Origin of the sequence: Gilliamella sp. B2887 (assembly GCF_026537015.1) — a bacterium.
GTDB lineage: Bacteria > Pseudomonadota > Gammaproteobacteria > Enterobacterales > Orbaceae > Gilliamella.
Window position 1 is genome coordinate 1 of record NZ_JAFNMX010000014.1, and the last position, 57,671, is coordinate 57,671.

Annotated in this window: 54 protein-coding genes and 2 pseudogenes (1 of these 56 running past the window's edge); 18 read left to right on the forward strand and 38 right to left on the reverse strand. The window is 34.6% G+C overall.

The annotated features are described in order from the left end of the window. Positions 1-601: 601 nt before the first annotated feature. The 3 genes from lpdA to aceE are packed head-to-tail and all read right to left on the reverse strand — an operon-like array spanning position 602 to position 6,333. Complete coding sequence (lpdA, locus tag J3U13_RS10185; protein WP_267341893.1) at positions 602-2,026, reverse strand: dihydrolipoyl dehydrogenase; 1,425 nt, start codon at positions 2,024-2,026, stop codon at positions 602-604. A 17-nt stretch (positions 2,027-2,043) separates the two neighbouring features. Next, positions 2,044-3,654 (reverse strand): dihydrolipoyllysine-residue acetyltransferase, encoded by a 1,611-nt coding sequence (aceF, locus tag J3U13_RS10190; protein ID WP_416380274.1) that lies wholly within the window; start codon positions 3,652-3,654, stop codon positions 2,044-2,046. Between the two features lie 12 nt (positions 3,655-3,666). Continuing rightward, positions 3,667-6,333: a pyruvate dehydrogenase (acetyl-transferring), homodimeric type gene (gene aceE, locus J3U13_RS10195; protein ID WP_267341895.1), complete on the reverse strand. Its 2,667-nt coding sequence runs from the start codon at positions 6,331-6,333 to the stop codon at positions 3,667-3,669. A gap of 377 nt (positions 6,334-6,710) precedes the next feature. Here aceE and lipB point away from each other — a divergent pair, with 377 nt between their 5' ends. After that, positions 6,711-7,328, forward strand: coding sequence for a lipoyl(octanoyl) transferase LipB (gene lipB / locus J3U13_RS10200; RefSeq protein WP_267341896.1), 618 nt, complete (start codon positions 6,711-6,713; stop codon positions 7,326-7,328). Between the two features lie 18 nt (positions 7,329-7,346). After that, complete coding sequence (gene lipA / locus J3U13_RS10205; RefSeq protein ID WP_267341897.1) at positions 7,347-8,306, forward strand: lipoyl synthase; 960 nt, start codon at positions 7,347-7,349, stop codon at positions 8,304-8,306. A gap of 203 nt (positions 8,307-8,509) precedes the next feature. Here the strand turns inward: lipA and J3U13_RS10210 are convergent, their stop codons facing one another. Continuing rightward, a complete protein-coding gene (locus tag J3U13_RS10210) occupies positions 8,510-10,285 on the reverse strand; it encodes a DUF3413 domain-containing protein (RefSeq protein ID WP_267341898.1) in 1,776 nt (591 codons plus the stop codon). Positions 10,286-10,663: 378 nt separating this feature from the next. Between J3U13_RS10210 and J3U13_RS10215 the strand changes: the two genes are divergently transcribed. The 3 genes from J3U13_RS10215 (at position 10,664) to J3U13_RS10225 (ending at position 13,671) form a co-directional block, all read left to right on the forward strand. After that, a complete protein-coding gene (locus J3U13_RS10215) occupies positions 10,664-12,244 on the forward strand; it encodes an AAA family ATPase (RefSeq protein ID WP_416380275.1) in 1,581 nt (526 codons plus the stop codon). A gap of 146 nt (positions 12,245-12,390) precedes the next feature. Then, on the forward strand, positions 12,391-12,912 hold the full coding sequence (fabA, locus tag J3U13_RS10220; protein ID WP_267341901.1) for a bifunctional 3-hydroxydecanoyl-ACP dehydratase/trans-2-decenoyl-ACP isomerase: 522 nt from the start codon (positions 12,391-12,393) through the stop codon (positions 12,910-12,912). 273 nt (positions 12,913-13,185) lie between these two features. Continuing rightward, positions 13,186-13,671, forward strand: a complete 486-nt coding sequence (locus J3U13_RS10225; RefSeq protein ID WP_267341902.1) for a thermonuclease family protein — start codon at positions 13,186-13,188, stop codon at positions 13,669-13,671. A gap of 17 nt (positions 13,672-13,688) precedes the next feature. Here the strand turns inward: J3U13_RS10225 and J3U13_RS10230 are convergent, their stop codons facing one another. The 4 genes from J3U13_RS10230 to J3U13_RS10245 all read right to left on the reverse strand — a co-directional run bounded on the left by J3U13_RS10230 (position 13,689) and on the right by J3U13_RS10245 (position 16,511). Continuing rightward, a complete protein-coding gene (locus tag J3U13_RS10230; RefSeq protein ID WP_267341903.1) occupies positions 13,689-13,958 on the reverse strand; it encodes a DUF5339 domain-containing protein in 270 nt (89 codons plus the stop codon). 153 nt (positions 13,959-14,111) lie between these two features. Beyond that, a complete protein-coding gene (locus J3U13_RS10235) occupies positions 14,112-14,321 on the reverse strand; it encodes a cold shock domain-containing protein (protein ID WP_267341905.1) in 210 nt (69 codons plus the stop codon). A gap of 306 nt (positions 14,322-14,627) precedes the next feature. After that, a complete protein-coding gene (gene proC / locus J3U13_RS10240) occupies positions 14,628-15,437 on the reverse strand; it encodes a pyrroline-5-carboxylate reductase (RefSeq protein ID WP_267341906.1) in 810 nt (269 codons plus the stop codon). 129 nt (positions 15,438-15,566) lie between these two features. Beyond that, positions 15,567-16,511, reverse strand: coding sequence for a type IV pilus twitching motility protein PilT (locus tag J3U13_RS10245; protein ID WP_267341907.1), 945 nt, complete (start codon positions 16,509-16,511; stop codon positions 15,567-15,569). Positions 16,512-16,547: 36 nt separating this feature from the next. On the opposite strand from J3U13_RS10245, the gene J3U13_RS10250 reads away from it, so the two are divergent. Then, entirely contained in the window at positions 16,548-17,249 is a 702-nt protein-coding gene (locus tag J3U13_RS10250; protein ID WP_267341908.1) for a YggS family pyridoxal phosphate-dependent enzyme, read from the forward strand. Positions 17,250-17,286: 37 nt separating this feature from the next. Next, positions 17,287-17,844 carry a YggT family protein gene (locus tag J3U13_RS10255; protein ID WP_267341909.1) on the forward strand — a complete coding sequence of 186 codons (558 nt, stop codon included), beginning with the start codon at positions 17,287-17,289 and terminating at the stop codon, positions 17,842-17,844. Between the two features lie 39 nt (positions 17,845-17,883). On the opposite strand, the gene J3U13_RS10260 is transcribed toward J3U13_RS10255, so the two are convergent. The 4 genes from J3U13_RS10260 to corA all read right to left on the reverse strand — a co-directional run bounded on the left by J3U13_RS10260 (position 17,884) and on the right by corA (position 20,666). Next, positions 17,884-18,306, reverse strand: a complete 423-nt coding sequence (locus tag J3U13_RS10260) for a YcgN family cysteine cluster protein (protein ID WP_267341910.1) — start codon at positions 18,304-18,306, stop codon at positions 17,884-17,886. Beyond that, positions 18,303-18,551 (reverse strand): YcgL domain-containing protein, encoded by a 249-nt coding sequence (locus tag J3U13_RS10265; RefSeq protein WP_267341911.1) that lies wholly within the window; start codon positions 18,549-18,551, stop codon positions 18,303-18,305. The genes J3U13_RS10260 and J3U13_RS10265 overlap by 4 nt, the downstream gene beginning before the upstream one ends. A 19-nt stretch (positions 18,552-18,570) precedes the next feature. After that, entirely contained in the window at positions 18,571-19,530 is a 960-nt protein-coding gene (locus J3U13_RS10270; protein ID WP_267341912.1) for a glucokinase, read from the reverse strand. A 194-nt stretch (positions 19,531-19,724) separates the two neighbouring features. Then, complete coding sequence (gene corA, locus J3U13_RS10275; RefSeq protein WP_267341913.1) at positions 19,725-20,666, reverse strand: magnesium/cobalt transporter CorA; 942 nt, start codon at positions 20,664-20,666, stop codon at positions 19,725-19,727. A 227-nt stretch (positions 20,667-20,893) separates the two neighbouring features. On the opposite strand from corA, the gene J3U13_RS10280 reads away from it, so the two are divergent. Continuing rightward, positions 20,894-21,415 carry a single-stranded DNA-binding protein gene (locus tag J3U13_RS10280; RefSeq protein WP_267341914.1) on the forward strand — a complete coding sequence of 174 codons (522 nt, stop codon included), beginning with the start codon at positions 20,894-20,896 and terminating at the stop codon, positions 21,413-21,415. A gap of 108 nt (positions 21,416-21,523) precedes the next feature. After that, positions 21,524-22,186, forward strand: a complete 663-nt coding sequence (locus J3U13_RS10285; protein WP_267341915.1) for a MarC family NAAT transporter — start codon at positions 21,524-21,526, stop codon at positions 22,184-22,186. A 15-nt stretch (positions 22,187-22,201) separates the two neighbouring features. Here J3U13_RS10285 and J3U13_RS10290 read toward each other — a convergent pair whose 3' ends face one another. From J3U13_RS10290 to ptrA, 12 genes are all read right to left on the reverse strand, one after another. After that, positions 22,202-22,894: a DUF2461 domain-containing protein gene (locus tag J3U13_RS10290; RefSeq protein WP_267341916.1), complete on the reverse strand. Its 693-nt coding sequence runs from the start codon at positions 22,892-22,894 to the stop codon at positions 22,202-22,204. 3 nt (positions 22,895-22,897) lie between these two features. Further along, positions 22,898-23,662: a 3-deoxy-manno-octulosonate cytidylyltransferase gene (gene kdsB / locus J3U13_RS10295; protein WP_267341918.1), complete on the reverse strand. Its 765-nt coding sequence runs from the start codon at positions 23,660-23,662 to the stop codon at positions 22,898-22,900. Positions 23,663-23,682: 20 nt separating this feature from the next. Next, the gene (locus J3U13_RS10300; RefSeq protein WP_267341919.1) at positions 23,683-23,868 is read right to left on the reverse strand and encodes a Trm112 family protein; all 186 of its coding nucleotides are present in this window, start codon (positions 23,866-23,868) and stop codon (positions 23,683-23,685) included. Beyond that, positions 23,865-24,878 carry a tetraacyldisaccharide 4'-kinase gene (gene lpxK / locus J3U13_RS10305; protein WP_267341957.1) on the reverse strand — a complete coding sequence of 338 codons (1,014 nt, stop codon included), beginning with the start codon at positions 24,876-24,878 and terminating at the stop codon, positions 23,865-23,867. The genes J3U13_RS10300 and lpxK overlap by 4 nt, the downstream gene beginning before the upstream one ends. A 96-nt stretch (positions 24,879-24,974) precedes the next feature. Beyond that, entirely contained in the window at positions 24,975-26,525 is a 1,551-nt protein-coding gene (locus J3U13_RS10310; RefSeq protein ID WP_267341920.1) for a DNA internalization-related competence protein ComEC/Rec2, read from the reverse strand. Then, complete coding sequence (locus tag J3U13_RS10315) at positions 26,456-27,283, reverse strand: ComEC/Rec2 family competence protein (protein ID WP_267341921.1); 828 nt, start codon at positions 27,281-27,283, stop codon at positions 26,456-26,458. The genes J3U13_RS10310 and J3U13_RS10315 overlap by 70 nt, the downstream gene beginning before the upstream one ends. Positions 27,284-27,610: 327 nt before the next feature. Beyond that, the gene (locus J3U13_RS10320; protein ID WP_267341923.1) at positions 27,611-27,901 is read right to left on the reverse strand and encodes an integration host factor subunit beta; all 291 of its coding nucleotides are present in this window, start codon (positions 27,899-27,901) and stop codon (positions 27,611-27,613) included. Positions 27,902-28,001: 100 nt separating this feature from the next. Beyond that, a complete protein-coding gene (gene rpsA / locus J3U13_RS10325) occupies positions 28,002-29,684 on the reverse strand; it encodes a 30S ribosomal protein S1 (protein WP_267341924.1) in 1,683 nt (560 codons plus the stop codon). 113 nt (positions 29,685-29,797) lie between these two features. Next, the gene (cmk, locus tag J3U13_RS10330; protein ID WP_267341925.1) at positions 29,798-30,478 is read right to left on the reverse strand and encodes a (d)CMP kinase; all 681 of its coding nucleotides are present in this window, start codon (positions 30,476-30,478) and stop codon (positions 29,798-29,800) included. A 1-nt stretch (position 30,479) separates the two neighbouring features. Then, entirely contained in the window at positions 30,480-31,760 is a 1,281-nt protein-coding gene (gene aroA, locus J3U13_RS10335; RefSeq protein WP_267341926.1) for a 3-phosphoshikimate 1-carboxyvinyltransferase, read from the reverse strand. Between the two features lie 31 nt (positions 31,761-31,791). Then, the gene (locus tag J3U13_RS10340; protein ID WP_267341927.1) at positions 31,792-32,664 is read right to left on the reverse strand and encodes a helix-turn-helix domain-containing protein; all 873 of its coding nucleotides are present in this window, start codon (positions 32,662-32,664) and stop codon (positions 31,792-31,794) included. Positions 32,665-32,778: 114 nt separating this feature from the next. After that, positions 32,779-35,652, reverse strand: a complete 2,874-nt coding sequence (ptrA, locus tag J3U13_RS10345) for a pitrilysin (RefSeq protein WP_267341928.1) — start codon at positions 35,650-35,652, stop codon at positions 32,779-32,781. A gap of 485 nt (positions 35,653-36,137) precedes the next feature. On the opposite strand from ptrA, the gene J3U13_RS10350 reads away from it, so the two are divergent. Genes J3U13_RS10350 through J3U13_RS10365 form a run of 4 tightly spaced genes read left to right on the forward strand, consistent with a single transcriptional unit; the run spans position 36,138 to position 40,969 of the window. Then, positions 36,138-37,328 (forward strand): YaiO family outer membrane beta-barrel protein, encoded by a 1,191-nt coding sequence (locus J3U13_RS10350; protein ID WP_267341929.1) that lies wholly within the window; start codon positions 36,138-36,140, stop codon positions 37,326-37,328. After that, positions 37,316-38,257, forward strand: a complete 942-nt coding sequence (locus tag J3U13_RS10355) for a hypothetical protein (protein WP_267341930.1) — start codon at positions 37,316-37,318, stop codon at positions 38,255-38,257. The genes J3U13_RS10350 and J3U13_RS10355 overlap by 13 nt, the downstream gene beginning before the upstream one ends. Then, entirely contained in the window at positions 38,254-39,681 is a 1,428-nt protein-coding gene (locus tag J3U13_RS10360; RefSeq protein ID WP_267341931.1) for a glycosyltransferase family 2 protein, read from the forward strand. The genes J3U13_RS10355 and J3U13_RS10360 overlap by 4 nt, the downstream gene beginning before the upstream one ends. Continuing rightward, positions 39,671-40,969, forward strand: a complete 1,299-nt coding sequence (locus tag J3U13_RS10365) for a hypothetical protein (RefSeq protein WP_267341932.1) — start codon at positions 39,671-39,673, stop codon at positions 40,967-40,969. Before J3U13_RS10360 ends, J3U13_RS10365 begins: the two co-directional genes overlap by 11 nt. Before the next feature lie 89 nt (positions 40,970-41,058). Here the strand turns inward: J3U13_RS10365 and prfC are convergent, their stop codons facing one another. After that, on the reverse strand, positions 41,059-42,651 hold the full coding sequence (gene prfC, locus J3U13_RS10370) for a peptide chain release factor 3 (protein ID WP_267341933.1): 1,593 nt from the start codon (positions 42,649-42,651) through the stop codon (positions 41,059-41,061). Positions 42,652-42,857: 206 nt separating this feature from the next. Here prfC and ilvY point away from each other — a divergent pair, with 206 nt between their 5' ends. Both ilvY and J3U13_RS10380 read left to right on the forward strand, forming a co-directional pair. Beyond that, positions 42,858-43,754 carry an HTH-type transcriptional activator IlvY gene (ilvY, locus tag J3U13_RS10375; RefSeq protein WP_267341934.1) on the forward strand — a complete coding sequence of 299 codons (897 nt, stop codon included), beginning with the start codon at positions 42,858-42,860 and terminating at the stop codon, positions 43,752-43,754. Positions 43,755-43,883: 129 nt separating this feature from the next. Beyond that, entirely contained in the window at positions 43,884-45,971 is a 2,088-nt protein-coding gene (locus J3U13_RS10380; protein ID WP_267341935.1) for a 3-hydroxybutyrate oligomer hydrolase family protein, read from the forward strand. Between the two features lie 68 nt (positions 45,972-46,039). On the opposite strand, the gene J3U13_RS10385 is transcribed toward J3U13_RS10380, so the two are convergent. From J3U13_RS10385 to J3U13_RS10405, 5 genes and pseudogenes are all read right to left on the reverse strand, one after another. After that, positions 46,040-46,627, reverse strand: coding sequence for an ACP phosphodiesterase (locus J3U13_RS10385; protein WP_267341936.1), 588 nt, complete (start codon positions 46,625-46,627; stop codon positions 46,040-46,042). A gap of 18 nt (positions 46,628-46,645) precedes the next feature. After that, positions 46,646-47,443 (reverse strand): siderophore-interacting protein, encoded by a 798-nt coding sequence (locus J3U13_RS10390; RefSeq protein ID WP_267341937.1) that lies wholly within the window; start codon positions 47,441-47,443, stop codon positions 46,646-46,648. A 191-nt stretch (positions 47,444-47,634) separates the two neighbouring features. Further along, positions 47,635-48,297, reverse strand: a complete 663-nt coding sequence (fsa, locus tag J3U13_RS10395) for a fructose-6-phosphate aldolase (RefSeq protein WP_267341938.1) — start codon at positions 48,295-48,297, stop codon at positions 47,635-47,637. Positions 48,298-48,590: 293 nt separating this feature from the next. Then, the gene (locus J3U13_RS10400; protein ID WP_267341940.1) at positions 48,591-48,770 is read right to left on the reverse strand and encodes a hypothetical protein; all 180 of its coding nucleotides are present in this window, start codon (positions 48,768-48,770) and stop codon (positions 48,591-48,593) included. Positions 48,771-48,829: 59 nt separating this feature from the next. After that, positions 48,830-49,081, reverse strand: a pseudogene (locus J3U13_RS10405) (NAD(P)-binding domain-containing protein); the annotation flags it as partial. Between the two features lie 168 nt (positions 49,082-49,249). Here J3U13_RS10405 and J3U13_RS10410 point away from each other — a divergent pair. Next, positions 49,250-50,107, forward strand: a pseudogene (locus J3U13_RS10410) (LysR substrate-binding domain-containing protein). A 27-nt stretch (positions 50,108-50,134) separates the two neighbouring features. Continuing rightward, the gene (locus J3U13_RS10420; RefSeq protein WP_267341944.1) at positions 50,135-51,004 is read left to right on the forward strand and encodes a helix-turn-helix transcriptional regulator; all 870 of its coding nucleotides are present in this window, start codon (positions 50,135-50,137) and stop codon (positions 51,002-51,004) included. Between the two features lie 14 nt (positions 51,005-51,018). Here J3U13_RS10420 and J3U13_RS10425 read toward each other — a convergent pair whose 3' ends face one another. Next, positions 51,019-51,756, reverse strand: coding sequence for a LysR family transcriptional regulator (locus J3U13_RS10425; RefSeq protein ID WP_267341945.1), 738 nt, complete (start codon positions 51,754-51,756; stop codon positions 51,019-51,021). 126 nt (positions 51,757-51,882) lie between these two features. Between J3U13_RS10425 and J3U13_RS10430 the strand changes: the two genes are divergently transcribed. Further along, entirely contained in the window at positions 51,883-52,410 is a 528-nt protein-coding gene (locus tag J3U13_RS10430) for a DUF4865 family protein (RefSeq protein ID WP_267341946.1), read from the forward strand. Positions 52,411-52,705: 295 nt separating this feature from the next. On the opposite strand, the gene J3U13_RS10435 is transcribed toward J3U13_RS10430, so the two are convergent. From J3U13_RS10435 to J3U13_RS10465, 7 genes are all read right to left on the reverse strand, one after another. Beyond that, positions 52,706-54,235 (reverse strand): tannase/feruloyl esterase family alpha/beta hydrolase, encoded by a 1,530-nt coding sequence (locus J3U13_RS10435; RefSeq protein WP_267341948.1) that lies wholly within the window; start codon positions 54,233-54,235, stop codon positions 52,706-52,708. Positions 54,236-54,567: 332 nt separating this feature from the next. Further along, positions 54,568-54,981: a hypothetical protein gene (locus J3U13_RS10440; protein ID WP_267341949.1), complete on the reverse strand. Its 414-nt coding sequence runs from the start codon at positions 54,979-54,981 to the stop codon at positions 54,568-54,570. A gap of 104 nt (positions 54,982-55,085) precedes the next feature. Further along, a complete protein-coding gene (locus J3U13_RS10445) occupies positions 55,086-55,523 on the reverse strand; it encodes a hypothetical protein (protein WP_267341950.1) in 438 nt (145 codons plus the stop codon). Then, positions 55,498-56,007, reverse strand: coding sequence for a M15 family metallopeptidase (locus J3U13_RS10450; RefSeq protein ID WP_267341951.1), 510 nt, complete (start codon positions 56,005-56,007; stop codon positions 55,498-55,500). The genes J3U13_RS10445 and J3U13_RS10450 overlap by 26 nt, the downstream gene beginning before the upstream one ends. 23 nt (positions 56,008-56,030) lie before the next feature. Beyond that, on the reverse strand, positions 56,031-56,171 hold the full coding sequence (locus J3U13_RS10455; protein ID WP_267341952.1) for a hypothetical protein: 141 nt from the start codon (positions 56,169-56,171) through the stop codon (positions 56,031-56,033). 329 nt (positions 56,172-56,500) lie between these two features. Then, on the reverse strand, positions 56,501-57,478 hold the full coding sequence (locus tag J3U13_RS10460; protein WP_267341953.1) for a hypothetical protein: 978 nt from the start codon (positions 57,476-57,478) through the stop codon (positions 56,501-56,503). A gap of 1 nt (position 57,479) precedes the next feature. Continuing rightward, positions 57,480-57,671 carry the final stretch of a glycoside hydrolase family 19 protein gene (locus J3U13_RS10465; RefSeq protein ID WP_267341954.1) on the reverse strand. Its footprint extends 828 nt past the window's final position, so only the last 192 of its 1,020 coding nucleotides appear in the window; its start codon lies beyond the right edge, outside the window — the gene reads right to left on this strand; its stop codon occupies positions 57,480-57,482.

A 57,671-nucleotide genomic window follows, 5' to 3' on the forward strand; every position in this document is an offset into this window, starting at 1 on the left:
AAAAGAATATAAAATACCCTGTTTCGTGTATTTTGCAACCTTTTTTTGAAAAATACTTTAATTTTAATTTAAGAAGATAACTTACCCAGATCATTAATAAATCAATAAAATATCTTTGAGATTTGTTGCTTAAGCATTATTAAAGAAAACGAGAAATCGCATTGTACTTTCGCCGATTGTTTTGGAATAGTTTGTACGGAATGTTAATCAAGTTTTAATTGCCAAAATTATGGTTACTGAAGCATACCCTTTTCCTCAAACTTTTTGACAAAATCACGAACGGCAAAATAAAAAATGGGTTTTAACCTATCAATAAGATAAACCAAATAAATGGAATTTTCGTGTGGTTAAAAGATGAAGTTTATGATGCGTTAGAAATCGGATTTTATGAACACATGAAAAAGTAATTTGTAAAAAATATTCAGGAGTGTATGCCGTTTCGTTTTCTTTTTTCACTAAATAGGTGTTATCAAATGAACGCGCCTTTAATATGCAATGCACTGAATCATTGGCTGTTTTGTCTAAAATAAAATTTAATCCAATAAGTTAAGAATAAAAAAGCCGTCAGCGTTAACTGACGGCAATTCCTCAAAAGGAAAGTTTATTTTCTTATAGCTTTTGCATTAGGTAGATCGGTAATGGAACCTTCAAAAATTTCAGAAGCTAAACCGATTGATTCATGCAATGTTGGGTGAGCATGTATGGTTAAGGCAATATCTTCTGCATCACAGCCCATTTCAACGGCTAAAGTGATTTCGCCAAGTAATTCACCACCATTTGCTCCCACTACGGCACCACCAAGTAAGCGATTATCGGCTTTATTAAAAATCAACTTAGTCATACCTTCTGAACAATCAGATGCGATAGCTCGTCCAGATGCTGACCATGGGAAAATCGAAACTTCGTAATCGATGCCTTTTTCTTTTGCCTCTTTTTCAGTTAAACCAACCCAAGCCACTTCAGGTTCAGTATAGGCGATGGAAGGAATCGTTTTAGGATCAAAGAAGTGTTTTTTACCCGCAACCACTTCTGCTGCAACATGCCCTTCATGTACACCTTTGTGAGCCAACATTGGTTGACCAACAATATCACCAATTGCATAAATATGAGGAACATTGGTACGCATTTGCTTATCAACTTCGATGAAACCTCGATCGGTAACATTTACGCCAGCTTTTTCAGCACTAATGAGTTTACCATTAGGAGTGCGACCAATTGCCACTAATACCGCATCATAAGTATGAGTTTCAACGGTTCCGTCTTTCTTTTCCATAGTGACATAAATTGCATCGTGTTTTGCTTCAACTGTTGTCACTTTCGTTTCAAGCCTTAACGTGAATTTATTTTGAATCTGCTTAGTAAAGACTTTAACCACATCTTTATCGGCAGCCGGGATCACTTGATCCAACATTTCAACCACATCCACTTCTGAACCTAAAGCATGATATACCGTACCCATTTCAAGACCGATAATTCCCCCTCCCATTAATAATAATTTTTTAGGGATGGTTGTTAATGCCAATGCATCAGTTGAATCCCAAATACGAGGATCGTCATGAGGAATAAAAGGTAATTGAATAGGGCGGGAACCTGCGGCGATAATGGCATTATCAAAAGTAATTTTAGTAATACCCTTGGCTGAGGTGACATCCATAGTATGACTACCAGTAAACTGAGCATCACCTTGAATCACGTTTACTTTACGCATTTTTGCCATGCCAGCAAGACCGTTAGTCAGTTGATTAACGACTTTTTCTTTCCAAGCTCGCACTTTATCTAATTCGAGTTTTGGTGTACCAAAATGAATACCGTGAGCGGTCAATGATTTGGCTTCATCCATAACTTTTGCGACATGCAATAATGCTTTAGAAGGAATACACCCTACATTCAGACATACACCGCCTAAGGTTGAATAACGTTCAACTAAGGTGACTTCCAGCCCAAGATCGGCCGCTCGAAAGGCAGCGGAGTAACCCGCTGGACCTGCACCTAATACGACAAGCTGTGTTTTAACTTCTTGACTCATAATCTATGTTCCTCCCACTACATCACTAAACGACGTAAGTCGGATAAGACGTTAACAATATGACTTAGGAAGCGTGCACCATCTGCACCATCGATCACGCGGTGATCAAAAGATAATGATAATGGCAACATTAAGCGAGGCGTAAACTCTTTGCCGTTCCAAATTGGTTTCATGCTAGAACGAGAAACACCTAAAATGCCTACTTCAGGCGCGTTCACAATTGGCGTAAATGAAGTAGTACCAATTCCTCCTAAGCTAGAAATGGTAAAGCAACCGCCTTGCATATCACTACCGGTTAATTTGCCATCGCGTGCTTTTTTGGAAATTTCTGCAAGTTCACGAGAAAGCTCAACAATACCTTTTTTATCCACATCTTTAAATACTGGCACAACAAGACCATTTGGTGTATCAACCGCTACGCCAATATTAATGTATTTTTTGATAATTAGTGTTTGTGCGTCTTCAGATAGCGAGCTGTTAAAACGTGGGTACGCTGTTAATGCGCTGGCTACCGCTTTCATGATAAAGACCAGTGGTGTGATTTTAAGATCGAGTTTTTTCTTCTCTGCTTCGGCATTTTGTTGTTTACGGAATACTTCAAGATCGGTAATGTCTGACTCATCAAACTCGGTTACATGAGGGATCATTACCCAGTTACGATGTAAATTAGCTCCCGATACTTTTTGAATTTTGGTCAATGGTAAGCTTTCTATTTCACCAAATTTGCTAAAATCAACTTTTGGCCAAGGTAATAAGCCAGGTAAAGCACCACCCGCAACGCCACTTTCCACTTGTTTAACCGCATTTTTAACATACGTTTGAATGTCTTGACGTAAAATACGATTTTTTGGTCCTGTCGGTGTGACTTTAGCTAAATTAACACCAAATTCACGCGCTAAGCGACGTACTGACGGTGTGGCATGCGCATAGGCATCGTTTTCAACAAAATCATTGCCAGAGGTAGAGGGTACTGATGCTGGTGCAGTGGTTGGCGCAGTCGGCGATACCGAAACCGCAGTTGTTGATGCAGATGGACTTGAAGTAGGTATTGTCGCAGGTGCTGTACTAATAGCCGCAGGTGAAGTTGCTGTGGTTGTTTCAAATTCCATAATTTTGGAACCTGTTTTAACTTTATCACCCACTTTAATGATAATATTTTTAACTACCCCTGCAACAGGTGCAGGAATTTCCATTGAGGCTTTATCACCCTCAACGGTGATAATATTGTCATCAATTGCAACAGTATCACCTACTTTGACTGAAATTTCGGTAACTTCGACCTCATCACCCCCAATGTCAGGAACATTGACATCAACAATTTGACTAACAGATGAAGTCGTCGGCGTGGCTTCAACTTTTGGTGCTGCGGTTTGCGGAGCTGGTGCAGCGGCGCCGCCCTCTTCATCAAAGACCATGATGTCCACACCAGTTTTAACTTTATCACCCACTTTTACAATGATCGATTTAACAATCCCAGCTTGTGGAGCGGGAATTTCCATTGAGGCTTTATCACCTTCAACAGTCATGATGTTATCATCAATAGAGACCTTATCACCCACTTTTACTAAAATTTCGGTAACTTCAACTTCATCATTACCGATATCAGGCAATTTAATTTCAATACTCATTCTTGTTACCTCTTATGCAATACGTGGGTTGAGTTTATCGGCATTGATCTCGAACTTTTTGATCGCGTCTTCAACAACACTGGCTTCAATATCACCACGTTTAGCAAGTTCACCCAATGCAGCAATGACAACATAAGAAGCATCAACTTCAAAATGATGACGTAAATTTTCACGGCTATCACTGCGTCCAAAACCATCCGTTCCTAATACACGATAATTTTCAGCTGGTACAAAACCACGAACCTGTTCTGCAAACAGTTTCATATAATCGGTTGAAACAACGGCTGGATTATTATTCATCACTTGTGCCACATAAGGTACTTTTGGCGTTTCACTTGGATGCAACATGTTGTAGCGTTCACAATCTTGACCATCACGAGCAAGTTCAGTGAATGACGTTACACTGTAGATATCCGAACCAATGCCATACTCTTTTGCTAATATCTCCGCCGCATCACGAACATGACGTAAAATAGAGCCTGAACCCAATAATTGAACGGTTGATTTCCCTTTTTGACCTTGAACGGTATCCAATTTATAGATACCACGACGGATACCCTCTTCCGCACCTTCAGGCATTGCAGGTTGTGCATAGTTTTCATTTAGTGTCGTAATATAGTAATAAACGTTTTCTTGTTCACCGTACATACGACGTAAACCATCTTGCATAATAACAGCAACTTCATAAGCATAAGCCGGATCGTAAGATATGCAGTTTGGAATTGTTAAAGCTTGAATATGGCTATGACCATCCTGATGTTGTAACCCTTCACCATTTAAGGTTGTACGGCCAGAAGTACCACCAATCATAAAGCCACGCGCTTGCTGATCACCTGCTGCCCACATCAAATCACCAATACGTTGGAAACCAAACATTGAGTAGTAGATGTAAAATGGAATCATTGGATAATCATTAGTACTGTAAGATGTTGCTGCCGCAATCCATGATGCAGTAGCACCACATTCATTAATCCCTTCTTGTAGGATTTGTCCTTTTTCATCTTCACGATAATAAGCCACTTGTTCTCTATCTTGTGGCGTATATTGTTGACCATGCGGATTATAAATACCGATTTGGCGGAATAGACCTTCCATACCAAACGTACGAGCTTCATCAGCTAAAATTGGTACCAGACGTGGCGCCAATTCTTTATCTTTTAACATGATATTAAGCGCTCGTACAAAAGCAATGGTGGTTGAAATTTCTTTAGTTTGTGCCTCAAGTAATGGAGCAAACTCCGTTAATGAAGGAATTGAGACAGTACCTGAAAAATGAGTTAATCTTGACGGAACATAACCATGTAAAGCGTTACGGCGTTCATGAATATATTTGTATTCAGGTGTATGTTCTTCAAATTTAATATAAGGTAATTTTTCTAATGCATCATCGGTAACTGGAATATTGAAGAAATCACGTACATGACGCACACCATCCATATTCATTTTTTTCACTTGATGAGCAATATTTTTCGCTTCTGCAGCTTCACCCATACCATAACCTTTAATAGTATGCGCTAAAATAACTGTCGGTCGATCTTTGGTTTCTTTTGCACGCATGAAAGCAGCAAACATTTTGGATGGGTCTTGACCACCACGATTAAGTCTGAAAATTTCTTCATCAGACATATCTTTTACTAATTCTGCTGTTTCAGGGTATTTACCAAAGAAATGCTCACGTACATAAGCACCATCTTTTGATTTCAGGGTTTGGTAATCACCATCCAGCGTTTCGTTCATTAATCTTACTAACTTACCAGATTTATCTTTTTGGAGAAGTTTATCCCAACGATCGCCCCAAATAACTTTGATAACATTCCAACCTGCACCAGCAAAAACACCTTCTAATTCATTGATGATTTTACCATTACCTGTCACTGGGCCATCTAAACGTTGTAAGTTACAGTTGATAACAAAAACTAAGTTATCGAGTTTTTCACGAGTGGCAACGGTAATCGCACCTTTAGATTCAGGTTCATCCATTTCACCATCACCTAAGAAAGCATAAACAGTTTGTTCTGTTGTATCTTTTAAACCGCGGTGATTTAAATATTTTAAGAATCGTGCTTGATAAATAGCACTAACTGGTCCTAATCCCATTGAAACTGTCGGGAATTGCCAAAATTCAGGGAGTAATTTAGGATGCGGATAAGATGGAAGACCTTTGCCATGTACTTCTTGGCGGAAATTATCAAGTTGTTCTTCAGTCAAACGACCTTCGATAAATGCTCTTGAATAGATACCTGGGGAAATATGACCTTGGAAATAAACTAAATCACCACCGTCCTTATCATTTCGAGCTCTAAAAAAGTGGTTAAAACAGACTTCATAAAAAGTTGCTGCGGATTGGAATGATGCCATATGACCACCAAGCTCTAAATCCTTTTTAGATGCTCTTAACACCATCATAATTGCATTCCAACGTACGATGGAACGGATACGTCTTTCTATTTCCCAATCGCCCGGATACGCTGGCTGTTCTTCTACTGGAATGGTATTAATATAATTACTTGTTGAAGAACCAAAAAGTAAAGGAACCCCTCCTTCTTTTGCCTTATTGACGATTTGTTCAATAATGTACTGAGCGCGTTCGATTCCTTCTTCACGGATGATTGAATCAAGACTCTTGAGCCAATCTTGCGTTTCAACAGGATCGATATCATTCATTTGCATGTCCGACATATAAAAACCTCTTTTTTTGTTATAAAAATGCAGGATTTGCCATCCTTAGCTACAGTCAAAACTATAACTAACTTTACAAGCTTCAACTCTGCATTACGGAGCTTCATGAACATAAGTCTGCCATTTTCCAAAAAAAAGTAAAGCAGACAATTGGTTAGAAAGGAATGTTAATTCCTATCAAATTAATCAACTATTTCAATTAATATGTAAAAAAAAAGTTAATTATATGATATAAATCAAATTTAAGAAACATAGAATTGCAAGAAATACTATGCTTGGTTATACCGTGTTTGCCTATGTGTTGTCAAGCTATAGTAAAATCTGATATATAGAAGTTAATTTACTAAAATTAAAATTTGCTTAGAGCGAAAAATATTATGATGATTAACAATATTATAATTAGAGAGTTAGATACTCAACCCTACATGCAAACCTACCAAGCCATGCATGACTTTACGCTCAATCGCAATGAACAAACGCCTGATGAAATATGGCTAGTTGAACACTATCCCATTTTTACTCAAGGCAAAGTTGGCAAACCAGAACATTTATTGCATCAATCTGACATTCCGGTTGTAGCAACCGATCGTGGTGGACAAATTACCTATCATGCACCAGGTCAGCAAATTATGTATATCTTATTTGATTTAAAACGTCGTAAAATAGGTATTCGTGATATTGTTCACTGTTTAGAAAAATCCGTCATTCAAACTTTGGCACATTATGCTATTATGTCTTATGCCAAAGCGGAGGCTCCGGGGGTGTATATTAATCATAAAAAGATCTGCTCTTTAGGATTACATATCAAACGAGGATGCACTTTGCATGGGCTTGCATTAAATATCGATATGGATTTGGCACCATTTAAAAACATCAATCCTTGTGGTTACGCTGGATTGCAGATGACGCAATTAAAAGAATTTGTCCCACAAATTAATCGTTCTGAATTAAAACACCTGTTAACCAATAATTTTATCAATCTGTTAACAAACTAATCTAATAAGATATCTATTATGCAAAATAATGAAACTATAGTCAGAAGTTCAAAATATCGAGATGCGGATAAAACACGACTTATTCCGACCGTTACCTTAGAAGATGCGGCACCATTAAAAAAACCTGAATGGATGAAAATTAAAATACCTGTTCATTCCACTAATATCACTCATATTAAAAGTACCATGCGCAAACATGGCTTACATTCTGTGTGTGAAGAAGCGTCTTGCCCTAATCTCGCGGAATGTTTCAATCATGGTACAGCCACTTTTATGATTTTAGGGGATATCTGTACGCGTCGATGTCCATTTTGTGATGTTGCCCACGGGCGCCCATTACCACCCGATCGAGAAGAACCGAGTAAACTCGCTCAAACCATTAAAGAGATGAAATTGCGTTATGTAGTGATCACCTCAGTAGATCGTGACGATTTAAAAGATGGCGGAGCAAGCCATTTTGCCGATTGTACACGGGAAATTCGTGCATTTAGCCCCACTATTAAAGTTGAAACGCTTACACCCGATTTTCGCGGTTGTATCGACGAGGCAATTGAAGTATTAAGCGATAATCCACCTGATGTTTTTAATCACAATTTAGAGAACATTCCACGGTTATATAAAGAAATTCGACCTGGTGCCAATTATTTAGGCTCCCTTAAATTACTATCGGCATTCAAAGAAAAGCATCCCGATATTCCGACCAAGTCAGGTTTAATGGTTGGTCTTGGAGAAACGAATGAAGAGTTAATTCAGGTTCTTAAAGATTTACGAAGTCATGGGGTAACCATGTTAACGCTTGGTCAATATTTACAACCAAGTAAGTACCACTTACCAGTTAAGCGTTATGTGTCACCGGAAGAATTTGACGAACTCAAACAGATTGCTTTAAGTATGGGATTTACTCATGCTGCCTGTGGACCATTTGTTCGTTCCTCTTATCATGCCGATTTACAAGCGATGGGAAAAGAAGTGAAATAGGCAAAATTTGGCAATTGATTTTAAAAAAATCATGCTTATATTAGGCTGTCATTTTTCGATGATGATGACCGTTATATCATCTAATTTTATATATCGGTCATCCTAGCAGATTAATACAAAATGTTCTTATTTGAGTTTTTTGAGCAAAATGTGTACTAATTCATTTTTATGATGATAAAATATAATAAATAAATCAAGTAACGTTAGTTATCGACCACCATAAATCGGCGGTTTTCGGTGACAATTTGTAAAAATATTGGCAAACTAATTTTTTCATCTTTTAATAATTTATCCGTCAGATCATAAACTTTGGAACGACCGTATTCATCAATCACTATGGTTTTATCATCATAAAGTGCCGCAATCTTACTTTCACTTCCCGCAACGATCCACGGTTTAGAGGTTTGATTAAATAAATTTTTACCTTGGCTGTATTGCTGTGGTGGCGTTGTGACATTGAATGCATCTTGCATCAATGTCCGCAATATATCGGTTTGTGAAGTAACATGGTGATATTCGATATTTTCTTTATCCGGCCAGGAAATAATTAATGGTACTTTTAGATATTCTCGATTAAAGTTGTTACCATCATTACGTGAAACTGTTTTTTTAACTTTATCAATTTTTAGGTCGTTAGTGCCCGTAATGACAATAATGGTGTCAGCAAATAGATTAGACAATTTTAAATGATCAATTATTGATTTCAAACACTGATCGAGTTTGGTCGCATTGGATTCTAATTCCGATAAGGACATTTTTTTATTTTTGTTACCAACCGAGTATTGAATAATCGAAAACAGTGGCGCATGATTGTCTAACTTACTTTGTTTATCGTACCATGTGATCCAATTATCCGTTGTCTGTTTGTTATTCTTATTTTTTGGATCGGGTAAGGTAAAGTTAGATAATAAAGCATAATGATAAAGCGGCTCAGCAAATCCACTTGTTGAAAATAATCCTAAATTATAGTGCTGTTTATTCACTACATCAAAAAGCGTAGATGTTTTATGACTGGTTAATATGCTGTTGTAATAATTGGGATCCAAACCATAAAATAGTGAAAAATCGTTTAAATAGGCTTGATTACTTGTACCATAATTATTATTGAAGTAAATATTATTTTTAGCAAAGTCACTTAACCACGGCATATTTTCTGTCAGTAAACTATAATTCCAACCATCAATAACTATCATAAGTACATTTTTTTTCGATAATTGTGTATCGTCAAATGTAATACGATCTAAAGGATATTCAATGGTAAGCGCAAACGGATTCCCTTCTTGAGTAATACGATTACGGTAGTCACTTTCATCAATAAAGCCATAACGCTCAAGAAAATGCCGAGCAGTCAGCGGATAAGAAAGAGGCAAACTAGACCGTTGCATGGTTATTGGTCGGTAAAAGTTGGCATCTGCCCAAATATGAATTAGGTGGGAAGAGACAAAACTCAGCATAAACACAATGACAATAGGTTTCGCAAAGCGTTTTCGTTTACTTAAACTGCGTAATTTTTTCCAGCTCCATACTGCAAACAATATTTCTAAAAGCAAAATAAATGGAACAATAATTAGGTTAGTACTTAAAAATGAACCATTTTTCGTTGTTAACAGTTGCCAAATTGATAAATTAAGATGCATTCTAAATTGCGAAAATACTTCAATATCAATTAGAAGTAATGCAATACCTAAGGTAGCAATGATTATGGCTATCATTCGTTGCCAACAAGCCGAACGAATAAAAAAGCTTAAGGGAAAGAGTAAGATTAGATAAGCAATAAACGTTAAAAAACTGAAGTGACCAATTGCACTAATAATGGCATAAAATCGCCCCATAAAAGTACGCGGCCAATCAGCAATAAATAAATATTGACTACCTAAAGCAATTACGACAAAGATATTAAACAAGGTAAACCAATGCCCCCAACTGACAATTTGAGTGGTCTGTTCATCTTTGAAGTGGTTACTTTTAAGTTTGAGCATATTTAATCGTTGGTAATGATGAGATGGTAAGTACCTATTAATTTGTGATATAGTTTACCTGATTTTAAAAAATCTTTCTGTAATTTTTTTATTCGTTAGCATAAAGATTTAGGTAATTTGTTGGCGTTATAATCGATACTTGTTATAATTCTCGGATCGATTTAGCTAACAATAAAGATTATAATTTTGGCAATTACACAACTCAAATCACAACAGATCCAACCCGATTTAGCAAAAATTTATGCACTGAGTACACAAGGAGATACAACCCGATCCGTATCTGATAGAACAGGTCATTTACTTAAATGGCAACCTCGCATTGCTTCGGCTTTATCATTATTATGCCCGCATAAAAGAGCAAATTACAGTCCACGATTTATGCTATTAAAAGCACCAGAAAGTGAGCTTTTATTTTCTTTATTAGCGAAAGCAGTTAAATCTGATTTATCAACATCAGAATTAGGTTATAGCTATTTTTTCAATGAAAATAAAATTACGCTGAGCAAAGCGAAAAGCAGACAAGATAATTTTGCCGTTCAAGACAGTTGTTTAGCTGTTTCGGCTGTTGATTTTGAAAAGCTATTTGGTTGTGTCAGACAACCTGAAAATGGTCAAATCAAACTACAAGCTGGTTTAGTTCATCAAGTGAATGGTGGCATTTTAATTTTGGGGCTGCGTTCATTACTTAACCAACCAGAGCTTTGGACAAAATTAAAACAAATGGTCATTAAGCAGGAGTTTGAATGGTTTTCGTCTGATGAATCACATCCTCTACCGTTGTCTATACCTTCAATGCCCCTTGATTTACGGGTTATTTTGGTTGGTGATAGATTAAGCTTAGCTGAGTTACAAGATTTTGAACCAGAATTTTATGCAACCTCAATATATACTGAATATGAGAATGAATTACCAATAAAATCATCACAAGACATTAATCAATGGATCGATTATTTGAGATTTATTGCTGACAGCCATCAGCTGCTTAATATCGATAATTCAGCGCTTGGCAAACTTTACAAAGAAGCAACACGCTATACAGGTGATCAATATTATTTACCTCTTTCAGTGGATTGGGTTCATTCTGTTTTGGTAAATGCAACCCATTATGCTCAAGATGATACTATAAACGAATTCGCTATTACTCAAGCAATCGAACAAAAATTCTGGCATGAAGCTTATTTGCAAGAAAGATTACATGATGAAATCTTTACTAATCAAATCATGATTAACACAAAAGATCATGTTGTGGGTCAAATTAACGGTTTATCTGTGATTGAATATCCTGGGTATCCAAAAGCAATTGGAGAGCCAGCACGTTTAAGTTGTCTTATTCATTTGGGTGATGGAGAGTTAATTGATATTGAACGTAAAACGGATTTAGCGGGTAATATCCATTGCAAAGGAATGATGATTATGCAAGCTTTTATCATGTCTGAATTTGCTATTAATCACCAAATTCCTTTTTCTACTTCATTGGTTTTTGAACAATCTTACAATGAAATAGATGGCGATAGTGCATCACTTGCTGGACTTTGTGCAATCATTAGCGCCTTATCGGGTCAGGCAATAGATCAGCAACTGGCAGTAACTGGATCAGTGGATCAGTTTGGTCATGTACAATCCATTGGTGGTGTGAATGAAAAAATTGAAGGTTTTTTTGCTGTTTGTAGACATCAAGGCTTAACTGGACGACAAGGTGTGATTATCCCTGCAACGAATCAACGTCATTTAAGTTTAAATGATGAGGTTATTGAAGCAATTGAACAAAAGCAGTTCTCAATTTGGACAGTTGAGCATATCGCTGATGCACTTTATCTGCTTACAGGAATACCTTATAAAGATAACAGTAGCATCAACTTATATAAACTGATACATGCGCGTATGCAATCAGTATTAATACAAGAAAAAAAACACGATAGTTGGCTGAAAAAATTGCAAAAATATTGCAAAAAACAGTAATACGCAATAAACTTTATCTCAGCATTTCATTGATTAATTGGTTTAAATGAAGTGTATTACTCGCTTTTGGGGTTTTTAAGCATGGCGCTAAATAATTTTATTATATTTGCCACGCATGTAATTACATTTGATAAAAGGTTTTTTTTATGACATTTGAACGTAAATCTTCGTATGATAAAGCAGATCTGATTAAGTCAGGCAACAGTCAACTATTTGGTCATGATGGTCCACCATTACCATCTGATTTAATGTTAATGATGGATCGTGTAATTGAAATGAATGAAGATGGTGGTAATTTTGGTAAAGGTTATGTCGAAGCAGAACTTGATATTAACCCTGATTTATGGTTTTTTAAATGTCATTTCAAAAATGATCCGGTAATGCCTGGTTGTCTTGGTCTTGATGCTATGTGGCAATTAGTCGGGTTTTATTTAGGTTGGATTGGCGGTAAAGGTAAAGGTCGTGCTTTAGGAGTAGGCGAAGTTAAATTTAAAGGACAAATACTTCCAATTAATAAAAAAGTGACTTATAAAATTCATTTTAAACGCGTGATTAATCGTAAATTAATTATGGGGATTGGCGATGGTGAAGTTTTTGTTGATGGTAAGTTAATTTACGAAGCATCAGATTTAAAAGTGGGGCTTTTTAAAGATACAAGTGAATTTTAAGTTAATTTGAATATCTATTCTTATATTTACTTATAATGTAAGAATAGAATACCAAATCTATTTAGTTAGCTTTATAAGTTATTGTCATCATGGTTATGCTTTATTGATGCAATATAATAAAATTTTTTATTATATTGTTGATGTCTTATAACAGATTGAAAGACATTTTCACCATAACGCAAAACGCATTGTCACTTTCAATAAGTCATAACGCTAACTCATCACTCTGCTTATCTGATTTTAATATCTAACCCTGTTAATCCTGTACAATTTATGATTTTCTTAAAACGTTTTATTATTTTTATTCTTTTATCTTTATTTTTAAATAGTTTTGTTTACGCTGATATTAATGGTAAAGTAATCAAAGTTATTGATGGCGATACAGTTGATATATTAACCAATAAGAAACAAAAAATTCGAGTCCGTTTACTTGATATTGATGCACCCGAAAGCAATCAGGCATATGGCAATAAGTCGAAACAATATTTAGCCTCACTTATCGCCGGTAAAAAAGTGTTTGTTAAGTCAAGCAAAAAAGATATGTATAAAAGAACATTAGGCACTATTTTCTTAAATAAAGTAAATATTAATACTAAAATGGTTGAAAGTGGCTATGCTTGGGCTTATCGGTATAAAGGTATGGCCAACAATATACTCATGGTGAACATCGAAGAAAAGGCTAGACAAAGCAAAAAAGGACTATGGAAAGATGAAAAACCAATAGCCCCTTGGGATTTTCGGCGTAATAACAACCGTTAAATTCTTCTAGCAAAATTCTATTTTTCGATCTGTTTAAGTATCGCTAAACCTTGAGCACAAGCTTCAATTTGTTTATCTTCTGGCATAGCAATAATTTCTTGTTTTGCTTTCTCGAGGTTTTGTTTTATTATTTCAATGATTTCTTTATTGAAGGAATTTTCAGGCACATTTTTATAAATGCTTTCTACTTTATCGAAATATACTTTACATGATTCTGTTGTATCTGCTGTTGCAGCAGAACAGCAACTCAACATGACCACAGTTAATGTTAATATTAACTTTTTCATTGTTTTCCTTTATGATCTAATAATTATTAAAATTTTTACTAAAATGATAATTTGTGATTTTTTGCGGAAAAAAAGAGAAGATTTAGACTATAACGCAGATGACTAGTATCTATCTTACCAGTAATGGTTTACTGATAAGATAAGAGATGAAGATTAGATCACAGAAACGTCTGCTGCAGCAGGACCACGTGGGCTATCTTGAATAGAAAATTCTACTTGTTGACCTTCACCTAATGTTTTGAATCCATCACCAGTAATTGCAGAGAAATGTACAAACACATCTTTACTACCATCAGCAGGAGAAATAAAACCAAAACCTTTACTTTCGTTGAACCATTTTACTTGACCAGTAATCTTAGACATAATAATCTTCCTATAAATAAATTAATCTTAACCTATTAAGGCTATACTCATAAAACATAAAACTTAGACTACTTATTAACACTGATAAGAAGAGACTGAAGAAAACCAATACCTGACTTAAAGTAAACTACAACTACATATATCTAAATGTTACAAAATAAATCCGCATGTCATATGCTGGAACCTATTTACTCATAAATAGATAACTAATGCAAGCGATCTTTTAAAATAATTATTCACAATAGCAAAACAAAATAATTTATAAGGTTAAATTAATATTGTAATAGTATAATTTATTTAAGTATATTAGTTTTCAGCCATTGATTGAGATTTTTTTATTGTTGCTTCAACTGCGTCAATAACCGCCGCTCTAAACCCTTTTTGTTCTAATGCATGGACACCTTCAATAGTCGTACCGGCCGGAGAACAGACCATATCTTTAAGCTCACCAGGGTGCTTACCTGTTTCAAGCAACAATTTTGCAGATCCCATAACAGCTTGAGCAGCAAATTTATAGGCTTGTTTTCTGGATAATCCTCCTTTAACTGCGCCATCCGCTAAAGCTTCAATGAACATAAAAACAAACGCTGGAGAAGAACCGCTTGCTCCAATAACTGCATCAATTAAATATTCTGACACAACTTCAGTTTCACCGATACAATTCAATAATTCTTGTACTGTTGTTAACTCTTCATTTGTAACTTCAGTATTAGGAGTAATAGAGCACATAGCAGCATTTACTAGAGCTGGTGTATTTGGCATCACACGAATAATTTTTTGCTCATAACCAATGCTTTTCGCAATCGTTTTAATTGTCACACCAGCCGCTATTGAGACAACAATGGTATTCTTTTTTAATTCTTTTTGAATATCATTGAGAACATCAATAATTACATTAGGTTTTACGGCTACAAAAACAATATCGGATTCTCGAGCTACCTCTCTTGCTGAAGCTAAATTATTTATTCCGTGAGATTTATTTAATTCTTCTCCTTTTTCCGGATGAGTATCATAGATATAAATCTGCGTTCCCGATACAATATTGCTTCCTAAAATACCTTGTAATATAGCATTTCCCATATTACCTAAGCCAATTAAACCAATACGTTGTTCCATTTTTTTATACTCCTATCAATGTCAATAAAATTGATTATAGATTATTTTTTAGCTAAAACTCAAAATTTATCTTTTGCAATCATTCTGGATTGAAGTAGTAATATTACATCATTCAACTTTTAAACTTTATTAAAAACTGTCTGGCATCACTTGCATACCATATTGTTGACCTGTTTGCATAAGGGATAAAATTTGTTTGCTCTTACCTTCATTAATTAAATTACTGATTGCAGGAGTATTAATCAATATTTCAAAAAGGGCTTTACGTTCATTATTATGACATATTAACTTTTGGCTTATGATGGCTTTTAGGCAGTTAGCAAGTTGACTGCGAACAAAATCGCGACAATGATCTTCAAAAACATCAACAATTCGATTAATACTTTGTATCGCTGAGTTAGTATGCAAAGTAGCAAAAACCAAATGACCTGTTTCTGCGGCAGTCAATGCGGCTTGAATTGATGATTTATTGCGTAATTCGCCTAACAAAATGATATCCGGATCTTGTCTTAATAAACTATCAATGGTTTGACCAAAGTCAGCTATTTCACGTTGCTGAATTAATGATTTATCATTTTGATAGATATATTCTATAGGGTCTTCAAGCGTAATAATGTGTTTCGCTATTGTTATATTAATGTATTGAATTAAAGCAGCTAAAGTAGTGGATTTACCACTGCCCGTTGATCCTGTTACAAGAATGATACCTGAATCATTTTTTACAAGCTCACTAAAAATAGCAGGAGCACCAATATCAGATAACGTAGGAATACGATGATTGATCACGCGAAACACGGCTGAAATACCACGGTGCTGATAAAAAATATTCACTCTAAATCGCCCTACTTTAGGCAAGTGATAAGCAAAATCTATTTGCTGATATTGCTTCAGAATTTTTTTTTGTGTTTCATTCATTAAATGAAATAATGCCATTTCAAGAGTATTTGGTATAAGCTTATCAACAACTAAAAACTGTAATTGTCCGTTAATACGAACGTAAGGCGCTTCACCACTTGAAAGGTGCAAATCCGACGCATTTTGCGTTACACTAAGTGCCAACATTGAGTTTAACATTAAATTTTACCTATTAATTATCCTTTGGGAATTAACATGAATACAGTACAAGACAATTTACTTAACATTAAAAATGATATTGAAAGAATTGCTAAAAAGTGCGAAAGAGATCCCAATACAATACAACTTATTGCCGTGAGTAAAACCAAACCTGTTGAGGAAATTATGGAGGCTATTGATGCAGGTCAATTAGTTTTTGGCGAAAATTATGTCCAAGAGGGTATTGAAAAGATTCAGTATTTCAATAAAAACCTGCCAAACAATGAGTTGATATGGCATTTTATAGGTCCATTACAATCGAATAAAAGTAAATTGGTTGCTGAACACTTCGATTGGATGCATACCATCGATCGATTTAAAATAGCACAAAGATTAAATGATCAACGACCCACAAATTTGGCTAAATTGAATGTGTTGATTCAAGTTAATATTAGTCAAGAAGCCAGTAAATCTGGGGTAAAACCTGAAGAGGTTGCTGATTTAGTTAATCAGATTGTCACCTTGCCTAATCTAAATTTACGTGGACTAATGGCAATCCCTGAAATTGAAAATGACTTTAATAAACAAGTTAATGTGTTTTCTAAGATGCAAAAACTTTTACAATCATTACAGAAAGATTATCCATTTTTAGACACATTATCTATGGGTATGAGTGGTGATATGCAGGCAGCCATTATTGCGGGCAGCACCATGGTTCGTATTGGTACGGCTATCTTTGGTGCACGGCAGTATTTATGATATATTGACCGAATATCTTTATTTTGAGGAATTTTAAATGACATCGATTTTCTTTTTGGGGAAAACCGTTTTAACCATTAGTTTATATGTTTTGATTTTAAGATTATGGATGCAACGTGTACGCGTAAATTTCTATAATCCTTTCACCCAATTTATTGTTAAAATAACCCAACCTATTATTGCTCCATTACGTAAGGTGATTCCGTCAATTGGACATGTTGATACAGCTACATGGGTTCTGTTATATCTGCTTGCAGTGCTCAAAATTATTTTTGTTTTATACTTTAACTTAACGAATGCTCCACTATTTACTATTGAATATCTTTTATATGCTGTCGCTGCAATAGTTCATGCTGTAGGGCATCTTTTATTTTGGTTATTACTATTTCGAGCAATTCTCAGTTGGGTAAGCAGAGGACATTCTGGAGCCGATGAGTTACTGACTCAATTAACCGAACCCTTTATAGCTCCGATCCGTCGTATTGTCCCTCCCCTTGGGATGATTGATATTTCCTTTATGATTTTTGTATTTATTTTGATGTTTTTGAATATGCTCGCTTTCGATCTTGTGGGCTACATATGGATTTTACTCTAAATCATCTCAAACGAAAAAAAGGGAGCACCAGCTCCCTTTTTAAAGAATATGATCTTCCCAACAAATCACATCTTTTTCATACACAATTCGGTTTTTAACTGAAATTTTTAATTTATGCATAAGCTTTTTATTTCCCATTATCAGAGGATGCCATTGAGGCAGTTGTCCTGTTTTTGAAAAATAACGATAAGTACAGGTCAACGGCAACCATTCTATAGTGAGAAGATTTTCTCGTGTCAACTTAATGCAATCCGGTTCATAGGCAAAACGATTATGATAATGCCTGCATTGGCAAGTATTAGAATCAAGCAGATTGCAAGCAACATTGGTATATAATATTTGACCTGTATCTTCATCTTGTAATTTGTTTAAGCAACACTGACCACAGCCGTCACAAAGCTGTTCCCACTCATCATCGGTCATTTGTTCTAAAGTTTTGTTTTCCCAAAATGGCTCAATCATACTTTAAAATCATCTTCTTTTAACATTTGTAAGAAAAATCCTTCCGTTTTAATTCTTTCTTCTATTTCCTGTGCAGTACCAACCACAAATTGGCGTTTACCATCGAGTAGTACCTTCATTACAAACACTGGAGAACCAAAAATAGACATTATTTTTTCAGGAATTGCTGAAAAATCCTTTTCATTTTCCATATATAAATAACAATTTTCTTTTTTAGTACTTCGATAAATATAACACCACATCATAGAATGGAACCTTATTCAATTATTTAAGACTATTTTGTAAATAAACACCGGCGCCAAATAGACCAGGATCTTCATGTGTTATCACATAAACTGGGATTTTTTTGACTAAATATGACATACGACCTTTATGTTCAAAAGCTGATCTAAATGGGGATGCTTTAAAAAATTCAATAAAACGCGGTACAATCCCCCCAGCAATATAAACACCACCTTGCGTATTAAGCGTTAAAGCTAAATTACCACCAAAACGCCCCATAAACGTACAAAAATAGGTAAGCGTCTGTAAACAAATTGGGCAACTTTTGTCTAATGCTTTTTTAACAATAACATCGGGGGTGATGTCTTCTTCTGGTTGATGATTAATTTGTAATAAAGCTTGATAAATATTCACAATGCCATTACCTGATAAAAAGCGTTCTGAAGAAACACGACCAAATTTTTTCCGTAGCTGTGCTAAAATTCGATCTTCATCTTCGTTCGTCATGGGCAATTCAGTATGTCCCCCCTCTCCTGACAGACTGATCCAATGTTCATTGACCTTGATTAAATGCGATACGCCAAGTCCCGTACCCGCTCCATAAATTGCGATCGGATAATCTAAATTAGACTCATCACCACCAATTTTGACCAGATCTTGTTTAGATAATTTAGGAATGGATGTCGATACAGCTGTAAAATCATTAATGACTTCAAGTTTAACCAAACCTAATTCTTTAATCAGTTCTGACCGTGAAAATGATAAATTATTGTTTGTCATATTGATAATATCTTCATCCCCTATCGGACAAGCAATGGCGATGCAGGCTGAATCAATTTTGACTGTTTGTGCTTGTAAGTACTCTTTGATTAAATTTAATAAAACATCGTGTTTTGAAATTGGAATTTTAGTAATCGCTGACAGTTCGTTAGTTGCTAAATTATAAAGTGCAAATCTGGCATTGGTTCCACCAATATCAGTAACTAGTGCATGTTGGTTCATGTTATTCCCTTCTGTAAAAATTAATTCATTTCTTTAAAAAAACAAGCATTACATTCATTTATTAAAGAAAGCAAAACTGGCAATATGATTAACTAGTTACATTAAGTTTATTCCTTTAACTGATGATTACCACAATAAACACTTCTGCTAACTAGTCAGCAGATAATTATTTTACTATTATATGTAAATAAGATTTATAGCCACTTTTTAAGTTTAAAATAAATATAAGGTGCAACCCCTGCAAGTAACATCAAGATTAACGAAAATGGATAACCATATTCCCATTTCAATTCTGGCATATTTTCAAAGTTCATACCATAAGCCGATGCCACCACAGTTGGAGGTAGAAATACAACAGACACAACTGAAAATATTTTAATAATTCGACTTTGCTCAATATTGATGAAGCTGGTTGCAGCTTGCATTAAAAAATTTACTTTTTGAAATAATGATTCATTATGTGGAACAAGTGATTCAATATCGCGAATAACTTCACGAGCTTGTTCCAATTGGTCTACTGGCATCTTCGCACGACGCACAAGATAATTGACTGCTCGTTGACTGTCCATTAAACAAAGTCTAACTTTCCATGCAGTATCTTCAAGTTCGGCCAATGATGTAATTGCTTCATCGTAATGTTCTTGAGATGAACGATCCATAATTATCAAACTTAATTCTTCCAGCTCACTATATATGTTTTCAATTTGGTCAGCTAACTGTTCAACTTTAACTTCAAAAAGGTCAAGTAATACTTCGTATGGGTTCCCATCGATCATCCCCTGATAACGTGATCGCATTCGATACAAACGAAAAGCCGGTAAATCACGTTCACGTAAAGTAAAAAGTCGACCATTGTGTACTGTAAATGCAACCGTTGCGTTACCGGCTCGATCTTCTGCATCTTCATAAAAGAAAAATGAGTGAACATGTAAGCCTTCATTGTCTTCAAAAAAACGAGCTGACGCTTCGATGTCGTCTAATTCAATACTCGTTGCTAAGTTTTGTCCTAAATGTGTTAAAACAAAATCGCGATCGGCTTCTTCTGGTTCGATTAAATCAACCCAAGTCGCATTATTTATATCGCTTTCATTAATTTTTACTAATTGTTTGTTTTTTAATCCAAACGCATTAATCATAAGGACTCCTGTAGTAAGGGGAACGTTTTAGAACAATACTTTAACAAATGGTAGGCATTATACTCGTTATGGCTAAAAATTCCTATGTCTAACCCAATCTTTCTACATATTTACAAATTTATAAAATGGGATAAAAATTCCATTAATAAATTAAATTCGCTGATATTACTATTGTCTCATGTTACAATATGCCACTTAAATACTTATGCAATTTTTAGGAGTTTATAATGGCAAACCGAGGAATAAATAAAGTCATTTTAGTTGGTAATTTAGGACAAGATCCCGAAGTCCGTTACATGCCAAATGGAAATGCTGTAGCTAATTTTAGTGTAGCAACCTCAGAATCATGGAGAGATAAACAAACCGGAGAAACCCGTGATCGCACTGAATGGCATCGAGTTGTCGTTTTTGGTAAATTAGCCGAAATTGCAGGTGAATACATTAAAAAAGGCACTCAAGTTTATCTTGAAGGACAATTACAAACTCGAAAATGGCAAGACCAATCAGGACAAGATCGTTACACAACGGAAGTAGTAATTAATCCTATCGGTGGAACTTTACAAATTCTAGGTTCACGTGGAAATAGTAATGATAATTTTGATGATGGTTCTCATAATTGGGGGCAAAGTGCTAATAATATGTCATCGGCACCCGCAGCGTCATCTCGTCAACCCAATCAAAATGTACCAGCACCACAACCTAAAGCACCTGAACCACCAATGGATTTTGATGACGATATTCCATTCTAAAATGACTACCACTGTTAAATTTGGGCGTGAATCTACGCGCCCATATATCATTTTTTAATTATTTCATTTATACTTAGCTGTAATTTCTAATGGATAGAAGATATAGCTATGTTGGAACTGTTACAAACTGTTGGCTTTGGTTTAATTCTCTTTGTCCCATTAACTAATCCATTAACCACCGTTGTACTTTTATTGGGTTTATCTGGCGATATGACCAATGAAGAACGTAATTACCAATCAAAGTTAACTTGTATTTATGTGTTTTTGATTATGGTTGTTTCCTTTTATTGTGGACAACTGGTGATGAATACATTTGGAATATCTATTCCCGGTTTACGTATAGCAGGAGGAATGATTGTTGGTATTATAGGTTTTAGAATGTTGTTTCCTCAACAGCCATCTCATAAGACCCTTGAGGCAGATGCTAAAAAGAGAGAAGTTTCCAATAATATTGCCTTTGTGCCACTAGCTATGCCAAGTACCGCAGGTCCAGGAACTATCGCAATGATCATTAGTATGTCTTCAACAGTTAAAAGCGGAGGCTACGATATTTCAACTTGGGTTGTTTACGCTGCATCGATTCTGGTTCCTTTATCATTATGTATTATACTATGGTTTTGTATGCGTAGTGCTGGTAATATTATGCGATTTATGGGAAAAAGTGGCATTGAAGCCACCTCAAGAATTATGGGATTTTTGTTAGTTTGTGTAGGTACACAATTTATTATTAATGGCATTAAAGAATTAGTAATGAATTTCCCAAATATATAGTTTTTATTATAAAATTCAAAGTTTTGGGATATTTTTAATCATTTCCACTCTCATTAAATAATCATAAAGTGGAACTAACTGTTTAAATCCTTTTGCCAATTTTTTAGGTAATTCTTCATTTAGCACATCTTCAACATGATTGTTTGTTACCATCACAGCTAAATTTTTACGGTTGTACCAGGTCGCGATCTTTTCATCTTGTTCTTTAATTAATGGGCGTTTATAACTTTCACCAACCAATTCAAATGGTTTTTTAACGCAGCGAGTCATATCTAGAAAATTATTCGTATCATTAAGAATTTCTTGTCGAAAAATATCCATTGTCTGTTTTGAAGAACAATAATAACCAAGTCCATATTGATAACTACTTGGGGTTATTTCAAAAAAGTAAGCAGGCGCTTCTTTCCAATCACGATTAGGTCGTTTAAATGTTAGCCATAAACGACTGCGATAAAGGGATTTATCATTAGAAAACCGCGTATCACGATGAATACGCGATATCGTTTTACCAATCGCTGGGCGCGTTTCAAACCATTCATCAATACTAAGCATTTCTGGTGTGAGTTGTTCGACCAGTAAGCGAAAAGGTTTAATTAAATCGTTGTCATAAATAGCACGGTGCTCTTCAAACCACGGTTTACTATTGTTGATCCAAGCATCTTGTAGAAAATTGAGCCCTGCTTGCGTAAAACCAGTAAAGTTTGCCATTGCTTACTCCTTAAATAATGTTCTTACTTTTTCTAAATCTTCTTGAGTATCTACACCAATTGCAGGAGATTGTTTGGCAACTGCCACATGAATTTTTTCACCATACCAAAGCACCCGCAATTGTTCTAACATTTCAATTTGCTCAAGGGATGATGGAGCCCAATTGATATATTGTCGAATAAAACCTGCACGATAAGCATAAATGCCGATATGACGTAGATAAAAATCACCGATGCTTGATTGCTTCAGTAAATCGGTTGATTTAGCAAATCGATCACGCTCCCAAGGGATAATTGCACGAGAAAAATATAACGCATAACCATCTTTATCGGTTACAACTTTTACTGCTCCAGGATTAAAAGCCTCTTGTGGTGAATCAATAGTTACAGCTAATGTTGCCATCCCCGTTTTATATTGCACTAGGTTTTTAGCCACCTGATCGATAATTACAGGAGGAATTAATGGTTCATCACCTTGCACATTAACAATTATCTCATCATCAGCGAATTGATAACGATTAATCACTTCAGCTAAACGTTCAGTGCCTGAATGATGCTTATCACTAGTTAGAATAACTTCACCACCATACGCTTTAACCACATCAAAGACTTGCTGATGATCAGTAGCAATAATAACACGATGGGCTGAAGATTTTTGTGCTTGCTCCATAACACGTACAATCATTGGTTTACCATGGATATCTGCCAATGGTTTAGCGGGTAAACGACTCGAAGCATACCTAGCTGGAATAATAACCGAAAATTTCATAACTAAAGCCTTATATTCTTTTATTCTTTAATAGATGGTGATTGGTTGAATGATTGTGCTTCGGATTCAAGCAATACAGGAATATTATCTTTAATCGCAAAAACCAGATTATCCGCTTGGCAAATTAATTGTTGATGTTCTGCATCATACTGCAATTGTCCATGGCATTTAGGACAAGCAAGTGCACTTAATAAAATTTGTTTCATTTTTTATTCTCTTTGAGATTTATTTTATCTAATAATAAACAGATATGATCAATGGCTGGTTTTGGTATCACAGCATCAATAGGCAAAAACCACCAATTGGGTTCAGCAAATAGCTGACATTTGACAGCATCTTTTTCAGTCATTAACAATGTCTGCTCACGACGTGCGACATTATTTAATAATGATAAGGAAAATTTTTGATGATCAGCAAAAGCGACGGTTTTATTTAAGTCAGCCTTCATACTAATCAACATATCAAAAAATCTTTGTGGATTACTAATACCAGCAACGGCACAAATGTTTGATAACGAAGATAACTCTTTCTTTTCTTTGGTTAGCAAATTAATCACATATTTTGGTATTAATTGCATGGTGTATGTTTTATCGGGATATTGCTCGACTAAATTATTTACACTATCACCATTTACGATAATTAAATCAACCGATTTCAACCGATTGCTTCTCTCTCTCATTGGACCTGCTGGCATCCACCAATTATTACCAAATAATCGTTTACCATCCACTACGACAATTTCAATATCTCGAGCTAATGCATAATGTTGCAGACCATCATCAGTTAAAATTACATCTAATTGGTTTTTTTTTAATAATGCTTTAACGGCTTGGCAACGATTAGGCGAGACGGCTACAGGAACATGGGTTCGTTGATAAATGAGAACGGGTTCATCACCTGCCTGATCGGTTGTTGTCGTATTATCTAAAATAAGTGGATAGTTTTCCGCTTTGCCCCCATAGCCACGTGAGACAAGACCAACTTTCAATCCTTTTGCTTCCAACGCTTCAATTAAACTGATAGCCAATGGCGTTTTGCCATTACCTCCTACCGATAAATTACCAATAACAATGATAGGTACAGGTGAGTGCCAGGATTTGAAAATACCCATTTTATATAAAAAGCGACGAACAAACGCAATTATTCCATATAATAGAGAAAATGGTATTAGTAACCAAAATAACCGATTTTTACCATACCAAAGTTTTTCAATCATCACGTTAATATCACTCAATTATGTTTATAGTTTTTTGTATATCTTTTCGATATAGCATTGACTAAATTAGTTGCTTACAGCAAAAGATAAGTTATTTTACTCATAAATCGGTAAACTACCAAACCAATCATGATACCATCTTGGTTTAATTTCACTGCGCATCGTTTTTAATACCCATTTTTGATTTTCAAAAATCAGACTGATTTGCCCTGTTTTAGCAGTAATATAGTAATCTATGTGTAGATCTTGATATCTTGCTACTACATTACCAGATGGTAACTTCCAAGGATTATATCGAGAAGTTGAGGCTAATGCTTTTACTGGTTTAACATGATTTAAAAAAGCATAACTAGATGAAGTACTACTGCCATGATGAGGAATTTGCAATATAGTTGATGCTAATTTATTTCGATATTTTGTTACTAATTGATATTCTTGATTACGTTCTAAATCCCCAGTTAAAAGTACTGAAAAATGCCCATCGCTCACCTGTATCACACACGAATCGGCATTTTGTGCATATTGAACTAATTGAGTTGGCCATAACACATTCAAAAACAAATGATTCCAAACAATAGTGTTGCCCGCTAAACATTGATGATGGTTATCTAATTCTGAAGATGAGCTCATTAGCCAAGCTTTAGGAAAACGACGTTGAAGTAAAGCTAAACCGCCTATATGATCATTATGTTGATGGCTGATGATGATCCCATCCAAATTCAAATTATGCCATCGTAAAAAGGGTAGAATAATCCGCTCTGCTGCGGAAGTTTGTTCCCATCTAGCTCCCGTATCAAACAAAATTGCTGATTTGCCATTATGAATAACAATCGCCAGTCCATGCCCAACATCCAGCATATCTAACCGCCAATAATTCTCTGGTTGTTTAAAAAAGGGGGTGCAAAGTATCATCAAGATTATTAATAATGTAACACTAAAGCGCCGCCATAACTCGGTACGTACAACAACCAAGGAGAGCCAACCGATAATACTTAAAAGATAAAAATCAGGAGAAATATCAAGCCATAAAAAATTAAATTTATCCAAGCAGATAAATAGCCATTCCAGCGATTTATTCGCAATAAACCAACACCATAACGCAAGATGCGAACAATGAATGACACTAAATAACAGCGCTAAAATAATAGCAGGCAAAGTGAATAAGGTAATAACAGGAATAGCAATCAAGTTTGTTAACAAAGAGACCAAACTTATCCCTTGAAAGATAACCAATTGAATAGGTAACAATAATAAGATCAAACCCAATTGCAAATGCAACAACCTGAACCAATACCAACGTTTTTTATTGTTTATCACTTTAGGCAAAGGTAACCAATCAAATAAAAAAATTAAGCTTATTACCGCATAACAAGATAACCAAAAACTTTCAGATAGAATCATTAACGGATCAAAGAATAATAATAGTGCAATGATACGATTTAATTTTTGCCAGGCACTGATTTGACTATTTTTGAAACGTAAATATATCCAAATAGACAATGCTAGTATAGCACGTAATGTAGGGGGACTAAGCCCAGTTAACCAAGCATAAAATAGTGCGCCTAACCATCCTATTATCAGTGGGAAAAAAAATATATAAAACGCTGAGGAATAAAAAACATCAAAACTTTTATAAAAGTACAGCAAAGACCAAAAATCAGCAAAATGTGCATACCTGAAATAGCCATTAAGTGTGCAACGCCTGTTTGCATCATAATGAAACGATGCTCATCAATCATTTGACTGCGATCACCAAAAGCGAATGCCAATAAAATACCTTGATAAGTAAATGAATCAATGTAGGGTAACGAATGATCAGCGATAAACTGCCGAATGTTCAAATTATCTTCAATTAACTCTGCTTGAAATAATTTTGCAGATAGAAGGTTTCGATTGGCTACAGCAAAACGTTGGCTATCAAATCCACCTTCATTTAAATAGCCATGTACTGCTTTTGTTTTCAAAGTTAATTGCCAAATTTGCCCTGCTTTTGGCTTGATTTGTTGATCCCAATATACCGATATGGTTACCTTAGGGTATATAAAAGGTTGAGAATCATCATTGACTGCAATTTTTACATAATAAGGATCTGTTGGCGTAGTTAAATCTTGAATGTTTATACTTTTAATTTCTGCTTTTACCACAACAATTTTGTCGATGTATGGCTCAATTCTTGTAAAATATTGTTTACAATACGCTATAGACCATAAAAAACTAATAGAAAATACAGAAATGACAATCATATAACTTTGCAATTGAAACGGCACAATCAAAATTAAAACAATTAATATTGAAACTATGATATACCATTGAACATCACCGAGCAGTGAAGGTAAAAACATCAATGGCAAACAACCCAATGAAAATATGATTGCCAATAAATCAACTGATAATAATTGTCGCATTAATCTAAATAAGCTTCATTTGATAGAACACTTAACATATCGCATGGTGATTTGAATTAATCAATGTATCGTGTAATGTTAGAGCTGGCTTCCAATTTATCTATGAATTGAGAGTAATTTTCAGATAATAAGTTTATTTCATCATTTTATTGTGAAAATATTGTTAACTATCAGAACAAAAATAAGGTTGATTTGATAATAAAGAATTGCTAATGTAGGGAAATTTTATAATAGTATAGTAATTTATTGACAGTCGTGATTAAATGGTAGTGAAATAAAAAGCCTTTGATTTTACTCAAAGGCTTCAAAAACGATAATATTTACATATTACGCTTTAGCAGCATTATCCACTCTTTCACGTAATTCTTTACCCGGTTTAAAGTGAGGAATATATTTGTGTTTAACTTCTACATTACCACCAGTTCTAGGATTTCTTGCTTTACGTGGGGCTCGGTAATTTAAACTGAAACTACCAAAACCTCGAATTTCAACACGATCATTACTTTCCATAGCCAAAGCGATCTGTTCGATAATATCTCTCACAGCATCGTCAACTAGCTGCACGGGAAGGTGTGCCCGCCAGTTGGCTATTTTTTCTGCTAAATCTGATCTGTTCATGGTCACTCCTAATTAATTTTTGCGCGGCATAAAATCAATTCATTTTATACTACAAAAGAAAAAGAGGGCAAGCCCTCTTTACTCTTTGCATAAACAATTTTTACTCAGTTTTTGATGCTGCTTTAAATGCTTCCGCCATTGCGTTAGTAAATGATGCATCTTCTTGAGTAGTCGTGTTATTCACCGCTGCAAGTGCTTCTTTTTCGTCTGCTTCATCTTTCGCACGAATTGATAACGAAATTGCACGAGTTTTACGATCGATGTTAACAATCTTAGCTTCAACTTCATCACCAGCTTTTAATACAGTAGTTGCATCTTCGATACGTTCACGAGCGATATCTTGGGCTTTTAAGTAACCTTCAATACCTTCTGCGATTTCAATAGTTGCACCTTTAGCATCAACAGTAGTAACAGTACCTTTAACGATTGTGCCTTTTTTGTAGTTAGCAGCGAAGCTACTGAATGGATCATCTTCAAGTTGTTTAATACCTAAAGAGATACGTTCACGTTCTGCATCAACTTGTAACACAACAGCTTCGATATCATCGCCTTTCTTATAAGATTTAACAGCTTCTTCACCAGGCATATTCCATGAGATGTCTGAAAGATGAACTAAACCATCGATACCACCATCTAAACCAATGAAGATACCAAAATCAGTAATTGATTTGATCTTACCGCTAACTTTATCACCTTTATTGTGTGATTCAGCAAATTGTAACCATGGATTTGGTTTACATTGTTTAAGACCGAGAGAGATACGACGACGTTCTTCATCAATTTCAAGAACAACGACTTCAACCACATCACCTAAGCTAACAACTTTAGATGGGTGGATGTTTTTGTTTGTCCAATCCATTTCAGAAACGTGAACTAAACCTTCAACACCCGTTTCAATTTCAACAAAACAACCGTAATCAGTTAAGTTGGTTACTTTTCCAGTTACTTTAGTTCCTTCAGGGTAACGTTTAGCAATTGATACCCATGGATCTTCGCCTAATTGTTTTAAGCCAAGAGATACGCGTGAACGATCTTTGTCAAATTTAAGTACTTTAACAAGTAATTCTTGACCCACTTCAACCACTTCACTTGGATGTTTAACACGTTTCCAAGCCATATCAGTGATATGAAGTAACCCATCAACACCGCCAAGATCAACGAATGCACCGTAATCAGTAAGATTTTTGATAATACCTTTAACTTCTGAACCTTCTTGTAGATTTTCAAGAAGTTGTTCTCTTTCTGCACTATTTTCAGATTCAATAACAGCACGACGTGAAACAACTACGTTGTTACGTTTTTGGTCTAATTTAATAACTTTTAATTCGATTTCTCTGTTTTCAATATGAGAAGTATCGCGTAATGGACGAACATCAACAAGCGAACCAGGAAGGAACGCGCGAACGCCATTTAGATCAACCGTAAAGCCACCTTTAACTTTACCATTGATTACACCTAATACTGTTGCAGCATCTTCAACTGCTTTTTCTAATGTTAGCCACGCTTCGTGACGTTTAGCTTTTTCACGAGATAAGATTGTTTCGCCAAAGCCATCTTCAATAGAATCAAGAACGACATCAACTACATCGCCAACTTGAACTTCTAATTCGCCTTGTGCATTTTTAAACTGCTCTACTGGAATTGCTGATTCAGATTTTAAACCAGCATCAACTAAAACAACATCTTTGTCGATTGCAACGACAGTACCACGGATCATATTACCAGAACGAGTGTCTAGTTGATTTAAAGACTCTTCAAAGAGTTGAGCAAAAGATTCAGTCATATTTATATACTTTAGTTAAAATTAACGTCCACATTACATCCTGTCTTGTGGGGTTGTTGGTGATACTCCATACATCCTTATATAGGAGCTAGTTCTACACTGCAAGAAAAAACTTACAATGCAAGTTCTTTATTTATATACTTAATAGATTGATTGAAAACATCTTGAATAGATAGGGATGTGGTATCAATTATTAAAGCATCATCCGCAGGTTTAAGTGGCGCAACAGTTCGATTTCGATCGCGCTCATCACGCGCAGTTATCTCCTGCAAAATTTCGGCGAATTTAACATGATTTTGCTTCTCTTGCAACTGTTTCATTCTTCTTTCTGCTCGGGACTCCGCACTCGCATCCAGAAATATCTTAACAGGCGCATCTTTGAACACAACACTTCCCATATCTCGACCATCAGCAATTAATCCTGGTGCCTGTCTAAAGTCTCGTTGGCGTTGTAATAAAGCGGTTCGAACACTATTCATTGCGGCAACTTTTGAGGCTGCTCCACCGGTTTGTTCTGTGCGAATCTCTTTTGAAACATCGAGATTATTTAACAAAACTTTTACTTCACTACCAGTTGTATCAAATGCCAATGGCAAATTAAACGCTAATTGGGCAAGTTTTTGCTCGTCATCAAGAGCAATATTTTGTTTAAGCGCCGAAAGTGCAAGAACGCGATAAATTGCTCCGGAATCCAAAAGACGCCATTTAAAATGATTTGCCAACGCTTGACATAATGTGCCCTTACCAACACCACTTGGGCCATCAACGGCAATAACAGGAACAGATCGATTCATTTTATTCTTCACTTAAACGTTTAAATTGTTCAAAATAATCTGGAAAAGTTTTCATTGTACATTTAGGATCTAATATTGTTATTGGTGTATCCGATAATGCCACTAATGAAAAACACATTGCAATACGGTGATCATTATAAGTTTTTATCTCAGCATGGGTTAATTTAGCTGGAGGAACGATTGTAATATAATCTTCACCTTCATCAACCGTAGCGCCAACTTTTCTTAATTCAGTTGCCATCGCATATAAACGGTCAGTTTCTTTTACGCGCCAGTTATAAATATTGCGAATTGTTGTTGGTCCTTTCGCAAAAAGTGCTGTTGTTGCAATGGTCATTGCTGCATCAGGAATATGATTCATATCCATATCGATGCCATTTAAATCACAACTAGTACACTCAATATAGTCATCTGCCCAAGTAATTTTAGCGCCCATTTTTTCAAGTACATGGGCAAACTGAGTGTCGCCTTGTAAACTTTTTTTACCGATACCTGTAACTCGTACTGTACCACCTTTAATCGCAGCAGCAGCTAAAAAATAAGAAGCGGATGAAGCATCACCCTCAACCAAATAATTGCCCGGCGATTGATAACATTGGTTGGCTTTAATTGTAAACTTTTGATAATGATGATTTGTGACTGTTACACCAAAAATCGCCATCATTTTAATTGTAATATCAATATAAGGCTTAGATACTAAATCTCCAATTATCGTAATTTGAGTATCGTTTGGCGCCAATGGTGAAGCCATTAATAATGCAGTTAAAAATTGGCTAGAAACTGAACCATTAACCTGAATATTACCGCCAATAAAACCACCATGAATGTGTAATGGCGGATAACCTTCATTTTCAAGATAATCAATTTTAGCACCACCTTGACGGAGAGAATCAACTAGGTGACCAATTGGACGCTCTTTCATGCGTGGCTCACCGGTTAGTACAATATTATTATTGCCTAAAGATAAAGCCGCAGCGAGTGGTCGCATTGCGGTACCAGCATTCCCTAAAAAAAGTTTTAAGGCGTTTGACGAAGGTAACATACCACCTACACCTTCGACATCACAGATGGTTCTATCATGTGATAGCTGATACTTCACACCCAAAGCCGATAAAGCATCTAGCATATAGCGGACATCATCACTATCAAGTAAATTGGTTAAACGCGTATTACCCTTACTCAAAGCGGATAATAGTAATGCACGATTAGACACACTTTTAGAACCGGGTAAATTAATGGTGCCGTTAAATTTTTTTATTGGTTGTAAAGTTAAGGATAACATGATGACTCTCTTTAATATTTATTGTAGTTTTTTAAAATTTATCTAGTGTTGTTTTTAACAAATCAATGGCATGCTCATCTTTGGCACTATTTTTCCATAATCTATCAAATAACGAGCGATAGCGTTTAATGGCATCATTCGAAGAGGTAATTGATGCAATACCTGTTGTCACATTTGGTAATTCGCCTAAACGAAAAGGACTCATTGCAAGTGAAATTGGCTCACCATTTTGATAAAAAATTTGAAAAGCAATTGATGGAATCGCTTCTTGAGTAATAGCGATGGTTGGCGCATAAGATTGTTGTTCAATGAGTTCAATTAAATGATAGACTTCTTTACGAGCAAGCAGCATCCTTTCTGATTTTTTACCTGGCGAAATGGTTAAGTTACCGACTAAGCCGATATGCAAAAGACGTTCAACATTACGTAAACTAATTAAGTTTATCACCTTAGGAATTGACTGGTAAAATTGTATTTTACGATGTTTTAAAATTGACAAAATAACTGCATATTTTTGCGGTTCAATTGACTCACTAGACTCTTCTATCATCATAGCTAAATGATTAAGATAGTTTGGTGAAGTTAATAAAAATGAGAAAGGATCGAAATGAGAATAAATATGAGTTGATTGTTCTTCAAGTTGTCGCATACGTTCAAAAAAACCTTCGCCACTTGAATAATATTCTGTATCAATTCCAAGTAAACTTGCAAAAGAGGTATTGAGTAAAAAAGCCAACCGTTCTAATGTTTCAATTTTAACAATTTCACCTTTCTCTAACCGATATACCGCTGCTCGTGAAATTTTAAGATTTTTTGCAACATCTTCTGCTTTTAGCGAAGCAGCAATACGATATGCGCGCAAGCGCTGACCTATAGCACAATAATCAATCGTTCCAGTAATCATAATACACTCAAAACATTAGGATTTTGGCAGTGTATCACATGGTGATAACAATGCCAATTTTTGTAAAAATTTATCAGGTTGAACCTATTTTTAGGTTCATATTTAAAACAGAAATCAGTTTAATAGAACCTTTTGTAAAGCTGAAACTTTTTCATATTCGGTAAATTCTGAAATTGCTTCTGGTTGCTTTGCATCAGTTTGGCGTTTACCTAATACTTGGGACGCTAAGACTAAACCTTTGGGTTCTATAATGGAGCGATGATAAAAGTCAATAAGATCTTGCTTGGTGATTTTCTTCACTTGCTCAATTTTTTTTGTCAATGAATCAAACGCGAAACGGTTATTTCGATAGTCAGGTAAATAACGGCTTAATTCTTCATCTAAAGTTTGTGGTGGCATAGTCAATTCTTCAAACACTGCTTTTTTATATTGATTAATATCATCTTTAGATAAAGCCTGCAATTTATTTGATATCACTGGATAAAATTCTTGATAGCGTTTAAATAAATAAGCTGGATCATATTGGTTACTTTGTACTGTAAAGCTTATTCCTATGGAATCACCTATTGTCATCGGAGTTGCAAATACTGCATAACCTAATTGTTCATTAGTCCGTATTTGATCATAAAACCATGGGGATAGGATTTTAGACAAAGTATAACTTAATATACCACTACGAATTCTATTATAGCCTGTTGGAATATAACCCATTATTAAGGCATTATCAGTACTCTTTGCTTGTTGAATAATTTTAGCATCCAGCGAATTTTTGATAATAATGTTTTCACTCGGTGTATATTCAACATCGCGTACTAATGTTTTTTGGATAGAGTGGTAAAGATCTAAAGAGTTCTCGTTAGATAAATTACCTAAACTAATCATATATGGCACAGAGCGAAAAAGTAAGTTATCACGATAATCGACAATATCTTTAATAGTAATATTGGCCGTAATTTGACGTCGTTCATCTCGTTCAAAATAACGAGGTAACACAGATAGAGCATTAATGGGTTGAACAGCTAGCCAGTAACTTTTAGCATGATCGGCATTATCAAGTTTTTGTAGATACCAAGATTTCGCTAAAGCTAAAGTTTGTTCATCAATAGTGACATTACGATAACCATCAAGAACGGCTGTCACCATTTTGGATAGGTGTTGACTAAAACCACTTGCTAAGATCATCAAGCCATTATCACCTTGAGTGGATAACGAGATCCCCGCTACCGCAGCTTGAAATTGTAAATCACTCAAACTTCGGTTTGCAATATAGTCAAGTAATTCAAAAGCGACATCCGCTTTGGCTGAAGCAAAGGCTTGATTGCTACGCAAAGAGACGACAATAGCAGCTTTAGGTTCATTTTTGAAATACTGACTTACAAAATGGATATGATTACCACGTTTACTAAACTCTGTTGGTTGAGCTTGATCATAATTTTGTTTCACAATTGAGAAATCATCAGGAATATAAGGATTTAATTGAGGTAAAGAGAAGGTAAAACTCTTACCCAATGTTGACCAACGAGCTTTTTGTTCGCTAGTGATATTTTCAATTTTATAAGGTGCATTGACAAAATAAGCAGTTTTATCCGTGTTTTGATCTGGTGAAATCACCCAAACTCGGGTATTATCAGGCGTTAAACTTTTCAAGCGAGCAATAATTGCCGCTTTATCAAAATTAGTGGCAATGTAATTGGAATTTAATATATTTTGTACTGGATATAACAACATCTGATCAGATAGCCATTCAACATAAGACATATCCCGATCTACATCTTCATACTTAAATTCTAAAGCTAGAACTTTTTTAAGCTCTTCATAATAGGCGTCAGAAACACCCTGCTTTTGAATTAATTGTAAATAATTAAAAATTGCACCAATCACTTTATCTTTCTGAGCGAGGCCTTCATCAGTTAAACTGACATTTATACTAAACGTACCACTATTACCATAACGTATAGAATCATAAGTTGAACTTATTGCTTCAATTAATCCTTGCTTTTTCAGTTGATCGGATAATGTATTTTGGCTGTTATTGCTGATCAAATAATTGATATATTCATCGGTTTTATCGGCAAATTTAGCCAAATTACTTTCCATTGGGAACTGTAAAAATAGCACTTTTTTCGGTTGTGCTGGCACCATAGCAATTTGTTTACTTAGTACATTTGGTGTTAAAGCCGGTTTATCCACTTTAGGAGCAGTGACATTTCTATTCGGAATTTTGCCAAAAGTTGTTTCAGCTAATTTTGCCAATTTACTAATAGATTGATTACTATAAATCACCCCTACCATAATATTGGATGAATAGTAATTTTTATGAAATGCGACTAATGCATCTTGTAATTTACTGTTTGGTTTATCACTTAGTGTTTCTAAGTTACCGCCTGCAAATTGCGCTGCAGGATGATCAGGATTGATGGTTTCCGCATTAACTTGCCGGATTCTAAAGCCATCGGTTGATCTGGCCATTGTCATTTCAGCATTAACCGCATTGCGTTCTTTATCCGCAAAATTAGAATCTAATTTAGGTTCCGCTATCGCATCGGCCAAATAATCCATCGCGGTATCTAAAGCACTGTTTTCAACTTCAAAATAAAAAGCAGTTCGATGTGCAGCAGTACTGGCATTATAGCTGCCCGCATGACGGTTTAAAAATTCGGAAAAACTTGAGGGTTTAGGGTACTTTTTGGATCCCATCAGTACCATATGTTCTGTGTAGTGAGCTAATCCTTGTTGATCTTTAGGATCTTGCAATGATCCCACTGGTAAAGCTAATGAGCCTAATGATTTTGCCGCTTTAGGATCGAATACCAATAGTACCCGCATTTGATTGGCTAATTCAATTACTTCATATTGACGCTTATCGCGATCACTTTGTTGTATTTTCTCTAAAAGCGCTGGGAAGGAAATTTTGTTTTCAATTGCAAAAGAGGAATTAAAAATAAAAAGCACTGATATTATAAAAAAAATAATTTTTATCTTATCCATATAATCTTCGCCTAACAAAAAAATAATATTATAGTCTTTTTTTAAGCAATTAGGGAGAGAAACACACATTATTTGCACGTTAAAATTTCTTAACAAAAATTAACGAAGGTCAAATTTCTTTTGTCTAAAAAGAATACTATAATTCAATCACTACTGTTGAATAAGTAATCTCAACCATAATACGGTCAGTTCAGTAATGTTATAAATTGTTTACCATTTTATTTCACAAAAATGATACGTTCTTATCGGTATCAGAATCAGTTCAAATTAACACTATTAGTTAGTAGCTGCAATTGATTCAAAGTAGTTTAGATTTTTATCGAAAATGCATTGATTCAAAAAGGAAGGGAGTATTTCGTTCATTTGTATCTAAATACTCCTTAATTTAATTCTGCCAAATTATGGTCAGACTAGCAGTATATTAATTGGTAACAAGTACTTACACACAAAATACCAAGCAAGAATATAATGGATTAAGGTTTTATATGTTCTGTAAAATAGTATTAATAATTAGTATCTTAACTTATAGTTCCTCAGTGATAGCCAACACCAACGATTTTGATAATGCAGTTAAAGCCGATCAACTGTTAAAAGAGAGTATAGAAGCTAAAAAGTTTCAGAATTACGACCTTTCATTGTCAAAATTGCAACTTGCCTATGAACTATCACCAACTAATTCTGATATTTTGGTCCAATTGGGCTTCAATTATTATGCTTTAGGCAAATTAGATCAAGCCAAACAATCATTTCAAGACGCTTTATCCATTACGCCTGATTATATTGATGCACAATATGGCCTGGTTAGCGTTATTCTAGCGCAAAATCCTGATGACCCTAACAAAGCGGAAAAACTGCTCAATCAATATTTAGAGCAATCACCTAACGATATTCAGTTATTAACAATTAGCAAAAGTATCGAAGCTGTAAAAAATTCTATACACAATTGGGAGTTTAATTTAGGTGGTACTCATAGCCATTTATCAAAATCTTACGCTGATTGGAACGAAATGGAGATGGCTCTATCTTATAAATTATCCAAAACAGATACCATTACGGGTTACTTCGCACAATCCCATCGTTTTCATATGAACGATCAAAAGTATGGAGGGACACTATGGCATACGTTCAACAATAAAGCGTATGGTTATTTAACAGGATTTGTCTCTTCCTCAAATAAATTATTTGCTAAATACACATTGATAAATGGAATCGATTACACCTTATTTAATTCGATAAATGATGATGTTAACTCTTTTCATGTTACTTTAGATTTGAAGCTTGATCATTACAATGATGGCAACATAAAAAGTATTGATCCAGGTATAACTCAATATTTTTTTGGTGAACGACTTTCTTTATCTGGAAAATGGAATAATACCTTTGATCAAGATAATAAACATATGAGTGGTTTTTTAGTTAAAATAGCCGCTTCTCCTACGGAAAAACTCCGCTTATTTGCAGGCTATTCCAATTCTCAAGAAACATCAGATCGATCAAGCAATTTGACTCGTTCGTTAATTAAAGTAACTGCTCGTTTTGTTGGCCTCTCTTATGATATTACTGAAATTGTTACCTTAAACCTCAACTATACTGACGAAGATCGTAAAGAAACGACCCATAACCGTAAATTATATAACAAAAAAACTTTAGGCTGCGGAATAAAATGGATATTTTAATACGTTACATCAATATTTATAATGGTAGTTTGGTGCTGTTGGGTTGCATTGTGATAATCATAACATCAATAATTTACTGTAAAAGAAGAAAACAACGCCGTCACTATAACAAATTAAAATTAACCTTAATCACCGCTTACAACAAAAGTATTAAACAAAATAATCATATTATTTTTAAAAATACCGTTGATAAAACATTATCGTCAGGTTCACTTATACTTATTGTCTCTTTTTTTGCCAAAAGACAGCGCTATGAATTGCAAAAATTTCTTCCTTTTTTTGCGGAAGAAACGTTCCAAAAAAAATTACGTTTACTTTTACTAAAAGGAACGGTTCAACAACGTATTGAAGCTGCCAATATGTTGTCTTATTATCCATGCCAAAAATCATTTAGTGCATTAGAAAGAGCTTGTTTAGATCGTCGTCAAGAAGTCGCTATCGCTGCAGCATTAAGCTTAGTGGTCAGTGATCCTAATGTATCATTAGTTGAACTCATTACTAAACTGTTTAATTCCATACCACAAAAAGGATTATTTTGTTTTCTCCGCCTTATTCCATCGTATAACTTATTACAATTTGAATCTCAAGTCATTGATGAAGAATCAAGAAATTTTGATGGTACGCTACAAACCATGTTAAGGGAAATTTCCAATAACTACATCACTCCTTACGTTATGTTTGCCAGAGAAGATCAACGAGATTACATGCAACAATTATTTGAAACATTACTCAGTTTGCAATGTAAAGCATCAGGAATAATTCACAGTTGTTACATTTTAAATTTTATTAATGAACTTTGTTATCAAGAAAAAATATGCAGTATTCAGGAACTCATAACAAATAATTTTAATTTTGATACTAAATTATTTGTTTATTGGGCTGATAGCAATAATGGTATTTATAAAAATCAGGTATGGGCAACATTATGAGTAGTTATCTACACGATGCTTTAATTTCTACACTGCAAGTAACAGTTTATTTTATTATGTTTATTGGATTGTTACAAATTTTCATTTACTTTATACAACTTATCATAGCGTTATATGTATTTTTTGATAATCCGCACAAAGAAAGAAAAATACAAAGCATACAAAAAAATGACGGTATGTTGCATCCAATTACGATTATTATGCCCGCTTATAATGAAAGTATTACCATAATTGAAAGTATAAAGTCCATCCTTGCATCCGATTATCCCAATGCAGATGTAATAGTAGTCAATGATGGATCAACCGACGATACTTTTGAGTTAATTAATCAATTTTTCAACTTAGAAAGAACATTACACAATCTCAATACTAATAATCCCAATCTACTTTCGCACGCTAAAATAAAAGGGGTTTATATTTCTCGCAAAGATAGTCGGTTACGCGTTATCGATAAAGTGAATGGTGGCAAGGCTGATGCACATAATGCCGCGATTAATTTAAGCCGTTCACCCATTATTTGCCTTTTAGATGCGGATTCAATTTTAGCACCTGATGCCCTTACAAATGCTATGGTTCCCTTTATTGATGATCCGAAAACCATCGCAGTTGGAGGAACTGTACGTGTTGCTAATAGTTGTTTGATCAAAAATGGTTTAGTGAAAAAAATTAACTTATCTCAAAAATACATTGTTCTATTACAGATAATTGAATATATGCGATCTTTTTTAATGGCAAAAGTTGCATGGAATCATATTAGTGCATTACCAATTATATCCGGTGCTTTTGGCTTATTTCGTCGGGATTTTGCTATTCGTATTGGCGGTTTTTCTGTTGGTTCGGTAGGTGAAGACTATGACTTTACGGTAAAATTACATAAATACATTTATGATTCAAAGGTGGATTATAAAATTAAATATGTACCTACTGCCATTTGTTGGACACAGGTACCTGAAAAATGGAGAGTTTTACAAAATCAGCGTATTCGCTGGCATATTGGCGCTTTGCAAACATTTTTTCATTTCCAAAACTTAATTTTTAATATAAAATACAGTAGGGTAAGTTTTTTAATTTTACCTTTTTCAATACTGACCGATATTATCGGACCGTTGTCTGAGCTCTTAGGTTACGTGCTATTGCCGCTTTTTTGGTATCTTCAGATTGTAAACGGTAATATAATATTGTCCTACTTTTTGTTAGTCATTTGTTACAATATATTTATTAGTTCTGTCGCCATTTCTATTGATGGATTATTACTTAAAGGATTAGATAAAGTAAAATATTTGATGTCCCTTTTTTTAATCTCTTTTCTGGAAAATTTCGGTTATCGACAAATTTGTTTGTATTGGAAAATCAGAGGGTTTCTTCGATTAAAGAAAGGTAAAATTACTTGGGGAAAAATGGAAAGGGTCAAATTTGACAAATAATGCCGCTACAATACGATTTATCTTATTATTTATCATAGCTTTTATGATTCATTCTTCTTTTGCTGCTGATCGTTTTGTAGGTACAACTCAAAACGGTACTTATAACGCTTTATGGATGCAAGCAAATGATGATTTGCATCCGTGTGAGAAAAAAACGATTTTTAGTGAAACTAAAAACGGAATATTAAACTCAGTTTCCTCTAAACAAGAACAAAATTTCGATAACGTATTATCTGGTTATAATAACGACAGTGTAATTAAACCAACCAATATGGATGAAACGCCCGATTTGATACAAACTGACGATGATCTCTTTGACAATCAAACAGTAAATACCCAACTTCCCGTGACCAATGAGGAAATAATTACAAAAAAATTAATCAATCTTGGAATGTGGAACTGGGAAACTCGTACTTGGGATACTTCTCCCGAACAGTTTATCAACCAAATAAGAGCAAAAGGCATCAATCAAATCTATCTACAACTAGCAATTGAAAATGAAAACATAAAATATAAAGAACAATTAAATCAATTGCTCGATATTGCCTATGAAAATCAGATAAAAATTATTGCAGTTGAAGGCTCACCGGATATGGTCATTGATTCAGGATTAAGAAATGCTATTGAACGCAATAAAATCATTAAACAGTTTTGTTCTATGCGTGAAGACAAACCCTGTCTTGCAGGTATTCAATATGACATCGAACCTTATGTGTTAGATGACTACAATCAAGATCCCGATTATATTTGGAAACTTTGGCATAATGCCATAAAAATGCTCAGTCAGTCATGGGGCGATAAAATCGAGATTGTTATCCCTTTTTGGTTACTTTATATCGACAATGGTGAACAAATCGTACAGAGTATTCAATCCTACATTTCAAGATATACTATTATGGCTTATCGTACCGATTATACTCAAATCTATAATATAAGTGCGAAATGGTTAATATGGGGAGATGAAAACGAACAAAAAATCATGATTGCGCTTGAAAATAGCCTACTTGATGATGGAGTTGAGAATTTTTACATTCCAATTTTGACCAGTGACGAGCTAGAAAAAGCCGAATTTAATGATAAAGAGTTTATTTTACTCAATAAAGATAAACTGCATATCGATAGTAACACTTATACTTACTCCTCGCCATTGTCGCCTAGAGCAGGAAGTAGAGACATCAGTTTTATGGGGGACGAAGATAAATTATTTCAAACGGTAGATTTACTGGGAAATGACTTAACTCAATGGAATTCTTTTGACGGCATCGCCTTACATGGTCTTGCTTTATAAATTATAATGTCTTTTAAGTAAAGCATAAGAGCTGGTAAACCAGCTCTTTAATTATCAATAGATTTTCATTTATTCATATAAAAAAATGATCAATGTTCGCGTGTCTTTCTAAATTCAACATCAGGATAACGCTCTTGTGTTAAATTCAGATTTACCATACTTGGTGCAATATAAGATAGATTATCACCACCATCTAACGCTAAATTTTGCTCACATTTGCGTTTAAACTCTTCAAGTTTTTTCACATCGCTGCACTCAACCCAACGCGCTGTAGTGACATTAACCGGCTCATAAATTGCCTCAACATTATATTCCGATTTCAATCGTGCAACTACCACATCAAACTGAAGTACCCCAACAGCACCGACAATTAAATCATTATTGGTGATGGGACGAAATACTTGCACAGCACCCTCTTCGGATAACTGAACCAGTCCTTTTAATAACTGTTTTTGTTTAAGTGGATCTTTTAAACGAATCCGTCGGAACAATTCTGGTGCAAAGTTAGGAATGCCAGTAAATTTAAAATTTTCACCTTGGGTAATAGTATCACCAATTTGAATTGTGCCATGATTGTGCAGACCGATAATATCGCCAGCGTAAGCTTCTTCAACATGCTCACGATCACCGGCCATAAAAGTTAACGCATCAGAAATATTCACATCTTTATTTAAACGAACATGACGCAACTTCATTCCTTTTTCGTATTTACCTGATACAATGCGCATAAATGCCACGCGGTCACGATGTTTCGGATCCATATTAGCTTGGATTTTAAATACAAAACCACTGAACTTTTCTTCTGATGATGCAACTTCTCGTTTATCAGTTTGCCGTGGTTGGGGTGTCGGTGCCCAAACCGTTAAACCATCAAGCATATGATCGACACCAAAATTACCTAATGCGGTACCAAAAAAGACTGGGGTTAAATCGCCTGACAAAAAAGCCTCTAAATCAAATTCGTTTGATGCACCTTGTACCAATTCTAACTCTTCACGCAGTTGCTGGGCTAAATCTTCACCTACAGCAGTATCTAAATCAGGATTTGTTAGACCTTTAATAATTCGAACTTCTTGAATGGTATGACCTTTGCCTGATTGGTAAAGATACGTTTCATCCTTAGCTAAATGATATACACCTTTAAATAACTTACCGCAACCAATTGGCCAAGTGATTGGAGCACACATAATATTAAGTTCATTTTCAACTTCATCAAGCAGTTCCATTGGATCACGAATGTCACGGTCAAGCTTATTCATAAATGTTAATATTGGCGTTGTACGTAAACGGGTTACTTCCATTAATTTACGAGTACGATCCTCGACCCCTTTAGCCGCATCAATGACCATCAGGCAGCTATCTACCGCAGTTAAAGTACGATAAGTATCTTCTGAGAAATCTTCATGTCCAGGAGTATCTAGTAAGTTAACTAAGCAATTGCTATAAGGAAACTGCATAACCGATGTAGTGATCGAAATACCACGCTGTTTTTCCATCTCCATCCAGTCTGATTTGGCATGTTGAGCATTCGCTCCACGACCTTTAACGGTACCCGCTGTTTGAATTGCTTGCCCAAATAAAAGCACTTTTTCAGTAATGGTTGTTTTACCCGCATCTGGATGCGAGATGATAGCAAAAGTGCGACGTGCATTCACCTCATCTAAATAAGCTTGTTCTGTCATAAAATTAACTGTCTTAATCCATACAAAATAGTCGTATATTTTAACAGGTATCTGACTGTTTTGCCATTGATGTTATAACTGATGCTATTTGCCTTATTTGTTTATCTATGCATAATGTTTACATTCAATATTGTTAGCTGATGTTTGTCTTTTTGACAAGAAGTTTCAGGTTACACTAACGTTTCAGTATAAAAATGGAACTTGTTATGAATATCCGTGATCTAAAGTTGTACTTACATTTATGCGAAACGTGTCATTTTGGTATGACAGCTGATGCCATGCACGTAAGTCCGTCAACGTTATCAAGACAGATCCAACGCATGGAAGAACATTTTGGTTATACCTTATTTATTCGTGATAATCGCCAAGTACAAATTACTCCTGAAGGTGAAAAAATAAAACGTTTTGCTCAACAAGTTGTGAACCTACATCAACAAGTAAAGCAAGATTTGGATCAATCCGATCAACAATTAGCAGGTGAACTGACCCTTTTTTGTTCGGTTACCGCGGCTTATAGTCATTTACCTGAAATCCTTGATAGATTTCGTATTCATTATCCTCAAGTTGAAATTAAGCTTTCTACTGGCGATGCAGCGGATGCCGTTGAAAAAGTTCAATCGAATCTTGCGGATTTAGCTATTGCAGGTAAACCCAAACAATTACCTGCTGGGGTTGAATTTTTAAAGCTTGGTGAAATTGAAATGGTTCTATTGATACCAAAACTTAACAGTACCTTTAGTGATAAACTGCATCAAAAACAACCTGATTGGGATAATATCCCTTTTATTTTACCTGAACACGGACCAAGCCGACACAGAATTGATCTTTGGTTTAAACAACAAAAAATCAGCAGCCCGAAAATTTATGCTACTGTTGCTGGACATGAAGCAATCGTATCAATGGTTGCATTAGGGTGTGGCGTAGCGTTGTTACCGAAAGTAGTTATGGAAAACAGTCCTGAACGAATCCGAGAGCGAATAACCGAATGGTCAACTAATTTAATGGAACCATTTGATGTGGGTATTTGTGTCCAAAAAAGACGATTGTCTGAAAGGATCATTGCAGCTTTTTGGACACTTTGCGTTCTTAAATCTACCCAATAATCAAAAAAATAAAATATAATATTCATTCATCGTTCAAAAAATAAAGATAATATTATTTATAACAACCTAAAAAATATCAGGATAGTCCTATCTAAAATAATTTGGTTGTTAAGAAAGGAAATACTTGCAATGAGAATTAAAAATATAAAAATAAAAGCATTGGTATCGTTAATGTGTTTTACCTCCGCTATCCTTCCTTTTGCAGTTCAAGCTAAAAGTGATCTACGATTAAGTATATCTCGTGAAGAGATGAATCTCATCCAATATCCGGCTGGGATAACAATAGAAAGTTCTACTTACTATGACGGGGATAGCGATGACTTAGTAACAGCAGGTTTGGGATTCACGCCTTTATCAACAATCGTGATTAAACCGACAGTAGCTCATCCTGCTCAACCTACCCTACAAGAACTCAGACAATTGAAATTAAATCGTTTTATTGATATCAAAACTGGAGAAGGGTCACTTTTTGGTTTTCAAAGAAAAAATCTTACCCAATTATTTGATGGTAAAATAGCAGGTACTGAAATATTAGCCACCTATAAAAATAATGAAGAAAGTGTAGGGCTATTAGTACAAATCCCATTGGATTTTGATAAAAATAAACCGTGTATTGTTGCCGTACCATCAACAAATTCAGATGGTTTATTCAATGCATATGATATACAAATTCGGGGATTATGGGGCCTTCGTCATAACTGTGCCGTCGTTTATAATGATAAAGGGTTGGGTAATGGTATTTATGATATAACGCATCAACGGGGATTTGCGATTAATGGCAAAGTGCAAACAAATAACTTATTATTTAAACCTAATATCGAAAATCGAAAGCACTATGTAAAAACCTACCCTAACCGCTATGCAATAAAACAACTGCACTCAAAACAAAACTCCGAAGAACGTTGGGGGGAATTTGTTTTAAAATCCATTGAATTTGCTTTTTACCAAATCAACTCTCACTATTCCCCTACTAAAAAGGTGATATTCGATAAAGACAATACGTTAGTATTAGTTTATGGCGCAACTGATGGCGGAGGAGCCGCTCTAAAAGCTGGAGAGTTAGACAAAAATAATACAATAAAAGGTATTGTGGCAGTTAATCCTCAAATCTCACCTTACTCTGAAACGATACCTGTAAACGTTAAAGTTGGTGAAAAACCATCTGCAAGAATTGAATATCTTTCAATAGCGGAATATAGTACTTATGCATCACTGTATATACCTTGTGCTGTTCCAGCAATAATCAATGAAAATAAAGATATGAATATACCTTTTGCTGATAATTACACTTATGCGAAAAATCGTTGTAATGCCTTAAAAAAAGCACAATTACTCATTTATGGAACCCCTAAAGAAGCGCTTGAAAAACTGCGTCAATATGGCTGGACACCAGAAATGGAGAGACAACTTCCCTATTATTATTATAAAGAAACAATAGGGCTACCTTATCAATATATTAGCGCCTATGGTCATTTTGACGTTACCGAAAGAATGTGTGATTATTCGGTTGCAAGCACCCAAAAAAATCCACTTCTTTATACAGGTAAAGTTGAACCTTTATCAGAAACAGATTTCCAGCAACTTTGGGGATGGGCAGATGGACATCTACCAATATGGCTAGGAAATGAATCAACCCTATTAGCACTCGTCAACAATGAAGACATTCATTCGCCAAGACGAGATTTCTATTCAAGTTCTGATAATAAAAATGAAATTGACTACAACAGTAAAGGGGCAATTTGTTTGTATGAAAAATTAAAAGATCCTCGAGTTGTTTTCGGTATGAAACAAGTTGTCGCCTCAGCCAATTTAAATGGAATCAAAACATTTATCATCCATGGTCGTAACAATGTAAAACAGCTACCGGATTATACATCTCGTGCTTACGTGGCCTTAAACAGTCAAGTAGAAGGCATCAATTCACAATTACGTTACATTGAAGTAGAAAATAGTAGTTATTTAGAAGGCAAACCGCCATTTGATAATTCACTTGTCTCAATTGACTATTATGGAGAGGATGCAATGGAGTGGTTGTGGGCAAATTTAACCAATAAGGCAACATTACCTGACAGTCAGGTAATTCATGCTATGCCCCGTGTAGGAAAAATTGCATTCACGCCCGATGCCACTGCCCAAAATTTAGTACCTATATTACAAACGCCTAACAGTAACGATATAATCAAGAAAGAAAATGGGGAATTGATTATTCCTAATTAATAAGTAAATGATCTTTTTAACTATCGGCTTAAGTGTCACATCTAGCTTAATCCCGATAGTTAAAATCTTCATAAAGTAAATTTGGATGAGATAACGGCTGTACCTATTTTAGGATACAAAACTGCAAATAATGCTTCCAGCTCAGAATAATTTTGCCGAATATCAATAATATTCTCTTTTAATAAACAGAGTTTTGGTCTTCTCTTTGCCATACCACTTAATACTTTTTCAACAAAATCAATTGAGGCATAGTTTTCTAGCCATTTACCTTGCCACATGGCTTGCATAAAACCTTGATAATCAATAGGATATTTCCTAATGAACGGTTGGATTTGTTGTTTAGTATATTGATTAAATTCACCAACACTTTCCATAACGCCAAAAGTCAACCACTGTTTGGATAAAAAGTGATCCCACACAATATCCAATGCAATTGGCGCCACCCTTCGATGGGGTTGGCGAAACAATAATTTCGCTTGCTTCACTTCTGGCAAACTATCGGTCATACAATCGATTTTGCGATGTAACATAATTCCATCAGCCACATCGTTAGCATAAGTTAAATAAGGATCACCCTTAACAAAATCCGCTACCGTATTACCAATTAATGAACTATTTACTAGAAAAGCTAAATGTAGATGCGCTAAAATATTCATGAATTCAGATAAGATTGACTAGTCACGATGCTTAAACTCACCTTCAGCAAATCCTTCACGCCAATAGCTTGTGATATGAATTGCTTCAGGTGCAAGCTGAGTATATTTATCTTTCAATGCTCGTCGTAATTGCTGCGCTAATGAACTTTCCATTCCACCCCAAAACATAAGTTTATCTTGTTCGGCAAATTCAGCATTGATCACTGCATCAACCAATTGATTGGATTTTTCCTTATCTTGAATTAACCATCTGACTTGCACATGTTCATTATTGGGTAGTTCAATAACATCCATAGCATGATTAGCCTCAATAAAGGCATAAACTTTTTGGTTTTCCGGTAAATGTTCAAGCGTATAACAGATTGCTGGCATACCTGAAATATCACCCATCAAAACCAAACAATTATTTGTAAACGAAAGCTTACCCACAGAACCGACCAAGCCAATCTGATCGCCAACTTTAGCTTGTCTTGACCAAACAGAAGCCAAACCACCTTCATGAATTGCAAAATCAACAAATAACTGATTTGTCATAGCATCAAACTTACGTATACTATAACTGCGAGCCAGTTGACGGACTTTATCACTCACCATAATCTTATTGTCTTCGCTCAGTTCAGGAAATAAAATTTTGCCCGTGCTAGGCTCAGGAAATAATAATTTAATATGAGGACAAATCCAAGCTGAATCAACACTTAACGGTTTATTACAACTAAACTGCACACGTATAAAGCTGGGTGAAATCTTCTCAACGTTTAATACGCTTAACAGTGCATTAATAATGAACTTTTTTGATTTTTGGTGTTTATCTGCCATGACTTAAATCCTTATATTTTTTACGGGTATTGGTGCTTTTGCACATTGAATTATCATACAACAAAAAATTAAAAAAAACGCTACTTTTCAGTCTAAATATTAAACACCTTGTTACCCGTAAATTTAATGGAATTGAACTCACCAAGCAATATTAAAAATTTTATCTAATTTAGAAAACCTTGAAAAGGCCATTAATAGGTTAATGAACCAAATGCGCAACACCAATCTTGATTAAACTTAGCCACTGCCGCATCGACTGCTGGATCGGAGATAAATAATTCTGCTACATCAACAGGTAAGGTAATGGCTTTACAACCCGCTAACATACAGTCTAAAGCTTGTCTTGGCGTTCTAAAACTTGCTGCTATCACTATGGATTCAGGGCAATGCAAATCAAACAATTGTTGTAACTCTAAAATTGTATCTTTACTGTTTCCACCTTGTGCATCTATGCGATTTATATAAGGAGCTATATATTTCGCGCCTGCAAGTGCTCCCAAAAATCCTTGTCCAGCACCATAAACCGCTGTTCCTAAAGTTACAATACCTTGTTGAGATAATTCCTTAATAGCCAATAAACCTTGTTCATTAACGGGAATTTTCGTCACAATCGATGGTATTGCCTTGTTAAGTTGTTCGGCCTCTTTAATCATGCCTTTCGCATCACTGGCTAGTACTTGTGCAAATAACACCTTATCTGAACCCAGTATATCTTGCAGTTCTTCTAACAAAGCAAAAATGGGTTTACCTGACCTTGCCACAATAGTGGGGTTGGTTGTTACCCCATTAATTGGCAATACTGGTGCCAAACGCTCAATTGCCAAAATATCGGCAGTATCTAAATACAGTTCCATAGTGAACTCCTGGTTTAAATAATCAATCACACATAAAAAGTAAAACATAAATAATAGTGTGATAGTAAGAAATATCGAATTGAAAACCTAGAAGACAAATTTGCCATTTACTGGATATTTGTATGCTGTATGTAAAAATGAGAGTGTGATCACATAGTTACCATTAACAATAATTTAATACTCTGATTAATTTACCACTAGTTAACTGTCCTATCATTGCAACTCAAGTTAACAATGGTACACACATTAAATAATAGTGAGTTTAATTTTATTTATCATAAATAGACCAATAACTAACTAAATACATCGTTCAATATCAATAAAATAGGTTCAAAGGCTAAGCTACGGACCAGTTTGGTAACAAACTCTCTTGCAGCTTCATCATTTATGGCAATAAACACCGGTATTTTATCCGCTTTTCTAGCTTCTTTTGGGATTAACTGTGCAAATATAGTATTAAACGCTTTAACCACCCTTACTTTGGGTGCGAGTTTCTGAATTTCTTCAGCGGCGGATGTCGTGTGTCCAATAACTAAATGAGAAAATCCTCTGACACAAGATTGGTGATATCCACTAAAATTTTATCTGAAAGATCACCCGCGACTGCAATAACATCACTAATGGCATGATAGGATAACGCTAAAATAACTGCCTTAGCTAAATGCACAACGGTTGCAATATCTTCACCTTGAGCATTAGCACCAATTGATTTAACCAATGCTTGTGATTTTTTCGCTAAATCTCGATGCCCGATAACAATCTCATGGTTCGCATCAGCGAGTGCATTAGCAAGACCTGGGTCATACTGCCAGTACCAATAATGGCAATTTTCATTTCTATCTCCTTAGAATTGCGAAAACACAGACACTATAAAATAGAAATAAAACATGATAAATTATTCCAATATTTCATCTATATAAATAATTTGTTTTTAATGGATCGCTTAATTTGCATGACCATTTTCGTTAAAACTGTTGAACTTGGCTTATTTTCAGCCACAGCCAACGCACTGAATCTGTCTCTTCTGTTGATCGGCAAATACATACGCATGCTCGAAACATATTTAAATGTTCGCTTACTTAATCGCACAACAAAGCATCAAAGTTTGTCTGAGATAGGAAGCATTTTTTATGAACGCGCCAAAAATATTCTTATCAAAGTTGCCGAAGCCCAAACCATCGCTGCACAAAGTAATGTAAAGCCTCGTGGTCGGTTAAAAATTAGCGCATCAACAACTTTTGGTACTCACGCACTTACACCCTTACTGCCTGAATTTTTAAGAACCCATCCTGAAGTCTCTATTGATTTATCATTAACCTATCGAAAAGTTGATCTGATTGATGAAGGATATGATTTAGTTTTACCAGTAGGAAAACCATCAGACTGTGGTTTAATCGTCAGATCGCTTGCCCCTTATCGGCTACTATTATGTGCGGCACCTTCCTATTTAAAAACGGCAAATACCCCTAATGATCTAAGGCAACGTGAATGTTTCGTTTTTTCAATGGTATTACAGAATCATTGGGAATTTATTGGTCCGCAAGGACTTATTTCAGTGCCGGTGAGTGGACGCTTAATCTCTGATGGGAGCGATGCGTTACTTCCGGCGGCAATTAGTGGGTAAGGAATCATGTTACAACCGGTTGAAATGGTTAAAGCGGTGATTGAATTAGGACAACTCGTTCCATTATTACCCAAATACCCTATTCCCACTCATCCTATGCATGTACTTTATGCTGCTGATCGCCGTATTCCACCAAAATTAGGCAGTTTCATCGACTTTTGTCTACAAAAATTTGGACAAGTATAAATAAATCAATTGATCTGGAGCGTTGTTATGGATTTATCTATTGAACAAATACTCAAACAATTTGCTAATAAAAATATCAATATCAATAAGATATACTTTGTCAATCATCCTTCTTTAGTTCCTATCCTTGCTTACCAAGTTAATTTTCCTCGTATAGAAATCATCATAAAAGGTCAACAAAAGATGTTATGGACAAATGATAGAGGTGAACAAATCAGTAAAACGCTCTATTCCAATGATATTCTCTATGTTACCTCGAATAGTTGGAATAAACCCCTTTGGCATAAACCAGTTACCATTTTAAGTATTTTATTTGAAAAACAACAAATTGGTTTAAGTTTGTTTCATTGGGATGGAACGCAAATAATTTCTAAAGATCAATACAATATTGCAAGACGTGGACCACGTGTTGGCACCTTCATTATTCAGGCACTTGCAGAACTTACCTGGCATAAGCAACCGTCAGAAAAAAATCAAACCGCCTATTTTCTTATACATAGTTTACTGAGTAACACACTTGATTTGCTCAACGCCACTATCGAAACTTCGTCGAAAACCACCAGTTTATTTGAAGCGATTCGCCAGTATATCGATACGCACTTTCGTGAAGATGTGACCCGCAATTTTTTAGCGAAGATGTTCTATATCTCACCGAATTATTTATCACATCTTTTTCAACGTGAAGGAAAGATTGGATTGAATGAATACGTCAATCATATCCGTTTAGAATACGCCAAATCATTGCTTAAGAACTATGACTTAAATATAAAAGAGATTGCGCATGCTTCCGGTTTTAGAGACAGTAACTATTTTTGTCGAATTTTTAGAAAAAAAACCGAACGTTCACCAACCGAATACCGTCGACAATATCACAGTAAATTATCACAAAAAACATGAGATTTTAGTAAAAACTAAACACAATGATGTTGATAACAATAATATTCAATACAGTCACAATAATTATTGATGGCTTTTAATTTATCTTTTTTTAAAAAAATGGGCAACAAGGCTATGCCTTTTCCTCTTTCGACAAGATTGAGTAATTGGCTCAAAGAATCGACCGTAATAATTTTCTCCGATGGATAACCCAAAGTAAGCGTTTTGACTCTTAATGGGCAATGTTCATCATTATTGATCAATATTGGCAAACGCTCAGGAGTTACAATTGATTGGCTTTGCAAAAAAGCAATCGCTAAGTTTTCGGTATTTGTTAAAAGATAATCAGGATGCTTAACTTTTTCAAAAGTAATCACTTCATCATAACAATGGTGTTGAATTTGATTCAATATATCACTGGTTCGTTTAATGACAATTTCAGTAGAGTCAATGCAATATTTTGTTGTTTCAATCACAATAAACTGAAATAAAAGCTCCGATATTAATAATGTATTACGCTTACCTTTAAAAGACTTTTTGAGTTGTGAATACTTTGCTAAAGTCTGCAAAGTAAAATGATAAAATTGTTGCCCCTCTTGAGTAGGCTTAACTCCATCAAAACCACGAATAAATAAGGTAGCTTGCAATTCATACTCAATCTTTTTTAAGTGAGCCGTTAAATTTGATTGTGTACAGTTCAGAGCTTTAGCCGCTTTATTGAGACTTTTAAGATCATAAATCGTTCTAAAAATCAGTAATCCTTTAAAATCCATTTTACAAAGTCCCCTATCACTTTTTTTGATAACCCTATCATAAATTAGAATTATTCAAACTTCAATTTCCTTCTTAAACTCATAATCATAGTTATAAACTGACTTTAACATTCAAAGGAGAAAAACATGCAAGCTATGCAATATAAAATTCTTTTACCTGCCGATTATGATATGCAAATCATAAAAAATCGTGTCAAACAAAATGGCTATAAAATGGATGGCTTTAAAGATTTACTTTTTAAAGCTTATTTAATTTCAGAAAAAGGGGGTGATAATCTAGCAAATAGCTATTGCCCACTGTATGTTTGGCAACATACTAACGGGATGACTCAATTTATTTTTGATGGCTACTTTGACAATATAATTGATACGTTTGGCTGGCAAAATATTAATATCGGCATTACCGCAAACATTAAATTAGAAGATAACTTTCTACTCAGTAAATATGTACTTGAAGAACATCACACGATACCGATGAAAGCTCAACTAAAGAATTTTAATTTCAAAATTACAGAATATCAAAATCAGGTTGGTAATGTCGTTATCTATAATCCGGATAAATGGCAATATACTTCGTTTACTTTTTTCGAGCAAAAACCAAATAACCAACACAAAAATATCCATCAAATTTTGCATTTATCAAATGGCTTATAGCAAGGCGGTGTCTAACATTCTTATACCTAATCGGGTAGATTGACATTATCTGAAACAATCTCAAAAAATTATTAGAGTCTATTCACTTATCAAGATAAAACAGCATTATCTTGTAAAAAAAATTTAGGAGTCTATACCGTTTCACTTTAAATCAAATATCGATCATAAAAGAGACAAAGATGCCAAAAAATTTGTAATGACCAACAAGTAAAAACTACTTTCAATATAAAAAATGATTTGCCATTCAAGCATTGAAAAGCTCGCTAACCGAGTATTCAGTTAGCGAGTGACGGAATTATTCACAGATATAATTATCAAGGTTATTAGTATCACCTTTACCTTTATAGAGTGTTTGTTGAGGATATTGGCATATCGGTCTTTGTAAAGTTACTTGACCATTTTCTATTTTTTTAGCAATCAGATTCCTTGGCGCTTGTTTTTTCTCAACCCAATTAACTAATGACTCAAAGCCATTAATGTCATCGGGACCCTCACCACCATTACAATGGTCAACACCCGGTGCTAAATAGAGTTTTGCAAAGTTATCAACATAATCTTTGCCCCCCATAACTTTCAATACATTATTATAGTATTGAATCGTTCCTTTTGGCGCTATCAGACGATCATTTAAACCATGCCAAATAATCATTTTTCCACCCGATTTATTGAACTGGCTCAAATCAGGGTTATCTGTTCCCATTATTGGAGCAAACATTTTTACTGATTCATCAAAATAATTTTCGAAACCATTATACCCTAAACTTTTCCATTCAAAATTTGGATTTTGTTTAATCCAATACTTCAAATAATCAACCGGTATAGGAAAAGGGCCTTCATTACCGGCTAATACATCAAGTGGCGCGGTTGGTTCAATACTAAACCACAAAGGTTTTCCATTTTGATCTGTTGGACCTTGCCATATTTTTCGTAATGTTCGAATTTCATCTTTATTAAGCCCAGCTTGATTGAGTAATACATCACTAATTTGTAATGTTGTTGGATCGTTAACGATATCATCTTTAATTCCATCTTTTTCATCAGCAAATTTAATAATGGCTTTTCTAACTTCATCAAGTTTGCTACTTTCAATCGGCCTTCCTAACTCTTCTTGCATCACCACTTGTGGCCATATTTCTGCTGGTATAAATTTATCCCAATAGATTGCTGGCGCTACGATATATAAACCATCATAATCAGTTGGGTATCTTTGAGCCTCCATTAATCCTTGCCTACCACCGGTTGAGCAACCATTCCAATAGGAATAATCTGGAGCCTGACCGTAATAGGATTCGATAATGTGTTTAGTTTTTATTGTCATTTCATGTACACTGCGATAAGCAAAATCTGCTATCGAATCCACTTGTAATTTGCCCTCTTTAAAAACAAATTTACCATCAAACAAACTCCCTTCATGTCCAGTATCGGTCGCTGCTGCGACATAACCATGTTTAGCCGCTACGGCTAACTTATCAAATGGTATAAATCCTGCGTATCCCCCACCGCCAATGGATTGTAAACGGTGATTCCATTGACTTGGCAACCATATTTCAACATTAATAGCTGGTTCAATCATTAATTCAACTCGACAAATCTCTGGTAAATCGAAAAATTCTTTAGTTTTAGCCCCTCGTAATGTATCCGCTAATTTTGACGAAGGTATAAAGTGTTCTTCAATTAGCTCAGTATTTACTACTTTTGCACCCTCTAATTCCAAATTACGCAAGCTTTGACAGTGTACGGCTGAATCCCATAAAACTGGAGTTGCATAAGCAGAAGCACCCAAACAACTTAAAACCGATAAAAAAAATAAATTGCATTTCATCATATCTCTATTCCTATCATCAAACTATTTATTTTAAAAAGAGTTAACTTTAACATTATGCATTATTTGTACAAATAACAATATAAAAATGATTAATTTCTAACAAAACTAAACGTAGGATCATTAAATTGCTGTCAACATTTATGACTATTTTAAAGACTTGTAAGTTGCAATATGTCGTAGTGAATCGCGATGAAACCTTCATTGGAAAAGAAAACTTTGGAAGAAAAGGTAACCTATTCTTAGTAAAGAAAATTCAATGTCTATCAGGCTTTACCATAAAAAAAAATTAAATAATGTAAGCGGATGCATAAACCAAACTTTACCGTTTTGACTTAAGGTGGCAGGCGTTGATGAAGTTTCGGTTTGCTCAGTTGAGGGGGGGATGTTTGACTTTTTTCAGTTTCAGTGTCACTTTGTTCTGTCTGTTGACTTTGCTTAGCTAATCCTTTGGCGACATCATCCCACCACAGCATTTTTGTCGCTTTTTCTTTGGTTTTTTCCCAGATGATTAACTGCTTTTCTAATGCTTGTATTTTGCCATATAAAGCTAATTGTCCTTGTGTCAATTTCTTTTCGGGGGCATCTTTATAATCTGCTGGAAAACGCTCATATTCTCTTCTTTGTTGTTCTAATCCTTGTTTTATTGATTCTTTTTTGCTTGCGTCCATCTTACTAACATATGCATCACGTTTTGCTTCATCACCGTCTTTTATATAACCCAAATAGTTTTCCGCATCACCAGTCATTTCACTGTTTAATGCTTCCCATTTCGGTCGCTTTCCTTCTAAATCCAGCTCTTCATACCATTCACTTTTTGAGTGAAGATGTAAAATTCAATTTTTTTAAACCTTTAATCAAAATTCCAAGATACACATTTATTATTTTCATGAGCTTCTTTTATCGCATCCACTAAAGTAGACAAATCTTCTCTAGCCTTTTTTAAATACAAAGGATCAAGTGAAATAGCAGAAATAATCTTTTTATTTTTAATAAAATATTTACTTTCAACAATAAAAACAGTTTCAGATTTCAAATTTTCATCATGAAAACCTATTGGTAAATTGTAGTATTCGGTGTTTGATTTTACTTCAAGTTTATCTTTCACTTTTATGACCATAATTTTTGAACGGTATGTCTCACCATAAATTTCTAGTTCAAGTTGGTTTTTTTTACAATTTAACAAAGCTCCTTCTGTCGAATGTAAGGATTCAAGCGTCATCTCTTCTGCTTTTAAAGCGAATGATAATAATAAAATATTAAGACTAATTAAATATAATATACCCTTCATTATCTAATTCTCCTTCATTATGTTTTTTTAATAATTCTGACGCTTTATAACCAAAAGTAATTTCAAAATGAGGATAATCTTTTTGCTTTTCCCAATCACCTCCCCATGAAAAACCATTTCTTATACCGACAGGAGATATCTTTTTTAGAACGCTTTCGTCCCAATTAACATTGTTATTTTTCATTTCTATAACATCTATTGCTAGTCCATAGTTATGATAACTATATCCCCCTTTAACCCAAGTCACTATATTACCAGATGTTGTTCTACCTTGCTCATAAAGCCTATTTTGTTCTTCAATAGTTCTAAGCCCAGTTGTAACTCTTAGCTGTATACCAAATTCTTTTTCCACTTCATTGATAAAATTCACTGCTATTTGACGAATTTTTGGATGTAATAACGCTATCCTTGAGTTTGTTACTTTGTCCCATGTTTCAGTTTTTTTCCCTTCCATATAATAATCCACCATCGCCACAGGATGCATAAACCAAACCTCACCGTTTTGGCTTAACGTGGCAGGCGTTGATGAAGTTTCGGTTTGCTCAGTTGAGGGGGGGATGTTTGACTTTTTTCAGTTTCAGTGTCACTTTGTTGTGTCTGCTGCTTTTGCTTAGCTAAACCTTTGGCGACATCATCCCACCACAGCATTTTTGTCGCTTTTTCTTTGGTTTTTTCCTATAACTTATACTGCTTTTTTATCGAATTGAGAAACAAACAGGATTGTTCAGGAAAAGTAAACCGCATTATTTTCAGTCACTGCGGCTAAATTATTTAATGGTGAATGGAAATTCTTCTAACAATTAATTTTCTATTTAGCTACCCATTTCGCTCATGCTGATAAAACACGTTTTTGACTTTCTTTATTAATATTTGTTTTCAAAACTAAAACGTTCCTTGAAATATGATTTACTATAAAATTTAAAATCAAATAAAATACTATTCAAATCTTATTTAATTATTTTTTAAAAACAGCCTATTTAATTGAAACTATTCAAAATCATTGGTTCAATAGTACTTGGATTACATTCAAACTTTTTAAAGTGCATCTCTTTTCTTTTTATTCTCACACCTTCTTTTCCTAGATTTGTATCCACCAAATAATCAGTGTCTTTATTGGTAAAGGTTATCACAGATTTTTTTTTGTCTTCATCATCGATTATTTTTACTAATTGCAATTCTAATTTTGACTGGCTACCAAACCTATAAAACAACTTTGAATTAATATAATCATAGCATAACGATAATTGAGTATTGTTAACTTTACATCCAAATGCATTTTTTTCATTTTTATCTTTATTACAAAGTGTCGTATTTTTAAAAAATACATTTTGACTATAAATATTAATGATATCTTGATGCTGCATTAAATTTAATTTTTTATAAAACTGCTTTATCCAATCTTTTGAAATATTCTTTTCCAAAAATGAATTAAATAACAGCAATAAAAAATAATCAGGGTAAGACAATTGAGTATTATCTATAAAATAATGCATAATTTTTTCTGAGAAGATAGAGCTCATAATGTCTAGTTTGTCATTAATATTCTGAATAGAATAACTAACAACTTGTCCTTGAGAATAATCTAGATTGATCTCTCCTAATATGATTAACTTTTTATCTAAACTAGTTAAATAAGTTATTCTAGCCGGACTTTCCATTCCACCAAACTGATCAAAAATAGAAATTACACCTAAATTTGAAGTTTGAATTGATGGATTACCTCCTCCGTTATAAATATAACTATTAATTGTTCCATCTATATTTAAATTTAAATCAATTTGTGACATTTTGTCTTCTTCAGGATTAATCAGACGACAATAAATATATTTTCCTTCAAAATTATTACCATTAATAAATTGACCTTTAATAACATTTAATTTACTTTCCTTACATAGTTGTGCAAATATCGGAAAACTAAAGAAAAGCAATATTGTAAAAATATAGAATTTTTTCATTTTAACCTCTGTTTTGTAAACCTTCATACAAAGCATTTAAAGCAGCTTCAACTTCTTGCACTTTAATTGTATTATTTTTATACCATTTACTATTAATCATTGTACTAGTAGCAAAAGAATAGTTATCAACTTTAATATCATAATATACTTTACAATTCCTGATATTAAATTCATCGTATAAAGTTATAAGGGC

Excerpts from the sequence above, each read along its gene's own strand:
- J3U13_RS10230 (WP_267341903.1), bottom strand. The coding sequence starts at position 13,958 with ATGAAAAAGTTAATATTAACATTAACTGTGGTCATGTTGAGTTGCTGT.
- fabA (WP_267341901.1), top strand. The coding sequence starts at position 12,391 with ATGACATTTGAACGTAAATCTTCGTATGATAAAGCAGATCTGATTAAG.
- J3U13_RS10440 (WP_267341949.1), bottom strand. The coding sequence starts at position 54,981 with ATGACTGGTGATGCGGAAAACTATTTGGGTTATATAAAAGACGGTGAT.
- ptrA (WP_267341928.1), bottom strand. The coding sequence starts at position 35,652 with ATGGATAAGATAAAAATTATTTTTTTTATAATATCAGTGCTTTTTATT.
- kdsB (WP_267341918.1), bottom strand. The coding sequence starts at position 23,662 with ATGAAATTTTCGGTTATTATTCCAGCTAGGTATGCTTCGAGTCGTTTA.
- fsa (WP_267341938.1), bottom strand. The coding sequence starts at position 48,297 with ATGGAACTGTATTTAGATACTGCCGATATTTTGGCAATTGAGCGTTTG.
- J3U13_RS10320 (WP_267341923.1), bottom strand. The coding sequence starts at position 27,901 with ATGAACAGATCAGATTTAGCAGAAAAAATAGCCAACTGGCGGGCACAC.
- J3U13_RS10315 (WP_267341921.1), bottom strand. The coding sequence starts at position 27,283 with ATGCGACAATTATTATCAGTTGATTTATTGGCAATCATATTTTCATTG.
- J3U13_RS10255 (WP_267341909.1), top strand. The coding sequence starts at position 17,287 with ATGACATCGATTTTCTTTTTGGGGAAAACCGTTTTAACCATTAGTTTA.
- J3U13_RS10360 (WP_267341931.1), top strand. The coding sequence starts at position 38,254 with ATGAGTAGTTATCTACACGATGCTTTAATTTCTACACTGCAAGTAACA.
- J3U13_RS10245 (WP_267341907.1), bottom strand. The coding sequence starts at position 16,511 with ATGTTAAACTCAATGTTGGCACTTAGTGTAACGCAAAATGCGTCGGAT.
- J3U13_RS10390 (WP_267341937.1), bottom strand. The coding sequence starts at position 47,443 with ATGGCAGATAAACACCAAAAATCAAAAAAGTTCATTATTAATGCACTG.
- J3U13_RS10385 (WP_267341936.1), bottom strand. The coding sequence starts at position 46,627 with ATGAATATTTTAGCGCATCTACATTTAGCTTTTCTAGTAAATAGTTCA.
- J3U13_RS10235 (WP_267341905.1), bottom strand. The coding sequence starts at position 14,321 with ATGTCTAAGATTACTGGTCAAGTAAAATGGTTCAACGAAAGTAAAGGT.
- aceF (WP_416380274.1), bottom strand. The coding sequence starts at position 3,654 with ATGAGTATTGAAATTAAATTGCCTGATATCGGTAATGATGAAGTTGAA.
- J3U13_RS10265 (WP_267341911.1), bottom strand. The coding sequence starts at position 18,551 with ATGATGTGGTGTTATATTTATCGAAGTACTAAAAAAGAAAATTGTTAT.
- rpsA (WP_267341924.1), bottom strand. The coding sequence starts at position 29,684 with ATGACTGAATCTTTTGCTCAACTCTTTGAAGAGTCTTTAAATCAACTA.
- J3U13_RS10225 (WP_267341902.1), top strand. The coding sequence starts at position 13,186 with ATGATTTTCTTAAAACGTTTTATTATTTTTATTCTTTTATCTTTATTT.
- J3U13_RS10460 (WP_267341953.1), bottom strand. The coding sequence starts at position 57,478 with ATGAAAAAATTCTATATTTTTACAATATTGCTTTTCTTTAGTTTTCCG.
- J3U13_RS10340 (WP_267341927.1), bottom strand. The coding sequence starts at position 32,664 with ATGATTACTGGAACGATTGATTATTGTGCTATAGGTCAGCGCTTGCGC.
- J3U13_RS10455 (WP_267341952.1), bottom strand. The coding sequence starts at position 56,171 with ATGCTGTGGTGGGATGATGTCGCCAAAGGTTTAGCTAAGCAAAAGCAG.
- J3U13_RS10350 (WP_267341929.1), top strand. The coding sequence starts at position 36,138 with ATGTTCTGTAAAATAGTATTAATAATTAGTATCTTAACTTATAGTTCC.
- lipA (WP_267341897.1), top strand. The coding sequence starts at position 7,347 with ATGCAAAATAATGAAACTATAGTCAGAAGTTCAAAATATCGAGATGCG.
- J3U13_RS10450 (WP_267341951.1), bottom strand. The coding sequence starts at position 56,007 with ATGCATCCTGTGGCGATGGTGGATTATTATATGGAAGGGAAAAAAACT.
- J3U13_RS10420 (WP_267341944.1), top strand. The coding sequence starts at position 50,135 with ATGGATTTATCTATTGAACAAATACTCAAACAATTTGCTAATAAAAAT.
- corA (WP_267341913.1), bottom strand. The coding sequence starts at position 20,666 with ATGATTAATGCGTTTGGATTAAAAAACAAACAATTAGTAAAAATTAAT.
- J3U13_RS10445 (WP_267341950.1), bottom strand. The coding sequence starts at position 55,523 with ATGAAGGGTATATTATATTTAATTAGTCTTAATATTTTATTATTATCA.
- lipB (WP_267341896.1), top strand. The coding sequence starts at position 6,711 with ATGATGATTAACAATATTATAATTAGAGAGTTAGATACTCAACCCTAC.
- J3U13_RS10285 (WP_267341915.1), top strand. The coding sequence starts at position 21,524 with ATGTTGGAACTGTTACAAACTGTTGGCTTTGGTTTAATTCTCTTTGTC.
- J3U13_RS10260 (WP_267341910.1), bottom strand. The coding sequence starts at position 18,306 with ATGATTGAGCCATTTTGGGAAAACAAAACTTTAGAACAAATGACCGAT.
- J3U13_RS10250 (WP_267341908.1), top strand. The coding sequence starts at position 16,548 with ATGAATACAGTACAAGACAATTTACTTAACATTAAAAATGATATTGAA.
- J3U13_RS10435 (WP_267341948.1), bottom strand. The coding sequence starts at position 54,235 with ATGATGAAATGCAATTTATTTTTTTTATCGGTTTTAAGTTGTTTGGGT.
- J3U13_RS10300 (WP_267341919.1), bottom strand. The coding sequence starts at position 23,868 with ATGAAACAAATTTTATTAAGTGCACTTGCTTGTCCTAAATGCCATGGA.
- aceE (WP_267341895.1), bottom strand. The coding sequence starts at position 6,333 with ATGTCGGACATGCAAATGAATGATATCGATCCTGTTGAAACGCAAGAT.
- J3U13_RS10280 (WP_267341914.1), top strand. The coding sequence starts at position 20,894 with ATGGCAAACCGAGGAATAAATAAAGTCATTTTAGTTGGTAATTTAGGA.
- aroA (WP_267341926.1), bottom strand. The coding sequence starts at position 31,760 with ATGTTATCCTTAACTTTACAACCAATAAAAAAATTTAACGGCACCATT.
- J3U13_RS10270 (WP_267341912.1), bottom strand. The coding sequence starts at position 19,530 with ATGAACCAACATGCACTAGTTACTGATATTGGTGGAACCAATGCCAGA.
- J3U13_RS10380 (WP_267341935.1), top strand. The coding sequence starts at position 43,884 with ATGAGAATTAAAAATATAAAAATAAAAGCATTGGTATCGTTAATGTGT.
- J3U13_RS10355 (WP_267341930.1), top strand. The coding sequence starts at position 37,316 with ATGGATATTTTAATACGTTACATCAATATTTATAATGGTAGTTTGGTG.
- J3U13_RS10215 (WP_416380275.1), top strand. The coding sequence starts at position 10,664 with ATGCTATTAAAAGCACCAGAAAGTGAGCTTTTATTTTCTTTATTAGCG.
- prfC (WP_267341933.1), bottom strand. The coding sequence starts at position 42,651 with ATGACAGAACAAGCTTATTTAGATGAGGTGAATGCACGTCGCACTTTT.
- lpxK (WP_267341957.1), bottom strand. The coding sequence starts at position 24,878 with ATGATTGAAAAACTTTGGTATGGTAAAAATCGGTTATTTTGGTTACTA.
- lpdA (WP_267341893.1), bottom strand. The coding sequence starts at position 2,026 with ATGAGTCAAGAAGTTAAAACACAGCTTGTCGTATTAGGTGCAGGTCCA.
- J3U13_RS10210 (WP_267341898.1), bottom strand. The coding sequence starts at position 10,285 with ATGCTCAAACTTAAAAGTAACCACTTCAAAGATGAACAGACCACTCAA.
- J3U13_RS10425 (WP_267341945.1), bottom strand. The coding sequence starts at position 51,756 with ATGGATTTTAAAGGATTACTGATTTTTAGAACGATTTATGATCTTAAA.
- ilvY (WP_267341934.1), top strand. The coding sequence starts at position 42,858 with ATGAATATCCGTGATCTAAAGTTGTACTTACATTTATGCGAAACGTGT.
- J3U13_RS10290 (WP_267341916.1), bottom strand. The coding sequence starts at position 22,894 with ATGGCAAACTTTACTGGTTTTACGCAAGCAGGGCTCAATTTTCTACAA.
- proC (WP_267341906.1), bottom strand. The coding sequence starts at position 15,437 with ATGGAACAACGTATTGGTTTAATTGGCTTAGGTAATATGGGAAATGCT.
- cmk (WP_267341925.1), bottom strand. The coding sequence starts at position 30,478 with ATGAATCGATCTGTTCCTGTTATTGCCGTTGATGGCCCAAGTGGTGTT.
- J3U13_RS10430 (WP_267341946.1), top strand. The coding sequence starts at position 51,883 with ATGCAAGCTATGCAATATAAAATTCTTTTACCTGCCGATTATGATATG.